This is a genomic window from Amycolatopsis sp. La24 (assembly GCF_029087445.1).
Lineage (GTDB): Bacteria > Actinomycetota > Actinomycetes > Mycobacteriales > Pseudonocardiaceae > Amycolatopsis > Amycolatopsis nivea.
The window spans coordinates 1-55278 of the sequence record NZ_JARACH010000009.1; the positions used below are offsets into that span (position 1 = coordinate 1).

The 55278-nt window shown below is 70.7% G+C and carries 55 protein-coding genes and 1 tRNA gene (1 of these 56 only partly in view); 25 read left to right on the forward strand and 31 right to left on the reverse strand.

The genetic code is table 11. The features are described from left to right. Nucleotides 1-443: 443 nt before the first annotated feature. From PUT80_RS12145 to rpmB, 8 genes are all read right to left on the reverse strand, one after another. Nucleotides 444-1211: a PIG-L deacetylase family protein gene (locus PUT80_RS12145; RefSeq protein ID WP_275291975.1), complete on the reverse strand. Its 768-nt coding sequence runs from the start codon at nucleotides 1209-1211 to the stop codon at nucleotides 444-446. Between the two features lie 29 nt (nucleotides 1212-1240). Continuing rightward, a complete protein-coding gene (gene cobA / locus PUT80_RS12150; protein ID WP_037806542.1) occupies nucleotides 1241-2467 on the reverse strand; it encodes a uroporphyrinogen-III C-methyltransferase in 1227 nt (408 codons plus the stop codon). A 138-nt stretch (nucleotides 2468-2605) separates the two neighbouring features. Continuing rightward, on the reverse strand, nucleotides 2606-4498 hold the full coding sequence (locus tag PUT80_RS12155; protein WP_037805705.1) for a hypothetical protein: 1893 nt from the start codon (nucleotides 4496-4498) through the stop codon (nucleotides 2606-2608). Continuing rightward, complete coding sequence (locus PUT80_RS12160; RefSeq protein ID WP_037805703.1) at nucleotides 4495-5556, reverse strand: MoxR family ATPase; 1062 nt, start codon at nucleotides 5554-5556, stop codon at nucleotides 4495-4497. Before PUT80_RS12160 ends, PUT80_RS12155 begins: the two co-directional genes overlap by 4 nt. A 94-nt stretch (nucleotides 5557-5650) precedes the next feature. After that, on the reverse strand, nucleotides 5651-5896 hold the full coding sequence (gene rpsR / locus PUT80_RS12165) for a 30S ribosomal protein S18 (RefSeq protein WP_037805702.1): 246 nt from the start codon (nucleotides 5894-5896) through the stop codon (nucleotides 5651-5653). Next, a complete protein-coding gene (gene rpsN, locus PUT80_RS12170; RefSeq protein WP_037805700.1) occupies nucleotides 5893-6198 on the reverse strand; it encodes a 30S ribosomal protein S14 in 306 nt (101 codons plus the stop codon). Before rpsN ends, rpsR begins: the two co-directional genes overlap by 4 nt. After that, a complete protein-coding gene (gene rpmG / locus PUT80_RS12175) occupies nucleotides 6198-6365 on the reverse strand; it encodes a 50S ribosomal protein L33 (RefSeq protein ID WP_037805699.1) in 168 nt (55 codons plus the stop codon). Before rpmG ends, rpsN begins: the two co-directional genes overlap by 1 nt. After that, nucleotides 6366-6602, reverse strand: a complete 237-nt coding sequence (gene rpmB, locus PUT80_RS12180; RefSeq protein ID WP_009078885.1) for a 50S ribosomal protein L28 — start codon at nucleotides 6600-6602, stop codon at nucleotides 6366-6368. Between the two features lie 78 nt (nucleotides 6603-6680). On the opposite strand from rpmB, the gene PUT80_RS12185 reads away from it, so the two are divergent. Genes PUT80_RS12185 through PUT80_RS12200 form a run of 4 tightly spaced genes read left to right on the forward strand, consistent with a single transcriptional unit; the run spans nucleotide 6681 to nucleotide 9431 of the window. After that, the gene (locus tag PUT80_RS12185; RefSeq protein WP_037805697.1) at nucleotides 6681-7922 is read left to right on the forward strand and encodes a GTP-binding protein; all 1242 of its coding nucleotides are present in this window, start codon (nucleotides 6681-6683) and stop codon (nucleotides 7920-7922) included. Further along, complete coding sequence (locus tag PUT80_RS12190; protein ID WP_037805695.1) at nucleotides 7919-8182, forward strand: type B 50S ribosomal protein L31; 264 nt, start codon at nucleotides 7919-7921, stop codon at nucleotides 8180-8182. Before PUT80_RS12185 ends, PUT80_RS12190 begins: the two co-directional genes overlap by 4 nt. Then, nucleotides 8182-8340, forward strand: a complete 159-nt coding sequence (rpmF, locus tag PUT80_RS12195; protein ID WP_037805693.1) for a 50S ribosomal protein L32 — start codon at nucleotides 8182-8184, stop codon at nucleotides 8338-8340. Before PUT80_RS12190 ends, rpmF begins: the two co-directional genes overlap by 1 nt. Then, the gene (locus tag PUT80_RS12200; RefSeq protein ID WP_037805692.1) at nucleotides 8337-9431 is read left to right on the forward strand and encodes a GTP-binding protein; all 1095 of its coding nucleotides are present in this window, start codon (nucleotides 8337-8339) and stop codon (nucleotides 9429-9431) included. The genes rpmF and PUT80_RS12200 overlap by 4 nt, the downstream gene beginning before the upstream one ends. Before the next feature lie 13 nt (nucleotides 9432-9444). Here PUT80_RS12200 and PUT80_RS12205 read toward each other — a convergent pair whose 3' ends face one another. Further along, entirely contained in the window at nucleotides 9445-10509 is a 1065-nt protein-coding gene (locus tag PUT80_RS12205; RefSeq protein ID WP_037805691.1) for a zinc-binding dehydrogenase, read from the reverse strand. 132 nt (nucleotides 10510-10641) lie between these two features. On the opposite strand from PUT80_RS12205, the gene PUT80_RS12210 reads away from it, so the two are divergent. Then, nucleotides 10642-12330, forward strand: coding sequence for an MFS transporter (locus tag PUT80_RS12210; RefSeq protein WP_275291976.1), 1689 nt, complete (start codon nucleotides 10642-10644; stop codon nucleotides 12328-12330). A 1-nt stretch (nucleotide 12331) separates the two neighbouring features. Here the strand turns inward: PUT80_RS12210 and PUT80_RS12215 are convergent, their stop codons facing one another. Then, nucleotides 12332-13234: an NADP-dependent oxidoreductase gene (locus PUT80_RS12215; protein WP_275291977.1), complete on the reverse strand. Its 903-nt coding sequence runs from the start codon at nucleotides 13232-13234 to the stop codon at nucleotides 12332-12334. Between the two features lie 231 nt (nucleotides 13235-13465). Between PUT80_RS12215 and PUT80_RS12220 the strand changes: the two genes are divergently transcribed. Next, entirely contained in the window at nucleotides 13466-14200 is a 735-nt protein-coding gene (locus PUT80_RS12220) for a dienelactone hydrolase family protein (protein ID WP_275291978.1), read from the forward strand. Nucleotides 14201-14262: 62 nt separating this feature from the next. On the opposite strand, the gene PUT80_RS12225 is transcribed toward PUT80_RS12220, so the two are convergent. The 5 genes from PUT80_RS12225 to PUT80_RS12245 form a co-directional block, all read right to left on the reverse strand. Beyond that, complete coding sequence (locus PUT80_RS12225) at nucleotides 14263-14832, reverse strand: hypothetical protein (RefSeq protein ID WP_275291979.1); 570 nt, start codon at nucleotides 14830-14832, stop codon at nucleotides 14263-14265. A gap of 70 nt (nucleotides 14833-14902) precedes the next feature. Then, nucleotides 14903-16318: an aminotransferase class V-fold PLP-dependent enzyme gene (locus PUT80_RS12230; protein ID WP_275291980.1), complete on the reverse strand. Its 1416-nt coding sequence runs from the start codon at nucleotides 16316-16318 to the stop codon at nucleotides 14903-14905. Beyond that, on the reverse strand, nucleotides 16315-17622 hold the full coding sequence (locus PUT80_RS12235; RefSeq protein WP_037805686.1) for an MFS transporter: 1308 nt from the start codon (nucleotides 17620-17622) through the stop codon (nucleotides 16315-16317). Before PUT80_RS12235 ends, PUT80_RS12230 begins: the two co-directional genes overlap by 4 nt. A gap of 177 nt (nucleotides 17623-17799) precedes the next feature. Next, complete coding sequence (locus PUT80_RS12240; RefSeq protein ID WP_134661635.1) at nucleotides 17800-18828, reverse strand: LLM class F420-dependent oxidoreductase; 1029 nt, start codon at nucleotides 18826-18828, stop codon at nucleotides 17800-17802. Nucleotides 18829-18895: 67 nt separating this feature from the next. Then, entirely contained in the window at nucleotides 18896-19822 is a 927-nt protein-coding gene (locus PUT80_RS12245; protein ID WP_275291981.1) for an oxygenase MpaB family protein, read from the reverse strand. 92 nt (nucleotides 19823-19914) lie between these two features. On the opposite strand from PUT80_RS12245, the gene PUT80_RS12250 reads away from it, so the two are divergent. Continuing rightward, the gene (locus tag PUT80_RS12250; RefSeq protein ID WP_134727455.1) at nucleotides 19915-20520 is read left to right on the forward strand and encodes a TetR family transcriptional regulator; all 606 of its coding nucleotides are present in this window, start codon (nucleotides 19915-19917) and stop codon (nucleotides 20518-20520) included. Here PUT80_RS12250 and dmpG read toward each other — a convergent pair. After that, nucleotides 20514-21539: a 4-hydroxy-2-oxovalerate aldolase gene (gene dmpG / locus PUT80_RS12255; protein WP_134661637.1), complete on the reverse strand. Its 1026-nt coding sequence runs from the start codon at nucleotides 21537-21539 to the stop codon at nucleotides 20514-20516. The two genes, PUT80_RS12250 and dmpG, sit on opposite strands and share 7 nt — an antisense overlap. Continuing rightward, a complete protein-coding gene (locus PUT80_RS12260) occupies nucleotides 21536-22438 on the reverse strand; it encodes an acetaldehyde dehydrogenase (acetylating) (protein WP_037805678.1) in 903 nt (300 codons plus the stop codon). Before PUT80_RS12260 ends, dmpG begins: the two co-directional genes overlap by 4 nt. A gap of 39 nt (nucleotides 22439-22477) precedes the next feature. Here PUT80_RS12260 and PUT80_RS12265 point away from each other — a divergent pair, with 39 nt between their 5' ends. Beyond that, a complete protein-coding gene (locus PUT80_RS12265) occupies nucleotides 22478-23233 on the forward strand; it encodes an IclR family transcriptional regulator (RefSeq protein ID WP_037805676.1) in 756 nt (251 codons plus the stop codon). Here PUT80_RS12265 and PUT80_RS12270 read toward each other — a convergent pair whose 3' ends face one another. Beyond that, entirely contained in the window at nucleotides 23234-23800 is a 567-nt protein-coding gene (locus PUT80_RS12270; protein WP_275291982.1) for a TetR/AcrR family transcriptional regulator, read from the reverse strand. Nucleotides 23801-23852: 52 nt separating this feature from the next. Between PUT80_RS12270 and PUT80_RS12275 the strand changes: the two genes are divergently transcribed. Both PUT80_RS12275 and PUT80_RS12280 read left to right on the forward strand, forming a co-directional pair. Then, entirely contained in the window at nucleotides 23853-25070 is a 1218-nt protein-coding gene (locus PUT80_RS12275; protein ID WP_275291983.1) for an amidohydrolase family protein, read from the forward strand. Then, nucleotides 25067-25915 (forward strand): alpha/beta hydrolase-fold protein, encoded by an 849-nt coding sequence (locus PUT80_RS12280; protein ID WP_275291984.1) that lies wholly within the window; start codon nucleotides 25067-25069, stop codon nucleotides 25913-25915. The genes PUT80_RS12275 and PUT80_RS12280 overlap by 4 nt, the downstream gene beginning before the upstream one ends. On the opposite strand, the gene PUT80_RS12285 is transcribed toward PUT80_RS12280, so the two are convergent. After that, complete coding sequence (locus PUT80_RS12285; protein WP_275291985.1) at nucleotides 25893-27338, reverse strand: amidase family protein; 1446 nt, start codon at nucleotides 27336-27338, stop codon at nucleotides 25893-25895. The two genes, PUT80_RS12280 and PUT80_RS12285, sit on opposite strands and share 23 nt — an antisense overlap. A gap of 153 nt (nucleotides 27339-27491) precedes the next feature. Here PUT80_RS12285 and PUT80_RS12290 point away from each other — a divergent pair, with 153 nt between their 5' ends. The 3 genes from PUT80_RS12290 to PUT80_RS12300 all read left to right on the forward strand — a co-directional run bounded on the left by PUT80_RS12290 (nucleotide 27492) and on the right by PUT80_RS12300 (nucleotide 30567). Continuing rightward, complete coding sequence (locus tag PUT80_RS12290) at nucleotides 27492-28442, forward strand: LuxR C-terminal-related transcriptional regulator (protein WP_158714377.1); 951 nt, start codon at nucleotides 27492-27494, stop codon at nucleotides 28440-28442. Nucleotides 28443-28578: 136 nt separating this feature from the next. Beyond that, nucleotides 28579-29841: an alpha-hydroxy acid oxidase gene (locus PUT80_RS12295; protein WP_275291986.1), complete on the forward strand. Its 1263-nt coding sequence runs from the start codon at nucleotides 28579-28581 to the stop codon at nucleotides 29839-29841. A 60-nt stretch (nucleotides 29842-29901) separates the two neighbouring features. Further along, on the forward strand, nucleotides 29902-30567 hold the full coding sequence (locus PUT80_RS12300; RefSeq protein ID WP_051728480.1) for a GntR family transcriptional regulator: 666 nt from the start codon (nucleotides 29902-29904) through the stop codon (nucleotides 30565-30567). A 26-nt stretch (nucleotides 30568-30593) separates the two neighbouring features. On the opposite strand, the gene PUT80_RS12305 is transcribed toward PUT80_RS12300, so the two are convergent. The 6 genes from PUT80_RS12305 to PUT80_RS12330 form a co-directional block, all read right to left on the reverse strand. Then, nucleotides 30594-31751: an LLM class flavin-dependent oxidoreductase gene (locus PUT80_RS12305; protein WP_275291987.1), complete on the reverse strand. Its 1158-nt coding sequence runs from the start codon at nucleotides 31749-31751 to the stop codon at nucleotides 30594-30596. Continuing rightward, complete coding sequence (locus tag PUT80_RS12310; RefSeq protein ID WP_275291988.1) at nucleotides 31748-32758, reverse strand: ABC transporter substrate-binding protein; 1011 nt, start codon at nucleotides 32756-32758, stop codon at nucleotides 31748-31750. The genes PUT80_RS12305 and PUT80_RS12310 overlap by 4 nt, the downstream gene beginning before the upstream one ends. Next, the gene (locus PUT80_RS12315) at nucleotides 32745-33449 is read right to left on the reverse strand and encodes an ABC transporter ATP-binding protein (protein ID WP_275291989.1); all 705 of its coding nucleotides are present in this window, start codon (nucleotides 33447-33449) and stop codon (nucleotides 32745-32747) included. Before PUT80_RS12315 ends, PUT80_RS12310 begins: the two co-directional genes overlap by 14 nt. Continuing rightward, nucleotides 33434-34234 (reverse strand): ABC transporter permease, encoded by an 801-nt coding sequence (locus tag PUT80_RS12320; protein WP_275291990.1) that lies wholly within the window; start codon nucleotides 34232-34234, stop codon nucleotides 33434-33436. Before PUT80_RS12320 ends, PUT80_RS12315 begins: the two co-directional genes overlap by 16 nt. 391 nt (nucleotides 34235-34625) lie before the next feature. Further along, a complete protein-coding gene (locus tag PUT80_RS12325; protein WP_275291991.1) occupies nucleotides 34626-35336 on the reverse strand; it encodes an MBL fold metallo-hydrolase in 711 nt (236 codons plus the stop codon). 15 nt (nucleotides 35337-35351) lie between these two features. Next, the gene (locus tag PUT80_RS12330) at nucleotides 35352-35852 is read right to left on the reverse strand and encodes a DUF664 domain-containing protein (protein WP_275291992.1); all 501 of its coding nucleotides are present in this window, start codon (nucleotides 35850-35852) and stop codon (nucleotides 35352-35354) included. Between the two features lie 43 nt (nucleotides 35853-35895). On the opposite strand from PUT80_RS12330, the gene PUT80_RS12335 reads away from it, so the two are divergent. From PUT80_RS12335 to PUT80_RS12350, 4 genes are all read left to right on the forward strand, one after another. Then, nucleotides 35896-36786, forward strand: coding sequence for a hypothetical protein (locus PUT80_RS12335; protein WP_275291993.1), 891 nt, complete (start codon nucleotides 35896-35898; stop codon nucleotides 36784-36786). A gap of 106 nt (nucleotides 36787-36892) precedes the next feature. Then, on the forward strand, nucleotides 36893-38569 hold the full coding sequence (locus PUT80_RS12340) for an ABC transporter ATP-binding protein (protein ID WP_275291994.1): 1677 nt from the start codon (nucleotides 36893-36895) through the stop codon (nucleotides 38567-38569). Further along, nucleotides 38566-38712, forward strand: a complete 147-nt coding sequence (locus tag PUT80_RS12345; protein WP_167753936.1) for a hypothetical protein — start codon at nucleotides 38566-38568, stop codon at nucleotides 38710-38712. Before PUT80_RS12340 ends, PUT80_RS12345 begins: the two co-directional genes overlap by 4 nt. A 103-nt stretch (nucleotides 38713-38815) precedes the next feature. Beyond that, nucleotides 38816-40579 carry an ABC transporter ATP-binding protein gene (locus tag PUT80_RS12350; protein ID WP_275291995.1) on the forward strand — a complete coding sequence of 588 codons (1764 nt, stop codon included), beginning with the start codon at nucleotides 38816-38818 and terminating at the stop codon, nucleotides 40577-40579. Between the two features lie 32 nt (nucleotides 40580-40611). On the opposite strand, the gene PUT80_RS12355 is transcribed toward PUT80_RS12350, so the two are convergent. Beyond that, a complete protein-coding gene (locus tag PUT80_RS12355) occupies nucleotides 40612-40815 on the reverse strand; it encodes an MbtH family protein (RefSeq protein ID WP_043831019.1) in 204 nt (67 codons plus the stop codon). A 20-nt stretch (nucleotides 40816-40835) separates the two neighbouring features. After that, on the reverse strand, nucleotides 40836-42173 hold the full coding sequence (locus PUT80_RS12360) for a lysine N(6)-hydroxylase/L-ornithine N(5)-oxygenase family protein (protein ID WP_275291996.1): 1338 nt from the start codon (nucleotides 42171-42173) through the stop codon (nucleotides 40836-40838). A gap of 137 nt (nucleotides 42174-42310) precedes the next feature. On the opposite strand from PUT80_RS12360, the gene PUT80_RS12365 reads away from it, so the two are divergent. Next, on the forward strand, nucleotides 42311-43258 hold the full coding sequence (locus PUT80_RS12365; protein ID WP_275291997.1) for a methionyl-tRNA formyltransferase: 948 nt from the start codon (nucleotides 42311-42313) through the stop codon (nucleotides 43256-43258). A gap of 102 nt (nucleotides 43259-43360) precedes the next feature. Next, entirely contained in the window at nucleotides 43361-44224 is an 864-nt protein-coding gene (locus PUT80_RS12370) for an NAD(P)H-binding protein (RefSeq protein WP_275291998.1), read from the forward strand. 13 nt (nucleotides 44225-44237) lie between these two features. Here PUT80_RS12370 and PUT80_RS12375 read toward each other — a convergent pair whose 3' ends face one another. After that, nucleotides 44238-45875 carry an ABC-F family ATP-binding cassette domain-containing protein gene (locus tag PUT80_RS12375; protein ID WP_275291999.1) on the reverse strand — a complete coding sequence of 546 codons (1638 nt, stop codon included), beginning with the start codon at nucleotides 45873-45875 and terminating at the stop codon, nucleotides 44238-44240. A gap of 121 nt (nucleotides 45876-45996) precedes the next feature. On the opposite strand from PUT80_RS12375, the gene PUT80_RS12380 reads away from it, so the two are divergent. From PUT80_RS12380 to PUT80_RS12400, 5 genes are all read left to right on the forward strand, one after another. Further along, on the forward strand, nucleotides 45997-46887 hold the full coding sequence (locus PUT80_RS12380; protein WP_078870119.1) for a PaaX family transcriptional regulator C-terminal domain-containing protein: 891 nt from the start codon (nucleotides 45997-45999) through the stop codon (nucleotides 46885-46887). Continuing rightward, nucleotides 46884-47654, forward strand: a complete 771-nt coding sequence (locus PUT80_RS12385) for an enoyl-CoA hydratase/isomerase family protein (RefSeq protein WP_275292000.1) — start codon at nucleotides 46884-46886, stop codon at nucleotides 47652-47654. The genes PUT80_RS12380 and PUT80_RS12385 overlap by 4 nt, the downstream gene beginning before the upstream one ends. Nucleotides 47655-47806: 152 nt before the next feature. Continuing rightward, nucleotides 47807-47880 (forward strand) — tRNA-Pro (locus tag PUT80_RS12390). A gap of 200 nt (nucleotides 47881-48080) precedes the next feature. After that, the gene (locus PUT80_RS12395; RefSeq protein WP_275292001.1) at nucleotides 48081-48677 is read left to right on the forward strand and encodes a DUF6461 domain-containing protein; all 597 of its coding nucleotides are present in this window, start codon (nucleotides 48081-48083) and stop codon (nucleotides 48675-48677) included. Beyond that, nucleotides 48674-49060: a hypothetical protein gene (locus tag PUT80_RS12400; RefSeq protein ID WP_275292002.1), complete on the forward strand. Its 387-nt coding sequence runs from the start codon at nucleotides 48674-48676 to the stop codon at nucleotides 49058-49060. The genes PUT80_RS12395 and PUT80_RS12400 overlap by 4 nt, the downstream gene beginning before the upstream one ends. A 46-nt stretch (nucleotides 49061-49106) precedes the next feature. Here PUT80_RS12400 and PUT80_RS12405 read toward each other — a convergent pair whose 3' ends face one another. Next, the gene (locus tag PUT80_RS12405) at nucleotides 49107-49667 is read right to left on the reverse strand and encodes a TetR/AcrR family transcriptional regulator (RefSeq protein ID WP_275292003.1); all 561 of its coding nucleotides are present in this window, start codon (nucleotides 49665-49667) and stop codon (nucleotides 49107-49109) included. Nucleotides 49668-49703: 36 nt separating this feature from the next. On the opposite strand from PUT80_RS12405, the gene PUT80_RS12410 reads away from it, so the two are divergent. Next, nucleotides 49704-50492 (forward strand): MBL fold metallo-hydrolase, encoded by a 789-nt coding sequence (locus PUT80_RS12410; protein ID WP_275292004.1) that lies wholly within the window; start codon nucleotides 49704-49706, stop codon nucleotides 50490-50492. Nucleotides 50493-50525: 33 nt separating this feature from the next. On the opposite strand, the gene PUT80_RS12415 is transcribed toward PUT80_RS12410, so the two are convergent. After that, nucleotides 50526-52217, reverse strand: coding sequence for an AMP-binding protein (locus PUT80_RS12415; protein WP_275292005.1), 1692 nt, complete (start codon nucleotides 52215-52217; stop codon nucleotides 50526-50528). A 14-nt stretch (nucleotides 52218-52231) separates the two neighbouring features. Further along, nucleotides 52232-55278 carry the 3' portion of a carboxyl transferase domain-containing protein gene (locus PUT80_RS12420; protein ID WP_275292006.1) on the reverse strand. Its footprint extends 139 nt past the window's final position, so 3047 of the gene's 3186 nt are visible here — the last part of the coding sequence; its start codon lies beyond the right edge, outside the window — the gene reads right to left on this strand; it ends in the stop codon at nucleotides 52232-52234.

Genomic DNA, 55278 nt, shown 5'->3' on the forward strand with positions numbered 1-55278 from the left:
GGCATGCGACACGAGGTTCGGATCGTCGAACCTCGCCGACACCGCCCCGGCAGTATGCAATGATCGCATCCAGCAGGTGCCCTCTCCCTCGGTGACAATTGCTCTGTCGCAAGAACAATCATCCCAGGCCAGAGGGCACCTGCCCGACCGGACACGACCCACAACACCAATTCACACCGGTGGATCCAGGTCTGATTCCCGCAAGGAGCCCTTCACGGACTTGGTGGGGTGCGAGGGCGGGCGGGCTTGGAACTCGCGGGGGCCGGGCTAGTGCACCCAATGTGGCATTGGGTGCGTGCGACGCAACCAATGCCGCATTGGGTGCGTTCCGGCGGCAGGGCTCGTCCGCGAAAGGCACCCTCCCGACCCGCGCCCGGCAAGGAAGGGAGACCTGCGGAAGCAGCGCCCCGCCGGGCTCCCCTCAGACTTCCGACCGGCCGGGGTCAGTCCTGGTCGGCTTCGGGGAACTCCGGCGGCGCCTGGAGGTCGTGGGCGCGGAACAGCACCGCGTGCGCCACCCCCATCGCCTTGCCGCTCATCGCCGTGAACTGCGGGATGAAGTCGGCGGGCGCGGGGTGGTCCGGAAGCGCGGCCAGGTACGCGGCGTGCGCCTCCAGGGAAGCGACGCCGCGCCGCAGCGGCTCTCCCGTGATGTCGACGCCGTGGGTCGCCCCGGAACCCGGAAGTCCCGGGACCAGGTACCAGCGCGCCGAATGCGGAGCGAGGCCCTCGTCGTCGATCTGCTCCGGGAAGACCCACCGGTTGCCCGCGTCGCGGATCGCGTCGAGGGTCGCGAGTCCCGCGGCGCGGTGGTCGGCCTGGTCGAAGCCGTACGGAGTTTCGACGTCGAATCCGCAGCCGAGCACGACGTCGGGCTTGAACCGGCGGATCTCGCGGGCGATGTCGCGGCGCAGGTCGAGGCCGTAGACGAGCACGCCGTCCGGGTGTTCGAGGACGGTGAGGCGCTCGACGCCGACGGCCGCGCACGCGTTGCGCTGTTCGGCGACGCGCAGGCGGGCCGTCTCCTCGGGCGGGTTCGGCATGCCTGCCTCGCCGCGGGTGAGCAGGAGGTAGCCGACCTCGATGCCGCGCGCCGTCCAGCGCGCGACGGACGCGGACGTGCCGTACTCCATGTCGTCCGGGTGCGCGACGACGCAGAGCACGCGCCGGAAGGACTCCTCGGGCAGGGCAGGCAAGGTCATACCGGACATCTTCGCGCGCGGACGGCCCGCTGTCTGCGTTATCCGGGCTGATTCCGGTCCAGCCCGGCCACCGGGCCGAACACGATCACCGCGGGCGGGCGGACTCCCGCGGCCGCCGCTTCCTCGGCCACCGAGGCGAGCGTCGAGCGCAGCACCCGCTGGGTCCGCATCGTCCCGTCCTCGATCACCGCGACCGGCGTGTCGCCGGGTCGGCCGCCTTCGAGCAGGGCGGCGGCGAACTTCGGCAGCCGTTCGACGCCCATCATCAGCACGATCGTCCCGCGCATCCGGGCCAGCAGCGACCAGTCCACCAGCGACCGCTCGTCCCCCGGCGCGACGTGCCCGGACACGACGACCACCTCGTGCGCGACCCCGCGGTGCGTCACCGGCACGTCGGCCACCGCGGGCACCGCGAACGCCGAGGTGATGCCCGGGACCATGGTCACCGGCACGCCCGCCTCGGCGCACGCCTGGACCTCTTCGAACCCGCGCCCGAACAGGTACGGGTCGCCGCCCTTGAGCCGGACGACGAACTTGCCTTCCTTGGCCTTCTCGATGAGCGTCCGGTTGATCACGTCCTGGCTCGCCGCGCGGCCGTACGGGATCTTCGCCGCGTCGACGACCTCGACCTCGGGCGCGAGCTCGTCCAGCAGATCGCGCGGGCCGAGCCGGTCGACGACCACGACGTCGGCGCGCGAGAGCAGCCGCCGGGCGCGGACGGTGATCAGGTCCGGGTCGCCGGGCCCGCCGCCGACCAGCGCGACGCCGGGCAGCGTGCCTTCCGGATGCGGCTGGCGGCCGTCCTCGATCGTGCCCGCGTGCAGGCCGTCCAGCATCGAATCGCGGACCGCGGCCGAGCGGAGCGGCTCGCCGCCGGACAGGACGCCGAACAGGAGACCGCCGTGCCGTCCGGTCGCCGGGGTCACCGCCGAACCCGACTCGCCCTCGTCGGCGCGGACGCAGAAGACGCGTTCCCGCTCGGCCTCGGCACAGATCGCGGCGTTGGTCTCCGGGTCGTTCGTGCAGGCCAGCGCGTACCAGGCGTCCTTCAGGTCGCCCTCGGCGTAGCGGCGCTGATGCCACACCAGTTCGCCCGCGTCCGCCATCCCCTGCACCGACGGCGTCGTGTGCGGCGACACCAGTTCGACGCGGGCGCCCGCGCTGATCAGGCGGGGCAGCCGGCGCTGGGCGACGGAACCGCCGCCGAACACCACGACGCGGCGGCCGGTCAGGTTGAGGCCGGAAAGGTAGTGCGGGTCGTCCATGCGCGGAAGCATATGGGCGAGGCGCGGTCTCGCACGGCGAGCGTGGGTCATGCCACGCCGGAGTGTGGGTCAGGCCGCTGAGTCCGCCCGCGCGCTTCGCAATTCGGACATGTCGTCGTCGCGCCCGCGCTTCGGGCGTCACTCCACGCGGAAAACCGGACCGCGCGGCACGAACGGCAGCCGAGCGCCGCGCGGAACCAGAAACGCGTGCTCCCGCGACGACCGCACGTGGTCGCACTGCGCGTCGGTGATGATCAGCACCGGGCCGTCCGCCGGGAAATCCGGGGCGCGGCGCAGCAGATCGACGCCGGGCTGCAGCCGGGTGCCGCCGCGGCCGCGGACCTTCACCCGGCCCGCGATGTCTTCCACCGCAAGGTATCCGGCGTCGTAAGCCGCCGCGTCGCAGAACACCACCCGGGCGGCCGGGACGTCGCGGGCCCGCGCGTACGACGCGATCGCGCCGAGCGCCTTGCCCAGCAGTTCCGCGTTCATCGACCCGGACGTGTCCAGCACGACGCCGAAGGTCGCGCGGCGGTCGACGCGTTCCGGACGGACCAGGCCTGGGCGCGGGATGTCCGGCGTCGCCGACTGACGGCGCGACGCCCGCGCGTAGCTGCGCACCGGCCGCTCGGCCCGGACGTGCTCGTCGAACCACAGGGCCAGCTGCGCGTCCCACGGCAGCGGCGGGTGGTCCAGTGCGCGGATCTCCTGTTCCAGCCCGAGCGGCAGCAGGCCGCGGCCCTGCGCGTGGTGATAGACCAGGCCCTGGCTGAGCGCGCGGCGATAGAACTCGTCCAGGTCGACGCCGCCGGCCCGGTCGCCCTCGCGCCACGGCAGCGGCTTGGGTTCCGCGCGGCGCGAGGAGCGGCGGGCGGCGGCGTCCGGTTCGGACAGCCAGTCGCCGAGCACGTCGCCTGCTTCACGGCCGCCCAGCGTGCGCAGTTTGCGGGCGCGGCGCAGGTCGGTGGTCAGCGTGTCGTACACCGATTCCGCGGACAGCCCGGCGAGCTGCGGATCGTGCAGCCCGTCGCCGGGCAGTTCGCCGACGCCGAGGACGACCAGCCAGCCGTTGATCACGTAGTCGCAGGCGACGTTCCACAGGTACGGGTCGCGGCCGAGCGCGCGGCGGTCGTGCCGGAGCGCGGCGTGCAGCATCTCGTGCGCGAGCACGAACCGCCATTCCTCGGCGGTCAGCGCGGCGTGCGGGTTGACGTAGATCTCGCCGTGTTCGGCGTCGACCGCCGCGACCGAGATGTCCCAGGCGCGGACCACCTCCGGATCGGCGATCAGCGTGAACCCGGCGGCCACCGCGCCCAGCAGCGGGAACGACGACGCGAACCAGCCCAGCGCGCGGTCCCACTCCCCCAGGGTCCGCCGGTGCCGGGTCTGGCCGCGCGCGTCGGCGGCCCGCTCCATCGCCTCCGTGGCCGAGGCGATCAGGACCTGCGCGAACCGCTCGGTCCACGGCGCGGACTTCCCGTGGTACTGGACGTGCCAGCGGCTCGGCGGCTCCGCGAGCGCGAGGCACGGCCGGTCGCCGCCGGTGCCGAGCGCGCGGAAGACCTCTGGGACGCCGGTGTCGCGCCAAGAGCGGGCAAGGGAAAGCTCGTCCGTGCCGGGAAGTTCGGGCAGGAGCGTGAGCGGCGTCCCGACCCGCACCGCCTCCGCGAACCGGTGCACCGCAACGCAACACGCCGCGCTGTAGCTCGCGTCGACGGCGCGGTCAGCGGTGATCGCGTCCGCCTCGGCGAGCTGTTCCTCGTCCAGATGGCCGAGGCCGAGATGCAGCAGCAGATGCGCGAACACCCACGCCCACTCGGCGGGATCGGCGTCGCGGGCGCGGTTCGCGGTGACCAGTCCGGTGTCGGCGACAACGGCCCAGGACTCGGCGCCGGTCAGGCTGACGCGGTCCAGGCTCGCGCGCTCCGCGAGCCGCTTCAGCACGGTGTTCGCGCGGACCAGTGCCCAGCCCGCGTCGATCGCTTTGTTGCGGCGTTCCCGGAGGCGGGCGTCGGAACGGACACTGCTCATGCCCGAGCCGCCACCAGCCGCGGCAAATCGCGCGCGGCCTCGACCAGGAACCACGACGGCAGGCGCGGGTTGCCCGCCTCGTCATCCGCGATCACCAGCTGCGCCATCTCCAGCGAGATCTCCGCCAGTTCCACCAGCAGGCTCTTCGCGCGGAACGCGAACTGGCGCACCGCCGCCGACGCGTGCCGCTTGTCCGCGGGCAGGTCGCGGGCAAGCCGGACGCGGAACGTCTCGGCGAGGAAGTAGAGCAGGTCGCGCTCGTCCGGCTCGGCGGGCCAGCGCGCGTCGCCCTTGAGGATGGCTTCCAGGTCGTAGGCGTGCCGCGCGACCTTGAGGTACGACCGGAACGCTCCGGCGTGCTGCGGGGTGAGCGTGGCGTACGCGAGCAGCCCGGCGGTCTCGTCGTCGAGCGGATCGCCCGCCGAGTGCAGCAGGTCGGACAGCATGTGCCAGGACCGCGGCGTGGAGAACGGTTCCTCGGTCTTCGGCGGCTGGCTCCACAGGTGGTCCGGGCGCTGGGTCAGGTACTCGACCACCGCCGGGTGGATGTCGTGGCCCGCCGCCCAGGCGAGCCAGTCGCCCGCCGACGCGCGCAGGTGGAGGTGGACCAGCCGGTTCACCAGCGCCGAGGCCATCGGCCGGGCGAGCGCCTGGTCGGTGGCGCGGTTCCCGGCGCCGATCACCACCGAACCGGGCGGCAGCTCGTAGGAGCCGATCCGGCGGTCGAGGATCAGCGAATAGAACGCCTTCTGCACGTCCGGGGACGCGGCGTTGAGCTCGTCCAGGAACAGGCAGTACGGCTCGTCGCGGGCGATCTGCTCCGGCGGGCAGAACCGGCTGCGGCCGTCGGCGATCTGCGGGACGCCGATCAGGTCCTCGGGCGCGAGCTGGGTGCCGAGCAGCGACACGCATTCGAGTCCGAGCGCCCCCGCGAATTCCCGGACCAGCGACGACTTCCCGATTCCGGGCGCGCCCCAGAGGAAGACCGGCCGGACGACGGCGGTCGTGAGCAGGATGTCGGGCAGCTGGGCAGGCGTGACCGTGAGCTGGGCGTGCACAACGCGGACCTTTCCGGTTTCAGGACATCCTCGTGCGACGCCCGTTTCGTGCCGTTATGGTCCCGCGCCCGGCCCGCTGCCCGCATCCGGTTTTTCAGCTCCGCGCCGCCGTCGGATACGGCAGCAGCGCCATCTCCCGCGCGTTCTTGATCGCGGTCGCCACCTGTTTCTGTTGCTGCGGCGTCAATCCGGTGACCCGGCGGGCCCGGATCTTGCCGCGGTCGGAGATGAATTTCCGCAGCAGGTCGACGTCTTTCCAGTCCACCTGGGTGATTCCGGCCGTGTGGAAGGGATTCGGGCGGCGGCGCGGCGTGCGGTCCGGTTTGGGCACGGCGATCACCAGCTCGACTTCGAGACGCCGGGCAGTTCCCCGTTGTGCGCCATCTGCCGCATGCGCACCCGGGACAGCCCGAATTTCCGCAGGTATCCGCGAGGACGGCCGTCGGCGGCGTCGCGGTTGCGGATCCGCGTGCGGCTCGCGTCGCGCGGCATCCGTTGCAGCGCAACCACTGCGTCCGCCTTCTCGTCGGCCGAGGCGGACGGCGACGCGATCACCGCCTTGAGCGCGCGCCGGCGTTCCACATACCGCGCGGCGATCACCTTCCGCTGCTCGTTCTTCGCGATTTTCGACTTCTTCGCCATCAGCGTTCTTCCTTGAATTCGACGTGCTTGCGCGCCACCGGGTCGTATTTCCGCAGCACCATCCGGTCCGGATTGTTGCGGCGGTTCTTCTTGGTGACATACGTGTAGCCGGTGCCCGCGGTCGACCGCAGTTTGACGATCGGCCGGATGTCGGTGCTTTTCGCCATCTAGAACTTCGCTCCCTTCGCGACGAGATCGGCGACGACGGCGTCGATGCCGCGTTTGTCGATCGTCTTCATTCCCTTCGCCGACACCTTGAGCCGCACGGTGCGGCCGAGGCTCGGCACGTAGTAGCGGCGCGTCTGCAGGTTCGGCTCCCACCGGCGCGACGTGCGGCGGTGCGAATGCGAGACCTGCTTGCCGTAGCCCGGCTTGCGGCCGGTGACCTGGCACACGGCTGACACGGACCCTCCCAAGTTGATAGTGACATTCATGTTCAACTACGCTCGTCACCGTACCCCGCCCCGTCGTCTGGAGATCCAGTGCCCCAACGTCCGCGTGTCCCGCTCGTGCTCTGCAGCGGGATCGCCCGCACCGGCGACCTCGCCGCGCTCCTGCTCCGCGCGAGCCCCGGCACCGCCGTCGTCCACCACGACCTGCGCGACATCGGCTCCGGCGTCGTCCGCCGCCGGATCCTGCTGCGCGGGCGCGACGAGCTGACCCCGCTCGAACTCGCGCACGGCTGCGTCAACTGCACGCTGCGCGAGGACCTGCTGCCGCTGCTGCGCCGGCTGGCCCGGATGCCGCAGGTCGACCGCATCGTGGTGCGGCTGGACGAGGCGATGGAGCCGGAGCCGGTGAGCTGGGCGATCCGCAACGTGCTGGTCGGCGACCGCCCGGTGAGCGACGACGTCGAACTCGAAGCGGTGTTCACCGTGCTGGACTGCGCGACCTGGCTCGCCGACGTCACCGGCGACGATCTGCTCGCCGAGCGCGGCCTGCAGGGCAGCCCCGAGGACGAGCGGACGGTCGCGCAGGTCGCACTGTCCCAAGTGGAATCCGCGGACGTGCTCGTGCTCGCCGGGGCCGCGCCGGACGCGTGGTGCGCGGCCAAATCCGCCGCGGTGCTGGACCGGGTCGCGCCGTCCGTCCCGCGCGTCGAGCTGGCCCGCACCGACGCCGCCGGGCTGTTCGCCGCGATCCCGGCCGACGCCCGCCGCGGCGAGGTCACCGACCTGCACGGCGCGTTGCTGCGCGGCGCGCCGCCGCTGCACCCGGACTGCGGCATCGAACTGCTGCGGTTCACCGCGCAGCGCCCGTTCCATCCGGAGCGGCTGCACGAGGCGATCGACCTGCTGCTCGACGGCGTGGTCCGCACCCGCGGCCGGGCCTGGGTGGCGAGTCAGCCGGACGTCGCGTTCTGGATCGAATCGGCGGGCGGCGGGCTCGGCATCGGGCACGCCGGCCCGTGGCTCGCCTCGCCGGACGGGCCGGACTGGGCCGACGTCTCCCCCGAACGCCGCACGCTCGCCTCGCTGCGCTGGGACCCGGTGCACGGCGACCGCGCACAGGAGCTGGTGATCGTCACCGACCAGGCCGCCCCCGGGGAGATCGAGAGCGCGTTGCAAGCCGCCTTGCTCACCGACGCCGAACTCGCCGAAGGCGAAGCGGCCTGGCGCGCCTACCCCGACCCGTTCGGGGACTGGCACGAGGACCCCTGCGAAGAAACCGAAGAACCCGACCGGCACGCGAACGCCGCCAACCAGAAGGACGAAACCCTGTGAAACCCGGCATCCACCCCGACTACCACCCGGTGGTCTTCAAGGACTCGTCGACCGGCGACGCGTTCCTGACCCGCTCCACCGCCACTTCCGAACGGACGATCGAATGGTCCGACGGGAACACCTATCCGCTCGTGGTGGTGGACATCAGCTCGTGGTCGCATCCGTTCTGGACCGGCACCCAGCGGATCCTCGACTCGGCGGGCCAGGTCGAGAAGTTCCACCGCCGGTACGGGCAGCGCCGCGCAGGGGGTGCGCGCTGATGGCCGTCCCGAAGCGGAAAATGTCGCGCAGCAACACCCGGTCCCGCCGCTCGCAGTGGAAGGCGGCGGCGCCGGACCTGGTGCCGATCGTCGTGGACGGCGAGCGGAAACTGGTGCCGCGCAAGCTGATCAAGCACTTCCAGCGGCTCGAGCGGTGAGCGTCCCGGTCACTGTCCTTTCCGGATTCCTCGGCGCCGGGAAAACCACGCTGCTCAACCGGATCCTCGCCAACCGCGAGGGCCTGCGCGTCGCGGTAATCGTGAACGACATGAGCGAGGTCAACATCGACGCCGCGCTCGTGCGGGACAGCGTGTCGCGGACCGAGGAGCGGCTGGTCGAGATGACCAACGGGTGCATTTGCTGCACCCTGCGCGAGGATCTGCTCGACGAGGTCGCCCGGCTGTGCGAGGACGGCCGGTTCGACCACCTGCTCATCGAGTCGAGCGGCATCTCCGAGCCGATGCCGGTCGCGGCGACGTTCTCCTTCCCCGCCGACGACGGCTCCCCGGTGCTGTCGTCGGCGCGGCTGGACACGATGGTCACCGTCGTGGACGCGGCGAACTTCGCCCGCGAACTGGCGCGCGGGGACAGCCTGGCCGAGCGCAGGCTGGACCAGTACGAGGGCGACGAGCGGACGGTCAGCGACCTGCTGATGGACCAGGTGGAGTTCGCCGATGTGCTGCTGCTGAACAAAACCGACCTCGTCACCCCGGCCGAACGGGACCGGCTGCTCGCCTCCCTGCGCCGCCTCAACCCGGCCGCCGACGTCGTGTCCGCCGAGTTCGGCCGGGTGCCGCTGGAGCGGGTCTTCGGCACCGGCCGGTACGACGCCGAACGCGCGCAGGAAGCGCCGGGCTGGGTGGCGGAACTGAACGGCGATCACGTGCCGGAGACCGAGGAGTACGGCATTTCCAGCGTCGTGTTCCGCTCCGCGCGCGCGTTCGACCCGGTGCGGTTGTGGGAGTTCGTGACCTCGCGACTGGACTCCGGCGAGTTCGGCACCGTGCTGCGGTCGAAGGGATTCTTCAGCCTCAGCACCCGGCCGGGCACGCTCGGGCTGTGGTCACAGGCAGGCAGCGTCGCGCGGTTTGAACCGCAAGGCGTTGCCGACGGGCCGCGGCAGGAGCTGGTGTTCATCGGCGTCGGACTCGAGCACGCCGCGCTGCTCGACGCGCTCGAAACCTGCCTCTCCGACAGCCCCGCCACCGACGACCCGTTCCCCGAATGGGAACCGGTCCACGTCCACTAAGGACAGTTCCGGCTCACGGCCGCACCACCGTGAGCCGGAACCGGCCACCTACCGCAGCCGCGTGTTCCACCGCCTCGCCGACCGCGGACAGCGCGAACTCGTCCACCGAGAACTGCGTCAAGTCCAGCAGTCCGCATCGGGCCAGCGCGATCAGCTTCGGCACCGCGTCGCGCGGGTACATCCACCGGCCGCGCACCGTCACGCTGTTCAGCATCAGCCACGGGTACGGCAGCGCGAGCTCGTCGCCGATCCCGCCCATCAGCACCACGCGGCCGAACTCCCGGACCGTCATCGCGGCCGCGCGCACGGCGGCGACCGACGCCGACGGCGGCAGCAGATCCAGTACCAGATCCACCGGTCCCGCCACGGAGAGCATGGCCTCGCGGTCCTCGTCTTCGTTGCCGCTCACCACGACCGTCCGGACGCGGTGGCCGAAGCGCCGTTCCAGATCGGCCAGCGCGGACCGGTTCCGGCCCGGCGCGATCACCTGACCCGCGCCCATCGCGAGCGCCACAGCCACCGCCGCCCCGCCGTACGTGCCGGTCGCGCCGCTCACCAGCACCGTTTCCCCCGGCTGCAATCCGCCGTCGAGCAGTCCGCCGTACGGCACCAAGCAGATCCCGAGCGCGGCCCAACGGCCCGCGTCGGCCTCGTCGATCTCGCCCAGCGGGGCCGCGTTCTCCGTCGGGACCATGATCTGCTCGGCGAACCCGCCGTTCCGGAAATGGCGCTGCAACGCCAATCCCCCGTCGCCGCGCGCGGTCAAGCCTTGCAGGACGACGTCCGGTGTCACCGCGTCGTCGCGGGAGCGGACCGTCGGGTCGCAGCGGACCCAATCGCCCAGCCGGAGTTTCGTCGCGTCGGGGCCGACTGACCGCACCCGTCCGACCGCGCCGGTGCCCAGGATCGCGGGCAGTTCCAGCGCGTACCGCCGGACGCCGCTGACCACCTCGGCGGTGTAGTGCAGGACCGGCGCCGCGACGACGTCCACCACCACTTCCCCGGTGCCCGGCACCGGCTCCGCGACCTCCTCGACTGACAACGGGAGCCCGAATTCCCTGAGCACAGCAGCCTTCACCGAATCCTCCTTCGTCCCGCCCCCATCGTCGGCACAAACCGGACCGGCAACCAGGAGTCCGTCGCTACCAGGATGGTTCGTCCGTTTCGCACGAGTTGAACAGGCTAGATTTATCAGTCTAGGCTGTCGATTGTGGCGGACCGGACGATCGACACCCAGGCACGGCACGGCGGGCGCTACAAGTGGGTCGCGCTCTCCAACACGACGCTCGGCGTGCTGATGTCGGCGCTGGACGGGTCGATCGTGATCATCTCGCTGCCGGCGATCTTCCGCGGCATCGGGCTCGACCCGCTGGCCCCGGCCAACATCGGCTACCTGCTGTGGATGATCCTCGGCTACCTGCTGGTGTCCGCGGTCCTGGTGGTGACGCTCGGGTGGCTCGGCGACATGTTCGGCCGCGTCCGGATGTACAACATCGGGTTCGTGATCTTCAGCGCCGCCTCGGTGGCCCTGTCGTTCGACCCGTTCCACGCGGGCGGCGGGGCGCTGTGGCTGATCGGCTGGCGGGTGGTGCAGGCCGTCGGCGGCGCGATGCTCACCGCGAACTCCGCCGCGATCCTCACCGACGCCTTCCCGCGCGAACAGCGCGGGATGGCCTTGGGCGTCAACCAGATCACCGCGCTGGCCGGGCAGTTCCTCGGCCTGGTCGCGGGCGGGCTGCTGGCCGAACTCGACTGGCGCGCGGTGTTCTGGGTGAGCGTGCCGTTCGGCATTTTCGGCACCGTCTGGTCGATCCGCAGCCTGCGCGAGATCAGCACGCCGCAGCGGTCGCGGATCGACTGGGGCGGCAACGTGACCTTCGCGCTCGGCACCGCGGTCATCCTCGCCTCGATCACCTACGGCATCCAGCCCTACGGCGGCGCGGCCACCGGCTGGGGCAACCCGTGGGTGCTCGGCGGGCTCGGCGCCGGGATCGCGCTGCTGGCGGGGTTCTGCGTGATCGAGACCAAAGTGCCGTCGCCGATGTTCCAGCTGTCGCTGTTCCGCATCCGCGCCTTCACCGCCGGGAACCTCGCGGCGCTGCTCACCGCGATCGCGCGCGGCGGGATGCAGTTCATGCTGATCATCTGGCTGCAGGGGATCTGGCTCCCGCTGCACGGCTACGACTACGAGCAGACCCCGCTGTGGGCCGGGATCTACCTGCTGCCGCTCACCGCCGGGTTCCTGATCGCGGGACCGGTGTCCGGCTTCCTCTCCGACCGGTTCGGCGCGCGGCTGTTCTCCACCGGCGGGCTGCTGCTGGTCGCCGGGTCCTTCCTCGGACTGCTCGCGCTGCCGGTGGACTTCAGCTACCCGGCGTTCGCGCTGCTGCTCGTGCTGAGCGGGATCGGCCAGGGCATGTTCTCCGCGCCGAACACCTCGGCGATCATGAGCAGCGTGCCGGACAACCAGCGCGGCGTCGCGTCCGGCATGCGCTCGACGTTCCAGAACTCCGGGACGTCGCTGTCCATCGGCGTGTTCTTCTCGCTCATGATCGCCGGGCTGGCCGGATCGCTGCCCGCGACGCTCACCGGCGGGCTGCAGGCGCACGGCGTCCCGGCGGACGTCGCCGCGAACATCGCCCAGCTGCCGCCGGTGAGCACCCTCTTCGCCGCGTTCCTGGGCAGCAACCCGGTGGCGCACCTGGTCGGCCCCGGCGTGCTCGGCCAGCTCTCCCCCGCCGATTCCGCCGCGCTGACCGGCAAGGAGTTCTTCCCCACCCTCATTTCCGGGCCGTTCCACGACGGACTGGTCACCGTGTTCGTCGCGGCCGCGGCGATGGCGCTGGTCGCCGCGCTGGCGTCCGCGTCGCGGGGGAAGCGGTACTTCCACCAGGACTAGGTCAGTCCATGGTGAGCACGATCTTGCCGTGGATGTTCCCCGCCTGATAGGTCCGCATCGCTTCGGCGGCTTCGGCGAGCGGGAAGGTCGCCATGATGCGATGCGTCAGCTCGCCTTTCGCGTACAGGGCCGCCAACCGCGCGAGGCGAGCCGCCGAGCGGTCGTTCACGGTGAGCTTGATGTCCAGCTCGTCGGCGCGGTCGTGCTCGACCAGGGTGAGAATCCGGGACCGGTCCTCAATGAGGTCCAATGTGTACTCCAGCGCGACGCCGCCGACCCCGTCGATCGCCGCCGTGACGCCGTGCGGAGCCACCCGTTCGACGAAATCCTCGCTGTAGGCAAGGGGAATCGCCCCGAGTGCCCGCACCTGCTCGTGCCACGCCGGACGCGCGACGCCGAGCACCTTCGCGCCACGCAACCGGGACAGCTGCACCGCCATCGCCCCGACGGAGCCCGCCGCGCCGTGCACCAGCACCGTGTCGCCGGGACCGACGTTGATCCGCTCGATCGCGATCTCCGCCGTCTGCGCCGCCGCGGTGAACGCGCCCGCGACCTCCCACGGCATCTCCGGCGGCTTGGGCACCACCTGGTCCGCTCCGGCGACGACCAGTTCCTGATACGCGCCCAGCCGCCCGAAGCCGAGCACCTCGTCGCCCGCCGCGAACCCTTCGACGCCTTCCCCGACTTCGTCGACGATTCCGGCGAACTCGTTGCCCGGCACGGTGAACGCGCCCGCCTCCGGCACCGGGATGAGCCCCGCGAGCACCGCGATGTCGAACGCCTGCACCCCCGCGGCCTTCGCCCGGATCCGGACCTCTCCCGGCCCGGGACGCGGTTCCGCCACCTCCTCCAGCCGCAGCACTTCCGGCCCGCCCAGTTCGCGGAACCCCATCGCCTTGCTCATCGCAGCCTCCAGCGCTCGTGTCGATCACCGCCAGTGTTCGACATCAAGCGGACTTGACGTCAAGCCGCGGGGTCGACCGGCGCCGCGCGATGGGCTAGGTTGATCAGCGATGACTACCGGGACGGCCTCGCGCCACTCACGGATCGGCTACCCGGTGCTCTCCTGAGCGCCGCGCGGGCCCCGCCTGCTTCGTCGTGTTGACAGCCACCTCAACCGACGACAGGAGAATTCATGCCCGACAAGACTTTGCGGATCCCCACCCCTGACGGCCAGGCCGACGCGTTCGCCGCGTTCCCCGCCGACGGCGGGCCACACCCCGGTGTGCTGATGTACGCCGACGGATTCGGGATCCGGCCCGTAATCCACGAGATGGCCCGAGAACTGGCCGGACACGGTTATTACGTGCTCGTGCCCAACTACTTCTACCGGCACGGCCCGGTGCCAGTGCTCGAACTTCCGGAGTTCATCGGAGAGGAGGAGCGTCCCGGGGTTTTCGCTCGTGTGCTGCCCATGATCGAAGCGCACACCCCCGAACTGGTCCTTCGCGACGCCGCCGCTTATCTCGAATTCCTCGCTGCCCAGCCCGAAGTCAGCGCGGGGCGGGTCGGGGTCACCGGCTATTGCATCGGCGGCCTTCTCGCGGTCCGCACCGCTGCGGCCCATCCGGATCAGGTGGCCGCCGTCGCCGGATTCCACGCCCCGGTCGGCGCTGCCGGGCCCGAGGTCTTCTCCCGGATCACCGCGGAAGCGCACTTCGGCCACGCGGAATCCGATCTGACGACGGAAACTCTCGCCGAACTCAACCGCGCGCTCGATGCCGCAGGGGTCAGTTGCACGTCCGAGATCTACCCCGGCACGGTCCACGGCTTCACCATGGCCGACACCGACACGTTCGATCCCGCCGCGCTGCGGCAGCACTGGGAAAACCTGGTGCCGCTCCTCGGACGCGCCTTGCCCCGCGCCTGAGGTTCCGCGACCGCTGGCCCGGCGCACCGGTCTGGATCACGACCGGGCGCCGGGTCCGGCCGCTACTCGACCCACCACCAGCCGTCGCCGACCTCGACCGTGGGATGGAGGGCGCAGCCCAGGCCGTCGTCGAGGTAGTCGTGCGAGTCGATCACCACGCCGGGCATGTACTTCGCCGGGGAACCGTCGAAGTGCGCGTATCCGGCCGAGCACGCGAGAAACCCTTTCCAGACGCGGATGTACCACACCGGCGGGCCGTTCCCGGTGTCGATCGACAAGACGTCTTCGGGCAACGGCTCGGTCGGCACGCGGTGTTCGGCATCGCGCAGCACGGCGGCGTACTCCGACCGGTGCATCGCGTACCAGGTCGTGGCATGGAAGTGCACCCAGTTGACACAGACCATCAGCGCGATCACCGCGGCGGTGGCCAGCGCCCACCCGGCCGCGCCGCGTCGGCCCAGCCTCCTGGTCGCCATCCGCGCGCTGACCGCGGTCCCGATCGCGGCGAGCAGCCACGCCGGAGCGAGGTACAGGATCTCGGGCAACGGAATAGCCCGGCCGAGACCGACGGCGAAGTACTTCACCGCGGCCAAGGGCAGCCAGCAGCACCCGAAAACGACTGCAGCCCGCACCAAACCCGGTCTTCGATTTTCCTCGGAACTCCCCACGATCCCTGGACGGGCGACCGGCCGATCGGTTGCGCTACTCCGAGGACGGCGTGTACAGCGCGCCGAGGAACTCCACCAGCAGCCGCTCCCGCAATGCTTCCGGCGCAACCGCCAGCAACGCATTGACCGGAGCCATCCGCTCCGGCAACCCGCCACCACCCGTCAGGCCCGCCGCAGCGAGCAGCCCACCGAACTGCTCAGACGTCAACGTTTCCGGGTCCAACGCGGCCACGAACGCGGCCACGTCCGGATCGACCCGCACCGAGCCTTCCGTCCGCGCCGCCTCGACCGAGGCCGCCATGTCGGCGAGGAATTCCGGCTCGCTGCCGTGGTTCGCGGCGGTGACGGTGAGGTGCAGGTTCAGCGGGGAAGTCCCGTGCGCGAACTGCGGCTGGACGTACCAGCCGCGTGCCTTCATCTCGTCGGCGACGGTGAACAGGTCGAAGCCGTCCGAGCCGGTGAACGCGACCAGCGTCGACACCGGCTCGCCCAGCACGCGCAGGCCCGGAATCGAAGCCACGCCAGCACGAATCCGTCCGACGGCTTCCCGTGTCCGCGAGGCCAGTTGGAGGTAACCGTCGTCGCCGAGGTGGTGCACGACGGCCCACGCGGCGGCGAGCGGACCGCCGGAGCGGGTGCTCTGCAGCGTCGGGTTGAGCATCGTGTAGCCGGGCCAGGCCGCGCTGGCGAAGTAGTGAGTGCGCCGGAGTTCCGCCGAGGCGTGCAGCAAGACGGAGACACCCTTGGCGCAGTAGGCGTATTTGTGCAGGTCCACGGAAATGCTGGTGACGCCCGGAACGCGGAAGTCGAACGGCGGCAAGTCCGCGCCCAGCTTCGCGAAGTACGGCAGTACCCAGCCGCCGATGCACGCGTCCACGTGCATGCGCACCCCGCGTGCCGAAGCGGCGGCGGCGATCTCCTCGATCGGGTCGACGACGCCGTGCGCGTACGACGGCGCGCTCGCGACGACGAGCACGGTGGAGTCGTCGATGGCCGCGGTCATCGCCGCCGGGTCCGCGCGGAAGGTTTCCGGATCGACCGGCACCACGATCTTCCGCACGCCGAACAGATGCGCGGCTTTGTGGAACGCGGCGTGCGCGGTTTCCGGGAGCACGATCGACCGCGAAGCGAGGTCCGGCCGCGCGTCGCGGGCGGCGAGGACCGCCAGCAGACACGATTCGGTGCCGCCGGACGTCACCGTGCCGACCGTTTCCAGCGTCCCGCCGAGCAGTCCGGCCGCGCGGGCGACCAGGTCGTTCTCCATCCGCAGCAGGCTGGGGAACGCGGTCGGGTCGAGTCCGTTGGCGGAGCTGGCCAGCGCGTGCGCGGCGGCGGCGATTTCGTCCACTTCGGACAGTCCGCTGTCGTACACGTAGGCGAGCGTGCGCCCGCCGTGCGTCGGCAGGTCGCCGGAGCGGAGTTCGCGCAGCCGCGCCAGTACGTCGTTCACGCCTGCTTCTCCAGGACCGAACGGCGCAGCAGCGGGATGCCGAGCGCGATCAGCACCGCGGGCAGCACCGACGCGCCGATCACGATGGCGGTGATCGCCGAATGCGGCTGCGGGACGGCGGTCGTGCCGGTGCTCGACACGTAGCTCCCGCCCTGCAGCACGAGCCCGAACAGTCCCGGCCCGAGCGCGAGCCCGAGCGTTTCGGACGCGGTCCACACGCCGGCCGTCACGCCCGCCCTGGTCTCGCCGGTTCGCTCTTCCTCGGCGCTGATCAGGTCCGGCAAGATCGCCAGCGGGAACACCGAAATGCCCGCGTAGCCGACGCCGGCGAGCGCGACGAACACCAGCGTCGCGGCGAACGGGAGCCGGTCAGCGAAGTACATCGCCACCAAGCCGACGAAGAACGACGTGGTGGCGATCCGGAAGCCGGCGAGCTTGCCCCAGCGCGCGCCCACCCGCGGCCACAGCGGCATGGTGACGAGCGCGGGCCCGACGAAGCCGACGAACAGGTAGGTGCGGTAGCTCGGGTCGCCGAGGACGTGCTGCGCGAAGTACGGGATCGCGGCCAGCACGGTGCCGATGCCGAGCGCCTGGATGAAGTAGACGCCCATCAGCCACCGGAACGAACGCCACTGCGCGATGGTGCGCGCCAATTCCTTGAGCCGCACCGTGTTGGGCCGCAGCGAGCCGACCGGCGCGCCCTTCAGGCCGAAGTAGACGCCGAGCGTGGCGGCCAGGATGATCACCGCCATCACCAGGCCCATCACCCGGTAGCCCGCCACGCCGGGCAGCAGGTCGGTGATCGCCGGGGCGCCGCCGCCGGACACCAGCACCGCGACCGCCAGCACGCCGATCCGGACGCTGGTGAGCTTCGTGCGTTCCTCGGCGGAATCGGTCAGCTCGGCCGGGAGCGCGTTGAACGGCACCTGGAAGAACGCGTACGCGGTGGCGCACAGGAAGAACATCACGACGACGTACGTCGCGTCCCACACCGGCGTGCCGAAGCCGGGATGCGCGAACAAGGCGAAGAACAGGATCGCGACGCCGATCCCACCGCGCAGCAGGAAGCGCCGCCTGCTGCCGGTGCGCGCGAGGTCGGCGTCCGACAGCCGCCCGGCGACCGGGTTGAAGACCACGTCCCACGCCTTGGGCACGAACACGATGATCCCGGCCGCCGCGGCGGGCACCGCCATGGTGTCGGTCAGGTACGGGAGCAGGAGCAGCCCCGGCACCGTGCCGAACCCGCCGGTGACGAAGGAGCCGAGCGAGTAGCGGAATCTCGTGCGGCGGGACAGCGACGCCAAAGGTCCTCCTCCAAGGCGGAACGACGAACGCATGCCTAATGGATCTTCGCCGGTTCCGGGTAGTGGTCGGGAGGAATCGTGCCACCGTCGTGATGCACTGGCCGTACCGGGCCGACTACCGCCTCGTGAGCGGCGGTGCCGGTTCTGACCGGCCTCGCCGCTCACGACCTTCTCTCGTCAGGACAGCGCTTTCGCCGCCTTCGCCAGCGACCCGGCGTCCCCGCGCAGCAGCAGAGTCGTCACCACAGTCGCCTCCCACGCCGCCAGCTCTTCGCGGATCTTCTCCGCAGGACCAATCAGCGAAGTGTCCTCGACCAGCGAAGTCGGGATCGCCTTGACCGCTTCTTCCTTCCGCCCCGCCAGGTACAGCTCCTGCACCTTGTCCGCCACGTCCGCGTAGCCGAGCCGGGCGAACACGTCGTGGTGGAAGTTCACGCTCTTCGCGCCCATCCCGCCGATGTACAGCGCCAGCGCCGGCTTGATGAAGCTCGCCGCCTCCTCGACGTCGTCGTGCACGATCACCGGCACCGACGCGGCGACCTCGAACCCGTCCAGGCCGCTCCGCCGCGCGCCCGGGCGGGCGAAGCCCTCCTCCAGCGCGGCCCGGTAGAAGCCGTCGGATTTGGGCGAGAAGAACAGCGGCAGCCAGCCGTCGCAGATCTCCGCGGCCAGCGCGACGTTCTTCGGGCCTTCGGCGGCGAGGTAGATCGGCAGGTCGGCGCGCAGCGGGTGCACGGTCGGCTTGAGCGGTTTGCCCAGTCCGGTCCCGCCCTTGAGCGGCAGCTGGAAGAACTGCCCGTCGAGGGTCACCGGTTCCTCGCGGGCCAGCACCTTGCGCACGATCTCGACGTACTCGCGCGTGCGCGCCAGCGGCTTCGGATACGGCTGCCCGTACCAGCCCTCCACCACCTGCGGCCCGGACGCGCCCAGCCCGAGCACGAAGCGGCCGCCGGACAGGTGGTCCATGGTCAGCGCGCTCATCGCGGTCGCGGTCGGGGTGCGCGCGGACATCTGCACGATGTTGGTGCCGAGCTTGATCCGGCTGGTCGCCGCGCCGACCCAGGCCAGCGGGGTGAACGCGTCCGACCCGTACGCCTCGGCCGACCACACCGAGTCGAATCCGAGCCGTTCGGCTTCGAGCACGGTCTCCTGCGCGCCCGGGATCGGCCCGCTCCCCCAGTACCCGAGGTGAAAGCCCAGCTTCATCAAGCCCTCCTGATCTCGAAGCCCGTGAAGGACTCCTTCCGGGACTCAGAGTCCCGGAAGGAGCCCTTCACGGCACGTCCGGCGAGTAGTGCTCCGGTTTCCCGCGCTCGGCGAGCGGGGGAAGATTGCGGCGCGGGGTTTCGACCGGCGGCGTCCCCGGGGCCAGTTCGCCGCGGGCGCGCCGCCAGCCCGCCCGTGCCCGCGGATGGTAGCGGCGGTCGTGCGGAAGCAGCGAGAACGCCGCGTTGATCAGCTTGCCCACGCGGCGGTGCCGGCGGGCGTCCCGCGCGGTCCAGCGGTAGCCGAGCAAATCGCGCACCTCCGGGTCGTACAGCCCGACGGTCAGCCACACGAACTGTTTCGCGACGACCTTCGCGACCGGTTTCCACAGCGGATCCGGAAGCCACGGCAGGAACGGCGGTTTCGCGATGCCGCGGAGGTCGAGGACGTCGCGGGTGGCCTTGTTGTCCTCCAGCACCTCGGCGCACATGTGCTTCCAGTACCGCTGGAAGTCCTCCCACGATTCCGGCACCGGCCGCATCGTCATGTCGTACATCCGCCACCAGCGCACGTGCTCGTCGAACAGCGTGCGCTTCTCCTCTTCGCCGATGCCGCCCATGAAATGGTCGGCGATCAGGACGGTGCTGACGAAGAACGTCGAATGCGCCCAGTAATACGTGTCCGGGTCGAGCGCGTGGTAGCGGCGGCCCTTCGCGTCCACTCCCTTGATCCGGTCGTGGTAACCGCGCACCTCCAGCGCCGTGCGGTGCGCGAGCGGACCGTCGTAGACCACGCCGCCGATCGGGTACAGCGACCGGAACAGCCGCTGCCAGCGCTCCTCGAAGAACCTCGAATGCTCCTCGACGCCCGCGCCGAGGCCCGGGTGCATGTTCTGCATCGACCCGGCCCACAGCGCGATCAGCAGCCCGCGCCAGTCTCCGAAGTACTTCCAGGTCAGCGAGTCCGGTCCCAGCGGCTCCGGTGCGTCCCTCATCGCGGCTCCTCGGCGGGTCGGCGAAGTGACTACAGCTGTTGTCAGGTTAGGATGTGACAACATCTGTGGTCAACTCGGGACGGGAGCGGGGCATGCCGGGCCGCACGTGGGCGGGCACGACGCTGGACGACCGCAAGGCCCAGCGCCGGGCCCAGCTGCTGGCCGCCGGGCTCGACCTGCTGGGCGCGCAGGGCAGCGCGGCGGTGAGCGTCCGTGCGGTGTGCCGGTCGGCGAAACTGACCGAGCGGTACTTCTACGAAAGCTTCGCCGACCGGGAAAGCCTGGTCGCCGCGGTGTACGAGGACGTCGGAGACCAGGCGAGGAAAGCGTTGGCCGACGCGGTGTCCGGCGAAGCCGATCCGAGCCGCCGGGCCGAACGCGCCGTGACCGCGTTCGTGGAGCTGGTGCTGGACGACCCGCGCAAGGGCCGCGTGCTTCTGCTCGCGCCGCTGACCGATCCGGCGCTGACCCAGCGCGGCCTGCACCTGCTCCCGGCGTTCACCACGCTCGTCGGCGAACAGCTGTCGCGCGGCGACGAAACCGGCCGCCAGCTGGTGGCGATCGGTCTCGTCGGCGCGCTCAGCAACGTGTTCATCGCTTACCTCGACGGCACGCTGAAGGTGAGCCGCGAGCGTCTCGTCGAGCACTGCGTGCAGCTCGTGCTCGGCGCGGACGCTTTCGACCCGGGGGCTCACTGAGCGGCAGCCCGCTCGTCGCGCAGCCGCAGCGCGATGTCGATGATCATGTCCTCCTGACCGCCGACATAGCGTTCTTCGCCGACCTTGTACAGGATTTCGTGCGCCGGGACGCCGTAGCGCTCGGCGGCGCGTTCGGCGTGCAGCAGGAAGCTGGAGTACACGCCGGCGTAGCCCTGGATGATCGACGACCGGTCCATCACCGGCAGCCGGGTCAGGTACTTCTTCACCACGTTCTCCGCGGCTTCCATCAGCACGTCTTTGTCCACGCCGGTTTTGATGCCGAGCCGCTCGAACGTGGCCGCCAGGACCTCGGTCGGCGAGTTGCCCGCCCCCGCGCCGAGCGCGGCGAGCGAACCGTCGATCTGCCGGGCGCCCGCGCGGTACGCGAGCACCGAGTTGGCGACGCCGAAGCTCAGGTTCTGGTGCCCGTGGTAGCCCACCTGGGCATCGTCGCCGAGTTCCGCGACCAGCGCGGCGACCCGGTCGGACGCGTCGTCCAGGATCAGCGCGCCCGCGGAGTCCACGACGTACACGCACTGGCAGCCCGCGTCGGCCATGATCCGGGCCTGCTTCGCCAGGTCCTCCGGGGACGACATGTGCGACAGCATCAGGAAGCCGACGGTTTCCAGGCCGAGATCGCGGGCCGCGCCGAAGTGCTGGATGGACACGTCGGCCTCGGTGCAGTGGGTCGCGATCCGCACCGCGCCCGCGCCGAGGTCGGCCGCCGCGCGCAGGTCGGTGACCGTGCCGAGGCCGGGCAGGAGGAGCACGGCGATCTTCGCCTGCTTCGCCTCGTCGACCGCCGCGGCGATCAGCTTTCGCTCGTCCACCAAGGAAAAGCCGTAGTTGAAGGTCGAACCGCCGAGGCCGTCGCCGTGGGTCACCTCGATCAGCGAGATGCCCGCGTCGTCGAGCGCGCGGACGGTGTCGCGCACCTGCTTTTCGGTGAACTGATGCGCCATGGCGTGGCTGCCGTCGCGCAGAGTGGTGTCGACCAGCCGGACGTCGGTGTTGTTCACGCGGCCACCTCCTGAGCGGCGAAGAGGTCGCCGACGCGCGCGGCGGCGGCGGTCATGATGTCGAGGTTGCCCGCGTACTTGGGCAGGTAGTCGCCGTTGCCCGCGACCTCGAGGAAGACGCCCACGCGGGCCTTGCCGCTCCAGTCCGGCCGCGGCGGGTCGAACTGCGGGTCGGCCTTGAGCGTGTAGCCCGGCACGTACTGCTGGACGTCTTTCACCATGCGGTGCACGGATTCGCTGATCGCGTCGAAGTCGGCGTCCGGGTCGACCGCGCAGAACACCGTGTCGCGCATGATCATCGGCGGGTCCATCGGGTTGATGATGATGATCGCGCGGCCCTTGTCCGCGCCGCCGACCTTCTCGATCGCGTGCGAGGTGGTCTCGGTGAACTCGTCGATGTTCGCGCGCGTGCCCGGCCCGGCCGACCGCGACGACACCGACGCGACGATCTCCGCGTACGACACCGGCGTCACCCGCGAAACCGCGTGCACGATCGGGATGGTCGCCTGGCCGCCGCAGGTGATCATGTTGACGTTGCGGTCGGTCAGCTGGTCGGGCGGGTTCACCGCCGGGCAGGTCAGCGGGCCGACCGCGGCGGGCGTCAGGTCGATCGCGCGGATGCCGGCCTCGGCGTACCGCGGCGCGTTGGCCTTGTGCGCCTTCGCCGACGTCGATTCGAACACCAGCTGCGGCAGTTCCGCGCGCGCCAGCAGCCAGTCGACGCCCTCGGCGGACGTCTCGAGCCCGAGCTTCGCGGCGCGGGCGAGCCCGTCCGACGCCGGGTCGACGCCCACCATGTAGCGCACTTCCACGTGCTCGCTGCGCTGGAGTTTTGCCAGCAAGTCCGTACCGATGTTGCCCGGGCCGACGATCGCGGCCGTCACCTTGCGTTCCGCCATGCCGCCACGGTGCTCGCCGGGATGGGGCACACTCAACCCATGCGTACCACTGGACGGAACGGCGACGGGCTCGTGACCGCGCGGGTCGCCGCCGTGCTGGAAGCCTTCCGCCCCGGCGACGACGCGCTCGGCGTGTCCGAGCTGGCGCGCCGGACCGGCCTGGCGAAGACGACCGTGCACCGGCTCGCCGGGCACCTGGCCGACACCGGCCTGCTGGAACGCGACGGCACCTCGGTCCGATTAGGACTGCGGCTCTTCGAGATCGGCCAGCTCGCGGTGCGCCGCCGCGGCCTGGTGGAGGCGGCTCGGCCGTATCTGGCGGATCTGCGGGAGGCCACGCGGAACACGGTGCATCTGGCGGTCCTGGAAGGCACCGAGGTGGTGTACCTGGACGTGCTGCGCGGCCCGGACGCGCCGGATCTGCCCTCGCGCACCGGCGGGCGGTTTCCCGCGCACGCGACCGGGGTCGGGAAGGCGATCCTGTCCTGCTCCCCCGACGACGTCGTGACGCGCGTGATCGACGCCGGGCTGCCCCGGGTCAGCCCGCGGACGATCACCGCGCCCGGGTTGCTGCGCCGCCAATTGGCGCGGATCCGCGAGGACGGGATCGCCTTCGAGCGCGAGGAATCCGGCGTCGGCGTGGTCTGCGCAGCGAGCCCGCTGGTCGACGCGAACGGACTCGCCGTGGCGGCGGTGTCGATCTCCGGATGGGCAACGCGGATGCGCACCGAACGCGTCGCACCCGCGGTGCGGACGGTGGCACTGGCGTTGTCGCGGACGGTTTCCGAGACCTGATCAGCCCTTGCTCATCCGCAGGATCAACGCGACCGCATCCTCCGAATGCCCTTCCGGAGTCAGCACCTCCTGCAACAACAAACCACGAATCGCCGCGACGGCGACAGTCGCCATCGTCAGCGCCTCCCTGGCACTCCGCCCCTCCCGTTCCGCAAGCGAAGCCAGCATCTTCGTCAGGTCGTCCAGCGAATCCACCAGCTCGCGGAAGTCCTCCGGCCGGTACGCCGCCAGCCCTGCGACATGAAAGAACCCGCGAACCCGAGACAGCTGCTCCGGGCGGGTATAGGTCCGCCAGATCGCCACGACGAACTCGTCGAAGGTGCTGTCGCGAGCCGTCTCGAACAGTGCCTCGTTGTCGCGGGTTCGCTGCGCCTTGAGCATTGCCGCCAGGACCCCCGGCAGCGATCCGAAGTGGTAGCGCAGCAGGGCATGACTGGTGTCGGCCCGGGCGGCGACCTCGCGCAGCGACACGTCCGGCGAGGGAAGGGTCCCGTCGAAGGCGTCGAGAAGCCGCGCCAGAAGACGCTCGCGGGCGTCGCCCTGGGGTTCCGTGCTTGACAAGGTCACCTCCGCAGTTTATCCATTGGAAAAGAACGGTGCAACGGCGGAGGGACAGCTCGTGGGACGGTTTCAGGTTGTCGGCGCGACGGTCGTCGACGGGTCGGGGCGAGATCCCGCCGACGTCACGGTCACGGTCGAAGACGGGTTGATCGCGGAGTCCGACGCGTCCGGCGAGCGCTTCGCTGCCGACGGGCTGACGATGACGCCCGGCCTGATCGACGCGCACGTCCACCTGGGGCTGTCGAGCCCGATCGAGCCGCAGTTCGCGTTTCGGCTCAGTGCCGCCGAGCTCGCGGCGGACATCTTCGCCACGGCCGGCGCGGCGCTCGACGCCGGGTTCACGACGGTCCGGGACACCGGCGGCATCGACGGCGGCGTCGTCACCACGATCGCCAAGGGCAAGGTCCGGGGGCCGCGCGTGCTGTCGTGCGGACCGGTTCAATGCCAGACCGGCGGCCACGGCTACTACGGAGCCGAATGGGAGCCGACCGAACGGTGGAGCGACCATCACATCCCGGGCCTGTGCGCCCTGTCCATGCAGTCGGGCAACGCGAACGAGCTGCGCAGCAACGTGCGCGAGGCCTTCCGTCGCGGAGCCTCTTTCTTGAAGCTCTGCGTGACCGGCGGGGTGGTCAGCTCGCATGACCAGCTGACCGACACCCAGTTCACCGGCGAAGAAATCGCTGTCGCGGTTCAAGAAGCCGCCGCGCGCGGCACCTACGTGACGGTTCACGCGCACAACAACGAAGGCATCCGGAACGCCGTCGAGGCCGGGGTGCGCTGCGTCGAGCACGGCACCGACATCGACGAGCCGACAGCCGCCTTGATGGCCGCGCACGACGTTGCCCTGGTGCCCACGTTCGCCGTCGTTGAACAACTGCTTCGAGACACTGCGAGCACTGGCCTCAACGAGTCGATCCGCGAGCGAGTGCTGGGTGTTCGCGAGCGGATGGCCGAGGCGCTCGCCGTCGCCAAGAAGGCCGGGCTGCGGATCGGGCTGGGGTCTGACCTCATCGGACCGGCCCAGCACCACCGAGGCGAAGAACTCGCCTTGCGAGCCGGTCTGGAGACGCCGATGGATGCGCTCGTGGCAGCCACGAAAACCAACGCCGAGATCCTCGGCCTTGCCGGCGAAGTGGGAGTCATCGCTCCCGGCTTTCAGGCGGATTTCGTGCTCTGGAACGGAAACCCGCTCGAGAATCCGCAGCTTTTCTCCGACCCGGCCAACGCGATCGTCGTCGTCCAGGCCGGACGCGTAGTGAAGGACCTCCGATGAGCACCCTGTGGCACGGCTGCTTCGCCGACACCGAATACTTCGAAATGCGTTCCAGCAGCGGGTACGACTACGGCGTCTGGGTCACCACGCCGCCGGGCTACGACCCCGCCACGACGCGGGCACCGGCCGTCTACGTGCTCGACGGCAACTGGGCCGTGGGCCAGACCGCCCCGCTGATCGTCACGCAGGCGGATCCCATGCAGCAGATCCAGCCGTACCTGCAGGTCAGCGTCGGCTACGCGGGCGAGGACGCGCAACATTGGGCGCGGCTGCGCAACCGCGACCTCGTGCCGCCCGGCGAACCCGTCGCCCCGGAATTCGTGGATGCCGTGGAGATGGGCGTCAGCACGGGCCGGATGACCCGCGAGGAGGCCGACGCCTACCTCGCCGAACTGCGCGACACCCGCGCCGACGCGTTCCTGGCCTTCCTCGCCGAGGAACTCCACCCGCGCATCGAACGCGACTACGGTGCCGCCGAGCGCGGTCACGGCCTCTTCGGCTACTCCTACGGCGGGCTTTTCAGCCTCTACGCCTGGCTCAGCGGCTGCCCGCTCTTCGAGAGCGTCGGAGCGGGCAGCCCCGGCGTTATCGGTGAAGACAGCCAGGTTTTCGCTCAACTCCGCGAGCTTGGCGACCGGCGGCCGGCTGCCAAGCTGCACGTGACCGTCAACGACCGGGAGCTTTTCGGAGACCTGGCCGTCTACCAGAATCTCGCGAAACACGCGGCCACGTTCCTGCACCGCGTCACGTCGCCCGCCGTCACCAGCGAGGTCTTGCGCGAAACGCACGTGACCGGGTTGCAGGCGTCGTTCCTCAGCTACCTCAGGACGTGCCGGTCCCAGTAGCGGCGTGGACTGCGGGTCGCCGGGCTGCCCACGGCATCGCTTCCTCCAGGAAGGCGGCGACCCGCAGCAGCAACGATTCCGAACACACCGGCCCGCCCAGCTGCACTCCGATCGGCAACCCCCGCGAGGACTCGCCCAGCGGGAGGCTGATCGCCGGAGCACCGATCAGGTTGAACAACGGCGTGAACGAGCAAACGTCGAAAAGCTGCTTCGTCCACTCGGCCGCGGTGAGATCCGCGTTCGCGTCCAGACGGCCCAGCAGCGGCGCCGGGGTGTTGATCGTCGGAGTCAGCAGCAGGTCGTATCCGCTGAAGAACCGGCCTGCCTCCCGGGAAACGACGTTCATCGCGCCCAACGCCTCGGTCAGTTCCATCGCGCTGATCGAACGGCCGTACTCGACGCACGCCCACGTGGTGCGTTCGAGATTCTCGGGACTCGCCGCGACCCCGGTCAGCTCTTCGATCCCGGCGACCGAACCGGCCAGGAATCCGGACCACAGCACGTGATTCGTGTGCAGGAACGCTTCCCAGTCGAAGACCGGCGTCGCGCGTTCGACGTGGTGGCCCGCCGCTTCGAGTACCTCGGCCACGGCTTCGACCGCGCGCGCCACCTCCGGGTCGACGTAGCTGCCAGCCCAGGATTCGGTGTGCAGGCCGATGCGCAGCCGTCCGGGATCGGTGCCGACCTCGTCGAGCCACGGGCGCGCGGGCGGGGCGAGGACGTACGGGTCGCCCGGATAGCTCACCGCGACCTCGTCCAGCAAGGCCGCGGTGTCCCGGACCGTCCGCGACACCGCAAGTTCCACACCCATGCCGTACAACGGATCGGCGTAGTCCGGGCCGGTCGGCACCCGGCCGCGGCTGGGCTTCAGTCCGACGAGGCCGTTGCAGGCCGCCGGTACGCGGATCGAGCCGCCGCCGTCGTTGGCGTGCGCGATCGGGAGCGCCCCGGCCGCGACGAGCGCCGCCGAACCGCCACTGGATCCGCCGGCGCTGTGCTCGGTGTTCCACGGATTGCGCGTCGAACCGTAGGCCAACGCTTCGGAATTGCCGTTGAACCCCAGCTCCGGCGTGGTCGTGACCGCCAGCGTCGCCAGACCCGCCGCGCGGAAGCGTTCCATCAGGTGGGTGTCCGCCGGCGGCACAATGCCTTGGCCGAGCATCCGCGTGCCCATCCGGGTCGGCACTCCGGCAGCGTGCAGCACGAGATCCTTGATCGCGAACGGAACCCCGGCGAACCGGCCGTCGCGCGAGTAGTCAAGCGGACGCTCGAACGGGCCGTCGGCGACCGCGTTCAGCTCCGGGTTCACCTTGCCGATCGCTTCGACCGCCAGCGCCGCGACCTCCTCGGCGGTGACCTCCCCGGAGGCGATGACGGAGGCCAGCGCGGTCGCGTCGAGGGCGGCGTATTCGTCAAGGTTCATCGATGTCTCCTTCAGCCGGGGAACGGAAGGCTATGAGCGGGCGCGGGCGGCGGCATCGGCCGAAAAGCCGTTCCGTCGCCGCCGCGGATGTGCGTCCCGTTGACATCCGCGGCGGCGGCCGTTCATGCTCCGTCCGGCAGCGGAGGTGCGGAAATGACCGCGGATGTGCAGTGGTGGGCCCGGCTCGCCCAGGACGTGCGCGCGGCGGGCCGCGGCGAACTGCCCGTCGAAACCCCGCTCCGCGCGGTGCGGGACAAACTCGGTTTCGCCTGCGTCGCGTTGGTGAGCGGCAGCAAACAGCACACCACGACGGTCAACCTCGGCTATCCCGCGGACATGCTCGGCTACCTGACCACGACCTACCGCTGGAAATGCCCGATCCACCTGCGCGCCGCCCGGCTGGGCCTGCCGCTGCGCTTCGTCGACATCCCGGAGGTCCACGAGACCAGGACGTACCGGGAAGGCATTCAGCCCTACGGTTTCCGCGAAGGCGTGACACTGCCGCTCTCGCCCGGTTCCGGTCCGGAGCGCAGCTTTGTTGCGCTGAGTTCCCTTCACGATCGGCCGTTGGACGACGGATCCGTCCTCGCGCTCACGATGCTGTCTCATGATTTCGCCGCGCTGGCCGACCCCGGTGCGGAACCGGGCGATCCCGCGGCCGACGTCGTCCTGCTCGTCTCACCGGCGAGGGTCGACGTGCGCTCGGCTGCGACGGAGTGCCTGCCGCTGAGCGAACACGAGGCCCGGCTCGCCGCGCGGTGCACCACGGGCGAGCGGACCGGATTCCGCCATCGGGACGCGGACGGCGTCTGGTGGCAGGTGCTCGCCCGGGCGCGCCGTCCGGACGGAGTGCTGCTGCGGATTTCCCGCCTGCCCGATCCCGGGCCGTTGACCGGGCGGGAGCTGGATGTCGTCGGGCTGGTCGCGCGCGGATGGTCGAACGAGCGGATCTCGGCGGCACTGGGGATCGCAGTTCGGACGGTGCGCAGCCACGTCGAGTCCTCGCTGGTGAAGCTCGACTGCCCGAACCGGACCGCGCTGGCTCGGCACGCGCTCGAGCACGACCTCGACACGTTCGGCGCGCTGGAGGCCGCGCACCGCTGATTGTGTCACAATCCTTGCGCTCCCGATGGGGCCGTGTTTCACTCCTCCTGCCCACGAATCGCGCAAACGCCGATGGAGCACGAAGTTCACCGGCTCGCGATTGTGTACCGATCCCCCGGCGGCCAGGAGGCAGCGGATGACCACGTTCGAACCCGAGCACCTGCCCCGGCGGGCGATCAAGCGGCGGCTGCCCCGGCCGTCGGAGATCCGGCCGCTGCTCAAATTCCGGCAGCCCCGGTTCGACGTCCGCGAGCGCCGCCTCGCCACCGCGCACACCATCGACGACCTGCGCACCATCGCCCGCCGCCGCACACCGCGGCCGGTTTTCGACTACGTCGACGGCGCGGCGGAGCAGGAAATCAGCCTCGGCCGGGCGCGGCAGGCCTTCGAAAACGTCGAGTTGCATCCGCGCGTGCTGCAGGACGTCACCGAGGTGGACCCGTCGACGTCCGTCCTCGGTGGACAGTCCGCGCTGCCGCTTGTGCTGGCACCGACCGGTTTCACCCGGATGATGCACCACGAGGGCGAGATCGCCGTCGCCCGCGCGGCCGCCCGCGCCGGGATCCCGTACGTGCTCTCGACAATGGGCACCACCGACCTCGAAGACGTCCGCGCCAGCGCACCGTCCGCGCGGCAATGGTTCCAGCTCTATCTCTGGAAAGACCGCGCCGCGAGCGAAGCACTGGTCGAACGCGCAGCTCAGGCCGGGTACGAGGCGCTCGTTCTCACGGTCGACACCCCGATCGGCGGGGCGCGGATGCGCGATGTCCGGAATGGACTGACGATCCCGCCGACGCTGACCGTCCGCACCCTCGCCGGGATCGCGGTCCGGCCGTCCTGGTGGATGAACCTGCTGACCACCGAACCGTTGCAGTTCGCCGCGTTGAGCAGCTTCGACGGCACCGTCGAGGAACTGATCGGCACGATGTTCGACCCGTCACTGACCGTCGAAGACCTGCGGTGGCTGCGCGGGCTGTGGCCGGGAAAGCTGATCGTCAAAGGGATTCAGAGTGTCGCGGACGCCAAGGAGATGGCCGCTTCCGGCGTCGACGCCCTCGTGCTCTCGAACCACGGCGGCCGCCAGCTCGACCGCGCGCCGACCCCGCTCGAACTGCTGCCGCGCGTCGTGGACGCCGTCGGGGACGACTGCGAGGTCATCCTCGACACCGGCGTCCGGACCGGCGCGGACCTCGTTGCCGCACGGGCGCTGGGCGCGTCGGCCGCGATGGTCGGCCGGGCCTACCTGTACGGCCTGATGGCGGCCGGCGAGCAAGGCGTCGAGCGCGCGATCGAGATCCTCCGCGCCGAGTACGTGCGGACGTTGCGGCTTCTCGGCGTCAAGCGCACCGACGAGATCACCGCGGAACACGCCTCTCTGCGGCTGCCCGCCCGGCTGTGACGGCGGGCTCGGCTAAGATCGGCAGTCGCTGTGGGAAGTTCTGCTGAAACGAGTGGCGAAGTGCGCGAACAGGCGGGCAGTACGCCGGGAAGCATCGCGCAAGCCCTCCGCGACGACCTCCTGGACGGCCTCCTCGAGCCCGGGACGCGGCTCACCGAGGAATCGCTGAGCGCCCGCTTCGGCGCCGGACGGCATTCGGTGCGGTCCGGCCTGCAGACGCTGGTGTCCGAGGGCCTCCTCGAGCACCAGCGCAACAAGGGGATCGTCGTTCCCGCGGTGACGACCGAACGCATCGACGCGATGTGCTCGTACCGCTCCATCCTGGAACTCGGCGCGCTCCGGCTGGCTCTGCTGCAGAACGCGAACTTCGACGCGGTGGACGAGGCGGTGCGGCGACTCGAAGCGATGACCGCCGAAACACCGTGGCGGCACGTGATCGAGGCACACAGCGCGGTGCACACGGAAATCGTGAAGGCCAGCGGGAATCCTCGCGTGCTCGCCGCGCACCGGGCCTGCGAGAACGAACTGAACTGCATGCTCGCGACGATCCGCGCCGAGTCCTCCGCCGCCCACCTGGCGACGACGCACCGGCACCTCGTCGACCAGCTCCGCATCGGCGGCCAGACCGCTCTGAAGGCCCTGGAGGACGACCTCGAACTCGGCGGCCGCGCGATGATGCACCTCGCGCTGCGCCGCCGGAACGAGGTGCCCCACCTGCTTCCGTGAGCGTTCCTGCCGGGGCTCCGGCTCCCCTACAGAGCAGCCACCGCCCGCTCCCCCGGCACCGCCCGCACCGCCACCGGTCCCTCGTCCAGCAACCCGCGCCGAGCCAGTTCCGGCCGCACCCCCTCGCCGAACCAGTACGCCTCCTCCAGATGCGGATACCCGGACAGCACGAACTCCGAGACCCCGGCCTCGCGGTACTCCTCGATCAAGTCCGCGATCTCCGCATGACTCCCCACGAGCGCCGTCCCCGCGCCGCCGCGCACCAGGCCGATCCCGGCCCACAGCGCCGGATGGATCTCCAGCTCCCGCGCCGTCGTCCCGGCCCGGCCGCCGTGCAGCGCGACCATCCGCCGCTGCCCCACCGACTCGCTCGCCGCCAGCTGCGACTGCGCCTTCGCGATCTGCTCCGGGCTCAACGCGTCCAGCAGCTTCTGCGCCTCCGCCCAAGCCTCCGCCGACGTGTCGCGCGCGATCGTGTGCAGCCGGACGCCGAACCGGACCGTGCGCCCCTGCTGCTCAGCCAGTTCCCGCACCTTGCCGATCTTCTCCGCGACCTGCGCGGGCGGTTCGCCCCAGGTCAGGTAGACGTCGGCGTGCCGCGCGGCGACCGGGAGCGCCGCCGCCGACGAACCGCCGAAGTACAGCGGCGGCGCCGGATCCGGCGCGGCGAGCGTCGTGGCTCCTTCGACGCGCAGGTGGTCGCCGGCGAAGTCGAACGGTTTGCCCGACCACACGCCGCGCACGATCGACAAGAACTCGTCGGTCCGGGCGTACCGGGCGTCGTGGTCGTGCCAGTCGCCGAACCGGCGCTGTTCGACCGCGTCGCCGCCGGTCACGATGTTCAGCAGGACCCGGCCGCCGGACAGCCGCTGGAAGGTGCCTGCCATCTGCGCGGCGAGCGTCGGCGAGATGACGCCCGGCCGGAACGCGACCAGGAACTTCAGCCTGCTCGTCTCGCGGATCAGCGCGGCGGTGGTCAGCCAGGCGTCCTCGCACCAGGTGCCGGTCGGGGTCAGCACGCCCTCGAAACCCAGCTGTTCGGCCGCGCGGGCGACCTGCGCGAGGTAGTCGAGATCCGCCGGTCGCTGCGCACTCGGACCCTGGGACTTGCTGGCGTGGAAGCGTTCCACGATCGTCCGGCCGTCCCCGGTGGTCGGCAGGAACCAGTGCAGTTTCAGGCTCATCCGTTCCTCCTCGCGGCCTCGATGTCAGGCCCGTAGCGGCGGTCGACGAACGCCGCGAAGTCGACCTTCCCGGGCAGCGTGCCCTCGTTCGTGAACGCGTCGGAGAGCTGTTGTTCGGACGCGACGACGGCATCGTCCAGCGGGATCGGCCGGTCCCTTCCGGCGGAGACTGCCTTCTTCGCCACCTCCGGTTTCAACCCGGTCTCCGCCGCCCACGCGCGCGCCCATTCGTCAGGGTGCGAATTGGACCAGAGCTGCGCTTTCACCACGCGCTGCACGAAATCCTTGATCGCCGAGTTCTTGCCCGGATCGGCCAGCGCGGTCGTGCTGGCGGTCTCGAACGCGAGCCCGTTGGACGCGTCGCGGCCGTCGGCGAGCACGCGGGCGTGCGCGTCGATCTGGGCCTGTGCGGTGTAGGGATCCCAGATCGCCCACGCGTCGATCTGGTGCTGGGTGAACGCCGCGAACGCCTCGGACGGCTGCAGGAACGAGATCTTGATGTCCTTGGTGGAGAGACCAGCCTTCTTGAGCGTGTTGAGCAGCTGCCCGTGCGCCGAACTTCCCTTCGCGACACCGACCGTCTTTCCCCGCAGGGAAGCGACATCCGTCAGCGGCGAATCCGGCGGCACCAGAATGGTTTCCCGCTCCACATTGCTCTTCGCCACGCTCACCACGGAGATCTTCGCCTTCGACGCGGCCGCGAAAATCGGCGGCGTGTTGCCCACCCGGCCGACGTCGATCGCTCCCGCCGAAGCCGCCTCCAGCAGCGGCGGCCCGGAAGTGAACGTGGACCATTCGATCCGGTAGGGCGTGCCGGTCAGCTGATTCGCCGCGGTGAGCAGGGATTTCACCCCGCCCTTCTGATCGCCGACGCGCAGCGTGACCTTCTTCAGCTCCGCGGGCGAAACCGCGACGGGGACCGGCGCGCGACCGTCCGAAGCGGACGACGAGCAGGCGGCGAGCCCGGTCAGCAGAAGCGCTGCGGCCAGGACGTTACGCAAGTGCACCTTCGGTCACTCCCAGATCGGCCAGGACGCGGCTGCGCACCTCGGCGTGGTCGGCGGCCTTCCGCGGACGCGGCTGGCCGAGAACGTGTTCGGCGACGATGTGGCCCTCGCCAAGGACGAGAATCCGGTCGGCGAGCACGAGCGCTTCGTCGACGTCGTGGGTCACCAGCAGCACGGCGGGCTCGTGCATGCGCCACAGGTCCTCGACGAGCCGGTGCATCGCCAGCCGGGTCAACGCGTCGAGCGCGCCGAACGGTTCGTCCAGGAGCAGCAGATCCGGCTCGCGGACCAAGGCCCGGGCGAGCGAAACCCGTTGCGCCTCACCGCCGGACAGCGTGAGCGGCCACTTGTCGGCATGCTCCGCCAGCCGCACCTCGGCCAGCGCTTTCTCCGCGACCGCGCGGTCGTTGTCCGGACGCAGGCCGAGCACGATGTTGCGCCAGACCTTGCGCCACGGCAGCAACCGCGGCTGCTGGAACGCGACGGAAACCGTGCCGTCCACGGTGGCCGTGCCCTCGATCTCCTGGTCCAGCCCGGCCAGCACCTTCAGCAGCGTCGACTTCCCGGACCCGCTCCGCCCGAGCAATGCCACGAACTCGCCACGGCCGATGTCCAGGTTCAGTCTGTTGAGGACAGTGCGGTCGCCGAATTTCTTCGCGAGGTCACGGACCTCGACTACCGGGCTCGCCATCGCAAAGCCCTCCTTTCGAGCAGCCGGACGAGCGCGTCGGTGATGAGGCCCAGCACGGCGTAGACCACCACGACGTCGGTGCGCAGGAATTCGCGGGCATTGTTGATGAGATAACCGATCCCGGCGTCCGCGTTGACCGTCTCGCCGACGATCAGCGCCAGCCACGCGACCCCGAGCGACTGCCGCAGCCCGACCAGCGCCTGCGGCAACGCGCCTGGCAGGACGACGTGCCACAGCCGTTCGGAGCGGGTGAATCCCAGTGCCCGCGCGGCTTCCACGAGTTGCGGGTCGGCGGTGCGGATTCCCGAGTGGACATTCAAGTACAGCGGAAACGCCACGCCCAGCGCCACCAGGAAGATCTTGGTCTCTTCGCCGATCCCGAACCACAGGATGAACAACGGGATCAACCCGAGGAACGGCAAGGTCCGCAGCATCTGCACCGGCGGATCGACCAATGCCTCACCCCAGCGGGACAACCCCGCGACGGCCCCGAGCAGTAGTCCGGCGAGCGCCCCGAGCGCGAATCCCGCGCCGACGCGGCCGAGCGAAACCGCGAAGGCGCTGCCGAGTTCGCCGCTGCGCGCGACGTCGACTCCGGCTTGCAGGACAGTCCAGGGCGAGCTGAGTTTGTCGGGCGGCAACGCGCCGGTCGAGCTGGCGATCTGCCACGCCGCGACCAGTGCGACCGGGCTGATCCAGCGGCGCAGCGACGGCAGCCGCCGCGGCGCGCGCTTCGGCACGGCCGTTTCGGCGCGCGGCAGCACGCCCGTGGTGGAAATCGACACGGATTTCTCCCGGGTGGGGTTTTCGGTTCAGGGAAAGGAATTCAGCGGCGGGCCGGACAGACCGCGCTCGCCTGCTGCCGGAGGTCGACGTGCAGGCGGCACACGAGGAGGACGCCGCGCTTCATGTCCCCGAGCTTCGATCCCCGGACGGGTGAAGTCAATGTGGGGCCGGACGGCTCTCACGCACTGGAATCCGCGCGGCGGTGTACGGGTTTTGTTCACCGGACGGGCAGCCTTGTGCCCGGGATCCGGGACGGGTTTCCCGGTCCGCTGCCGAACACCGGCGCGCGGGCGTCACGAAATTGTCGGTGCCGTGGGGTACAAGATCACCATGTACTTTTTCCAGGCACAGCAAGCACTCTCCACAGAGCCGAACCGGCGGCGGGCCGGCTCAGCCGCCGAACATCATCCGCCATTCCTCGAGCGATCGGGGCCGGAACACGAAATTCGAGCTCTTCACCCGGGACAGCGACGCCGAAGACTCTGGCGAATACTGGTGTCCCGGGTACACCACTGGGTCGCCGGGCAGCGTCGCCAGCCATTGCAGGCTGCGGAAAATCGCGTCCGCGTCGCCGCCGGGGAAGTCGGTCCGGCCGCAGCCTTCGAGGAACAGCGTGTCCCCGGAGACCAGCCGGTCGCCGACCAGGAAGCACTGGCTGCCCGGCGTGTGCCCGGGCGTGTGGAGCAGCCGGATGTCGATCGAGCCGACCGTCACCACGTCGTCGTGGTCGTGCGCGCGCAGGTCGGTGTCCGACACGCCGGTCACCCGGCGCACCCACTCGCTTTCCTGCGCGTTGACGTGGATCGGCACCGGCCGCAGCGCGAGCAGTTCCGCGATCCCGGGCAGCGAGAAGCCCATCATGTCGCCGCCGACGTGGTCGGGGTGGTGATGCGTCGCGAGCACGCCGGTCAGCCGCATCCCGTCGGCTTCCAGCGTCTCGACCAGGTCGCCCACCGCGTACGCGGGGTCCACCAGCACCGCCTCGCCCGATTCGCGGTCCCCGATCAGGTAAGCGAAATTCACCATCTGGGTCGCGACGGGGTCCCCGACGGCGAAATCGCGGCCGGCGAGCAACTGGCGGAAGTAGAGCTGGTCTGCCATGCCCGCAGCGTAACGTCACTCCCCCACGGAGCCGTCGGCCAGTTCCCGCAGCGCGTCGAGATGCCCGACGTGCCGCGCGGTCTCCTGCACGACATGCGCCAGCACCCAGCGGACGGTGAACTCCCCCGACCGGCGCGTGCGGTCCTCCGGCGAAAGCCCGGCCAGCGCTGCCGCCGCCCGTTCCCCTTCCGCCCGGTAAGCCGCGACGACCTTGGCGACGTCGTCTTCCGGCGTCAAGTCCCAGCTCGGGTCCGGCGAGCCCGGCCAGAGCGAGGGCTCGTCGGAGCCGCCCGCCTCGATCACCAGCCACCACCGCTCGACGGCGGTCAGATGTTTGAGCACGCCCAGCGCGCTGGTGCGCGGCGAACTCGGCAGCGGCGCCGCGGCCGCCTGCTCCCGGGTCAGCCCGGTGATCTTCTGCACCGCGGTCGCCCGGAGGAAGTCGAGGAACCGCGTCTGCACGGTCATCTCGTCGCCGTCGAGCGGATCCGGCCAGACGCGTTCTGCCTCCGCCATGGCCCCGACCCTACTGGCGCCGGAGAGGAATACGCTCGGCCTCATGGTGTGGGGATTTCTGTGTGCGCTGCTGTCCGCGGTGGCCTACGGCGTCGCTTCGGTGATGCAGGCGGTGGCCGCGAAGGCCGCGCCGGACGAGGGCGGCGCCGGGGTCGACCCGCGTTTGCTGCTCCGGGTGCTGAAGCAGTGGAAGTTCGTCGTCGGACTGCTGCTCGACGGCGTCGGCTTCGTCGCGCAGATCGCTGCCCTGCACGTCCTGCCGCTGTTTCTGGTCCAGGCGACGCAAGCCGCGAGCCTGGCGGTGACGGCCGTCGCGGTGCGGGTGTTCGGAGTCCGGCTCGGAGCGCGGGAATGGACCGCTGTCGGCGTCGTGGTCGCCGGGCTCGCGCTGCTCGGTTCGTCCGCGGAAAGCGAAGGTTCCAGCGAGGTCGGCCTCGGTTTCCGCCTGACGCTCGCCGGTGCCGCCGTGGTTCTCGGGATCGCCGGTCTCCTTGTCGGGCGCGCGGGCGACCGCGTACGCACCGCTGGGCTCGGGCTGGTCGCCGGGCTGTGCTTCGGACTGGTCGCGGTGGCGGGCCGGGTCATCCAGAGCCTCGCGCCGCTGGACCTGCTGCGCGACCCCGCGCTGTACGTCGTCGCGGTGGCGGGCGCGCTGGCCATGCTGTTCTTCGCCACCGCACTGCAACGCGGCAGCGTCACCACCGCCACCGCGATGATGGTGCTCGGCGAAACGGTCATGCCGTCGCTGATCGGCGTCCTGCTGCTGGGCGACCGGACCCGGCCCGGGTTCGCCGTGGTCGCACTGATCGGCTTCGTCCTCGCCGTGGCCGCCGCGCTGGCCCTGGCCCGCTTCGGCGAGCCCGAACCGGCTGTCGCCTCCGTCGGAGACCATCCGCCGGAAGCAGAGCCCGCGGGACGCGACGTCCGCCGATGACGCCGCCCGACACGGTCTTGGTGAAAGGTTAGGCTAGCCTTCTCCAGCGGACGAAAGGGAGGAACCGGCGACCCGACCGGCCTCGTCCGCACGAACGGAGGCGCCGATGACCACCGGCCGGGACGTCCTGCGCAGTGCGATCGCCGGACAACGGAAATCCGTCGTCGCCGCAGCCGTCCTCGCGGCGGGGCACCAGGGTGGCGAGGCGCTCGTCCCGGTAGTGATCGGCGTGGTGCTGGACCGGGCCGTCGCCGACAGCTCCGTGCTGACGCTCCTCGGCTGGCTGGCCGTGCTGGCGGTGGTCTTCCTGGTGCTCTCCTCCAGCTACCGCTTCGGCGCGCGGGCCGCAGAGGGCGCGTCCGAGCGGGCCGCGCACGAGATCCGGCTCGCGGTCAGCCGTCGCGTCCTGCATCCTCGCGGCGGCGCGGAGAACGGTGCGCTCGCCGGGGAACTGGTGAGCGTCGGAACCTCGGACGCCCGCCGGGTCGGGATGATCAACGCGGTGCTTCCGTTCGGCATCGCCGCGCTCGCCGGGCTGGTCGTGAGCGCGGTCGTGCTCCTCCGGATGTCGGTGCCGCTCGGGCTGCTCGTCCTTCTCGGCACCCCGCCGCTGCTGTTCCTCGCCCATCTCATCGGGAAACCGCTGGAGAAGCGCAGCGCACTGGAACAGGAACGCGCCGCGCACGCCTCCGGGGTCGCGGCCGACCTGGTCAGCGGGCTGCGCGTGCTGAAAGGCATCGGCGCGGAACCGGCGGCGACCGCGCGGTATCGACGCACCAGCCGGGATTCCCTGCGAGCGACCATCCGCGCGGCTCGCGCGCAGGCGTGGCACAACGGCGCCCTGCTCGCGCTCACCGGGATCTTCATCGCGATCGTCGCCCTCCTCGGCGGCTCGCTCGCCGCGAACGGCGAGATCTCCGTCGGCGACCTCGTCGCCGCGGTCGGGCTGGCGCAGTTCCTGCAGACGCCGTTCACCATCTTCGCCTGGGTCAATGGCCAACTCGCCCAGGGCCGCGCTTCCGCCGCCCGAGTCGCCGCAGTGCTCAGCACACCTCCCGCAGTCCCGGACGGCACCGGCGAACTGCCCGCCCCAGCGACAGGCAGCGTTGAGCTTTCCGCGGTATCGCACGGAAAACTCAACGAACTCGACCTCACCGTCCCGCCCGGCGAACTGCTCGGCATCGTCACCACCGACCCCGCCACGGCCACCGATCTCCTCGACTGCCTAGGCCGCTTCGCCGATCCACACGCCGGCACCGTCCACGTCGACGAGGTGAATCTGTCCACTGTGGACCCCGACCGAGTCCGCGAGGTCGTCCTAGTCGCCGCGCACGACACAGACCTCTTCGAAGGCACCGTGGAAGACAACGTCCGCGGCGGCATGCCCGCCATCCCGGACGGAGTGCTCACCGCCTCAGCCGCCGACGAGGTCGCCGCGACTCTCCCCTCCGGCACCGCCACCACCGTCACCGAACGCGGCCGCTCCCTGTCCGGCGGACAACGACAACGGGTCGCCCTCGCCCGCGCCCTCGCCACCGAAGCTCCGGTCCTGGTGCTGCACGATCCGACCACCGCCGTCGACACCGTCACCGAAGCCCGCATCGCCGCCGGGGTCGCGGAACTTCGCCGCACCCGCACCACCATCGTGGTCACCACGAGCCCGGCGCTGCTCGCCGTCACCGACCGGGTCGTACTCCTCCAGGACGGCCAGGTCGCCGCCGAAGGCACCCACCCCGAACTCGTCCGCACGAACGCGACCTACCGAGCGGCGGTCCTCTCATGACCCAACGCGTCGCGGAACCTCGCCCCCACCGCACCACGATCGTCGTCACCGCACTCCTCGAACACGGCCACATCACCACCCAAGGCACCCACCCCGAACCCGTCCACACCGAACCCGCCTACCGAACGGCGGCCCTCTCATGAACCAACACATCGCGGAACCGCGCCCCCACCGCACCACGATCGTCGTCACCGCACTCCCCGAACTCGGCCACACCGAACCCGCCCACCGAACGGCGGTCCTCCCATGACCCAACGCGAACTCCTCCCCACCGCCCCCGGCCCGCGCATCCGGGCCGTCCTGCTCGACCTCCTGCGGCAAGCGAAAGCCCGCGCGATCGGGTCCTTCGCCTTCGTCGTCGGCGCGACCGCGATCGGCCTGCTCACCGCTCCCCTGCTCGGCCGCGTCGTCGACCTCGTCGCCACCCGGCAGCCCGCGGCCGCGCTCGCGTACCCGATCGCCGGTCTGGTCCTGGTCGCCGCGACGTCCGCGGTCGCCACCGCCATCGGCGTCTCGATGCTCGCCCGGCTCGGCGAAACCATGCTCGCCGACCTGCGCGAACGGTTCATCGACCGCGCCCTCGGCCTGCCGCTGGAGCAGGTCGAAAAAGCCGGTTCCGGCGACCTGACCGCCCGGGTCACCAACGACGTCTCCGTCGTCGCCGACGCGGTCCGGCAAGCGCTGCCCGCGCTCGCCCGTTCGGTGCTGACGATCGTGCTGACCCTGGTCGCGATGGCGATCCTCGACTGGCGTTTCCTCGCCGCCGCCCTGCTGGCGGTCCCGATCCAGCTCCACACCGTCCGCTGGTACGTCCGCCGCGCGACCCCGTTGTATGCCGCCCAGCGAACCGCCGTCGGCGCGCAGCAGCAACAGCTTCTCGACACCATCGGCGGTGCCAAAACCGTCCGCGCATTCCGGCTCGCGGACGCGCACGTCGACCGGGTCCGCGAACGGTCTAACGGCGCGGTGGAGCTGGCATTGCGCGGAGTCCGCCTCGCCACCCGGTTCTACGGCCGGCTGAATCTCGCCGAGTTCGTCGGCCTTTCCGCGGTACTGGCGGCCGGTTTTCTGTTGGTGGGCGCGAATCTCGCGACGGTCGGCGTCGCGACGGCGGCCGCGTTGTACTTCCACAGCCTGTTCGGGCCGATCAACACCGCACTCGCGCTGGTCGACGACGCGCAGGCGGCCACCGCGAGCCTGTCCCGGCTGATCGGCGTCGCGGATCTGCCCGCACCGGCCGAACCCACCCGCGTCGGCCGTCCCGTCGACGCCTCAGTGAAGGCAGCCGGCGTCGGACACTCCTATGTGGACGACCATCCGGTGCTGCGCGACGTCGACCTCGAGGTCGCGCCGGGCGAACGCATCGCGCTGGTCGGGGCGAGCGGGGCCGGGAAGACGACGCTGGCCAAGCTGATCGCCGGGATCCACCAGGCCAGCAGCGGCACGGTGTCCATCGGCGGCGTTCCGCTCGACCAGCTCGGCCCGGCCGCCACCCGGCGCGCGGTCGCGTTGATCAGCCAGGAAGTGCACGTCTTCAGCGGGCCGCTGGCCGACGATCTCCGCCTCGCCGCTCCCGAAGCCAGCGACGAAGACCTCCAGGCGGCACTGGCCAAGGTCGGCGCGGCCGAGTGGGTCGAGGCATTGCCGGACGGGCTCGCGACAGTCGTCGGCGAGGGCGGGCATCGGCTGACCGTCACGCAGGCTCAGCAGCTCGCGCTCGTACGGTTGGTGCTCGCCGATCCGCCGGTCGCGATCCTCGACGAGGCGACGGCCGAGGCCGGCAGCGCAGGGGCGAAAACGCTGGAAGCCGCTGCAGCCGCCGCGCTCGAGGGCCGCACTGGCCTGATCGTGGCGCACCAGTTGACCCAGGCGGCGGCTTCGGACCGCATTGTCGTTCTGGACGCCGGAGTGGTCGTGGAGTCCGGGACGCACGACGAACTGGTCGCGGCCGGAGGCCGGTACGCCACCCTCTGGACCGCCTGGTCCGGCCTGCGCAGCCACCGTCCGTGAGGGGAACCCTGGTCGAGTTCCCCGCACGGCCTTCAGGAGGTTCGGCGCAGCGAAAGCGGGCGCAGGTCGGTCCAGGTGCGCTCGATGTGGTCCAGGCAGGCCTGCCGCGCGTCCGGTCCGAAGGCGGTCCGCCACCCGTCGGGCACGGCCACGAAATCCGGCCACAGGCTGTGCTGGCCCTCGTCGTTCACGAGGACCCGGTAAACGCCGTCGGGGTTTTCGAACGGATTGGTCATCGCTCAGTCCTTTCCCTGCCTCAGCGGATCCCGCTGACCGCGTACTCCACCGGATCCGCTCCGGCCGCCCGCCGGTCCACAATGGACTGCAGGATCTCGCCCACCCGCACCGCGGTGTTCGACAGCAGCGACGACGTGATCCCGTGCGTGTGCTCGGTGCCGCCCTGCAAGTAGAGCCCGCCGCGCACGGACGGGTCGGTGGTGATCCGGTAGTCGCGTTCGACCTTCAACCGGCCCTCGCCGTCCCGGCGGCAGTGACCGGCCAGGCCGCCGAGCAGCGGCGTCGGGTCCGCGGGCAGGTAGCCGGTCGCGTAGACGACCGCGTCGGCGTCCAGCACCGAACGCTCGCCGGTCGCCAGCGATTCGACCGTCGCGCGCACGTGCGTGCCCTGGTCGGCGACCTCGACCGGACGCGAAACGTTGAACAGCCGCAACCGTTCCACGCCGAGCACCTTTTCCTGGTAGCGCCGCCGGTACAGCTCGTCGATGAGATCGAGGTCGACCGCGGAGTAGTTCGTCGCGCCGTGGTAGCGCATCAGGCGTTCCTTGACCGGTTCGCTTGCCGCGTAGAAGGAATCGACCCCCTCCGGGTCGAAAATCCGGTTGGCGAACGCGCTGTCGTCGGCGGGGCTGTAGCCGTAGCGCGCGAACACCGCGCACACCTCGGCGCGCGGGAACTCGTCGTGCAGCAAGGCGGCGACCTCCGCCGCGCTCTGCCCGGCGCCGATCACCACGAACCGCCGCGCGTCCGTGCCGCGCAACGACTCGACGCGGTGCAGCAGCTCGCTGTTGTGCCAGATCCGGTCTCCGGCGACGACCCCGTCCGGCAGCTTCGCGCGCAATCCGGTGCCCAGGACGAGGTTCCGCGCCCGCAGCTCGACGATTTCGCCGTCCACGCGGGCGCGCACGTCGAAGAACGCGACCTCGGCGCCGTCGTGCACCGGTTCGACCGAAACGACTTCGCTGCCGTAGGACACCAGGTCGTCGACCTTCGCCGCGGCCCATTCGAAGTAGTCGTGGAACTCGACGCGCAGCGGGAACAGGGTCTTGTGGTTGATGAAATCGACCAGCCGCCCCTTCTCGTGCAGGTAGTTCAGGAAGGTGAACGCGCTCGCCGGGTTCCGCATCGTCGCCAGGTCCTTGAGGAACGACACCTGCATGGTCGCGGTGTCGATCAGCATCCCGCGATGCCAGCCGAAGCGGGGCTGGCGCTCCAGGAAGTGCGCCGTGACCGTCTCCCCCGAGCCCGCGTTGTGCTCGGCGAGGGCGATCGCGAGCGCGAGGTTGGACGGCCCGAACCCGACTCCGACCACGTCGTACACCGGCACCCGGCTGTCCTCGGCCCCTGCTCGTGACATGAAAGTCCCCTAGCGCGGCACTGCCGCATCACCGTTCTCGACTGACCAATCCTCAAGAAACCCTAACCTAACTTAGGTAAGCCTCAACTAGTACTGTCTGGGTGATGTTCGTCCCGACCACGAAAGGTGCACCGCCGATGCGCGTGGCCATGTTCGGCTACCAGACCTGGGGACACCGCACCCTCAAGGCCCTCCTCGACGCAGGCCAGGACGTGCGGCTGGTGGTCACCCACCCGCCGAGCGACCACGCCTACGAACGGATCTGGAGCGATTCGGTCGCCGGACTGGCCGAGGAGCACGGAATCCGCACTCTGCTGCGCACCCGCCCGGACGACGCGGAACTGCTCGACGAACTGAAGGCGGCGGACCTCGACCTGATGGTCGCGAACAACTGGCGCACCTGGCTGCCGCCGGAGATCTTCGACCTCCCGCGCCACGGGACCCTCAACGTGCACGACTCGCTGCTGCCCGCGTACGCCGGCTTCTCCCCCATCATCTGGGCGCTCATCAACGGTGAACCGGAAGTCGGCGTCACGGCGCACATGATGAACGACGAACTCGACGCGGGCGACATCGTCGCCCAGCGCGCGGTCGCGGTCGGCCCGCGCGACACCACCACGGATCTGTTCCACCGCACCGTGGATCTCATCGAACCGCTCGTGACCGAAGCACTGGGCCTGATCGAATCCGGCACGGTGGTCCCCATCGCGCAGGACCGGACCAAGGCGAGCTTCTTCCACAAACGCGCCCCGCGCGACAGCCTCATCGACTGGACCTGGTCGGCCGAGGAACTGGACCGCCTGGTGCGCGCCCAATCCGACCCGTACCCCAACGCCTTCACCTACCACCGCGGCGAGCAACTGCGCATCGTGCGCGCCTCGGTTTCGGACGGCCACTACGGCGGAACCCCGGGCCGCATCTTCATCCGCGAAGGCGAGGGCGTGGTGATCGTCGCCGGACGGGACGCACGGCGCGGCCAGTCGCCGGGGCTCCGGATCGAACGCGTCCGCACGGCTGACGACCGGGAACTGTCGGCGGCGGAGTACTTCACGACCATGGGCGGGTATCTCACCGACCGTCCGTAGCCGCCGCCCTCGGCCTCGGACCCCACCCCCGCGACGAGCCGGGTCCGAGGCCGAGATTCAAGTTAGGCTAGCTTACCTACCTCGCAGCGCTAGCCTGTCGGCATGAGCGCTGTTCTGGTGATGGGCGCGACCGGAAAGGTCGGCCGGCACGTGGTGGCCCGCTTGCGGGAACTGGGGCACGCGGCGCGGCCCGTCTCCCGGTCCAGCCCGGTCCGCTTCGACTGGGCGGACCGTTCCACCTGGCAGCCCGCGCTCGCCGGGGCGGACACGCTGTACCTCAACGTATGGGGCGTGGTCGGCACGGCGGATCCCGCGGAGTTCACGGAACTGGCGGTGCGGTCGGGAGTCCGGCGGATCGTGGCATTGTCCGGCCGCGGCGACGACGGCGAGGACTACCTGCTGAAAACCCCGTACGGCCCCTGGGCGCAGGCGGTGATCGACGGCGAGCGCGCGGCCGGCGAGAGCGGCGCGGAATGGACGATCGTGCGCCCGTGCTGGTTCGCGCAGACCTTCGAGGAAGACCCGAAACTGTCCGAACTGCGCGACGGCGAAGTCGCGATCCCGGTCGGCGACGGCGCAGTGCCCTTCGTGGACGCCACCGACATCGCCGCGGTCGCCGTCGCCGCCCTCACCGAAGACGGGCATCAGGAGCAGACCTACGAACTTTCCGGACCGGAACCGCTGACGTTCCCGGAGGCGGTAGCCGAGATCGCGAGGGCGACCGGCCGGGAGATCAGGCAGATGCCGGTGGAGATACCGGAGTACGTGCGCCGCCTGATCGGCCGCGGCTACGACCGGGCGTCGGCGGAAATGCTGGCAGGCCCGTTCGAATGGCTGCACCGGGGGAAAACCGGCTTCCTCAGCGACGGCGTCCAGCGCGCGATCGGGCGCGAGCCGAGGGGTTTCGCCGACTACGCCAAGCGGGCAGCGGCGACGGGCGTGTGGTCCGCGGGCGCACCGAAGTGACCGCGGTTCCGTTCTAGCGCTCGGAAACCTTGCCCCCGTCGACTTCCAGCCGCCGAGTCACCGAAACCGCGTCCAGCATCCGGCGGTCGTGCGTCACCAGCAGCAGCGTGCCCGGGTAACTGTCCAAAGCGGACTCGAGCTGTTCGATCGCGGGCAGGTCCAGGTGGTTGGTCGGCTCGTCCAGCACCAGCAGGTTGACGCCACGCGCCTGCAGCAGCGCCAGCGCCGCGCGGGTGCGCTCGCCCGGCGAAAGCGTCGCGGCCGAGCGCAGCACGTGTGCGGCCTTGAGCCCGAATTTCGCCAGCAGGGTACGGACTTCCGCGTCGGCGAGCGACGGGACCTCCTGCGCGAACGCGTCCGCCAGCGGGAGGTCGCCGAGGAACAGCCTGCGGGCCTGGTCGACCTCGCCGACCACCACGCCCGGTCCGAGCGCGGCGTCGCCCTCGTCCAGCGGCAGCCGGCCCAGCAACGCCGCCAGCAGCGTGGATTTGCCCGCGCCGTTCGCCCCGGTGATGGCGACCTTGTCCGCCCAGTCGATCTGCAGGTCCACCGGCCCGAGCGTGAACTCGCCGCGCCGCACGACCGCGCCCCGCAGCGTCGCGACCACCGCGCCCGCGCGCGGAGCGGCCGCGATCTCCATCCGCAGCTCCCACTCCTTGCGGGGCTCCTCGACGACGTCGAGCCGCTCGATCATCCGGTCCGTCTGGCGTGCCTTCGAGGCTTGCTTCTCGGTGGCCTCGCTGCGGAATTTGCGGCCGACCTTGTCGTTGTCGGTCGCCTTGCGGCGGGCGTTCTTGACGCCCTTCTCCATCCACGCGCGCTGCATGCCCGCCCGGGCCTCCAGCGCCGCCCGGGTATTGGCATATTCCTCGTAGTCCTCGCGCGCGTGCCGCCGCGCGACCGCCCGTTCCTCCAAATAGGACTCGTACCCGCCGCCGTACGTCTTCACTTGCTGCTGCGCCAGGTCCAGCTCCACCACGCGGTCCACCGTGCGGGCCAGGAACTCGCGGTCGTGGCTCACCAGCACGGTTCCCCCGCGCAGCCCGGTGACGAACCGTTCCAGCCGGGCGAGCCCGTCGAGGTCGAGGTCGTTCGTCGGCTCGTCGAGCAGGAAAATGTCGTAGCGGCTGAGCAGCAGCGACGCCAGCCCGGCGCGCGCGGCCTGCCCGCCGGAGAGCGAAACCATCGGCTGGTCGAGGTCGACCGCCAGCCCGAGATCCGCGGCGACCTCGCCGGCGCGGTCGTCCAGGTCGGCGCCGCCCAGCGCGAGCCAGCGGTCCAGCGCGGTGCCGTATGCGTCGTCGGCGCCGTCCTCCCCCGCGGTAAGCGCATCCGTCGCCGCGTCGAGTGCGGCTTGCGCGGCCGCGACCCCGGTGCGCCGCGCGAGGAAGGCGCGCACCGACTCCCCCTCGCGCCGCTCCGGTTCCTGCGGCAGGTGCCCGACGGTGGCGGTCGGCGGGTTCAGCCGGACCTCCCCGGATTCCGGGCGGGCCAGCCCGGCCAGCGTCCGCAGCAGGGTGGACTTCCCGGCGCCGTTGACGCCGACGAGCCCGATCACCTCGCCAGGGGCGACGACGAGATCGAGACCGGAGAAGAGGACGCGGTCACCGTGGCCCGCGGCCAGGTCCTTCGCGACGAGTGTGGCGCTCATATCGCAGCCGAGTTTACGGGGAGCCCGCGCGCAGCGTGCCGCGTGTCGGCTCCGTCACTCCGAGTGGGTACTCTGGGCGGGTTGCCGGGTCCAACAAGAGCAGTGAGGTCGGTGAAAAGCGATGGCGGAACCCGCCCCGGTCCCGTTCGGACAGGGGAAGCAGCGGGCTCCCCGGCCGACCGTCAGCAGGCGGCGCGAGGTGAGCCACGCCAGCGCGCGGTCGCTGCTGATGACCGTGCTGGGCGAGTACGTGCTGCCCCGCGACCGTCCGGTGTGGACGTCGATCCTGGTCGAATCGCTCGGCATGCTCGACATCGAGGAGAAGTCCGCGCGCCAGGCGCTGGCCCGGTCCGCGGGCGAGGGCTGGCTGGTGTCCGAGCGCATCGGCCGCCGCGTCCGGTGGTCGCTGACCCCGCCCGGGCGGCGGCTGCTCACCGAGGGCGCCGAGCGCATATACGCCTTCGGCCGCGACGCGCACGCCTGGGAAAACCGCTGGCTGATGCTGATCGTCTCGGTGCCGGAGGCGAAACGCGACCTGCGCCACCGCCTCCGTACCCGCCTCACCTGGGCCGGTTTCGGTTCGCCGGTAGCGGGCGTCTGGGTGAGCCCCGATCCGAGCCGCGAGCCCGAGGCGCAGAAGATCGTCGCGGAGCTCGGCCTCGAAGCGCAGGCCATGTCCTTCACCGCCGAGTACGGCGCGATCGGCGACCAGGAAAGCATGGTCGCGCGGTCGTGGGACCTGTCCGAGCTGACCGACCGCTACGAGGACTTCATCGACCGCTTCACCGGCGTGTCGCCCTCGGGCGCGCAGGCGGTCCTGCGCGCGCAGACCGAACTGGTGCACGAGTGGCGGCGTTTCCCGTTCCTCGACCCGCAGCTGCCCGCGGAGCTGCTGCCCGCGAGCTGGAGCGGAGCCAAGGCAGCCGAACTGTTCCACCGCAAACACGTGGAATGGCGGCCGGCCGCACAGGCGTACTGGGACGAACTCACCGCGAACGAGGAGCAAGCATGACGAGGCTGGAACGCGACGGCGGGCTCGCCGTGCTCACCATCGACGAACCGCCGCTCAACCTGTACACGAAGCCGCTGCAGGACGCGCTTCTCGACGCGATCGGCTCGCTGGAGGAAACCCCCGCCCGAGCCCTCCTGATCCGCGCCGAAGGCCGCGTCGTCAGCGGCGGCGTCGATGTCGCGCTCTTCGACGCTCAGTCTTCTGCGGCCGAAGCCAAAGTGCTGTTCGACGAGATGCTCAGCCTCCCGGATCGCCTTGCCGCACTGCCGTTCCCGACCGTCTTCGCCGCCCACGGCCTGTGCCTGACGTGGGCTTTCGAGGTCGCGATGGCCTGCGATCTGCTGCTCGCGTCCTCCCGCGCGAAGTTCGGATTGGTCGAGAAGGTCGTCGGCCTGACCCCCACCATGGGCGGCACCCAACGCCTAGCCGCCCGGGCCGGGGTCGCCCGCGCGAAGGAGTTCGTCTTCACCGGCACTCCTTTCGACGCCGCCACGCTGGAGCGGTGGAACGTCGTCAACCGGGTCCTGCCAGACGAAGGCTTCGACGAGGCAGCCCGGGAATTCACGCGGCAACTCGCCGAGGGACCGACGCAGGCTCATGCCGCCACGAAGCAGATCCTGGCGCACTTCGAACACGGCGGGGTGCCAGAGGCGAACGAGCACGTGACTGCCATTGCGGCAGAGCTGTACAACACCGAGGACTTGCGGGGCGCGGTGAAGTCGTTCCTCGCCGAGGGCCCGGGGAAGGCTCGGTTCAGCGGCCGCTGATGCGGCTTCGCTGCCCCTTGCGCCGGGGTCGGTTTTTATGCCGGTTTGTGCAGGTCAGGAGATAAAGGAGACCTCGTTGCAGAGGCGGTTGGAGGACCCGCTAGAGTAGTCGCATCGCACTTCACGAGGGGTTCCTCGGGGAGTGAGGAGTCCGGGCTGTGGCGCAGTTTGGTAGCGCACTTGACTGGGGGTCAAGGGGTCGCAGGTTCAAATCCTGTCAGCCCGACCGGACGAACAAGCCGCTTGGCTTGGGTGAGAACCCAGGTCGGGCGGCTTTTTTGCTGCGGGGACTTGGTCTTGCCCACGACGTCCCCAGCAGCCGCTTGGGTACCAGATGGGGACCCCGTCGCGTCCGATGTGGAGGGTGATCCGGCCTCTCCCCCGATCAATGGGAAAAGCGGGTTGCGGGCCGGATAGCATTCCCGGGTGTCGGATGTGGGGGACGAACCTTTCGGCTGGGCCAATGATCCGTCGGTGGTCATGATGTGCCTGACCTTTGTCCGGGACGCGTCCCTGGACGAGATCTTCAGGGTGCTCGCCGCGCAGCCGTTCGGGACAGTGGCCACGCCCTTCTCGTTGGGCGACCTGACAGACAGCACCAACAGCGGCATTCGCATCGCGCAGGACGGTCAGTGGGCGGTGGTCGTCGAGCTGGAATCCCTGGCGGCTACCAAATCGGAGATCCTCGCCGCGCTGTCCCGCGGGCGTGAGGTCGTGCAGGTTTTTCGCACCGGATCGGGGATGGAGAACTTCAGCTACTGGCGCGACGGCGAACAGTGGTGCCAGTTCGACCCGATCCATCCCTCCGTCCGGACCGGAAGCCGCCCCGACAGTCTGGTCGCCGAGATGCGGGCCTGCGGCATCTCCCCCGACGGCGGGGCAATGGTGGAGGGCCACGGGCTGTACCGGCTGGCGGCGGCGCTGACCGGCCTGGTCGCTGACACGGCGCTCGTGCTCGATGCCGCGCTTCCGGCCGGAGCGATTCCCCGGCGACGTCGCAGGCAGCTGCCGGACGGTCCATGATTGAGAACCACGGCCAGACTGGCTTCGTGGACAACAACATCGACCTCGACGCCGCCGAGCAGCAGATCGCACAACGGCGGGTCGGCTGGCGCAGGCTCGGCATTGTCGCGGGCGAGACCACCTGGCGGGAGTGCGACGGATGGCCGCACCGGATCACGACTGATCGCGCGACGGTCGCCGACGCCGATTCGATCGGTGTCGAGCTCGCCAAAGGCACGCAGCTGGGAATCATCGTGCTGTTCGCCGGCGGCTGGGCGGACTTCATGTTCTATAACGGCGTCGACGACGGCACCGGCATCGTGGAGGCGCCCGGGTGGAACGATCCGCTTGACGTCGACAGATTCGGCCAGCTCCTTGATCGGCTCACCGAGCTGTTCTCGTAGCTGCGCACCTGGTGCCAAGCCGGAGAACAAAAGAGTTCGCCTGACGTCAACCGCGGGCGAGCAGTGCGTACGCGGTGGAAGCGGCTTGCCGAAGGAGGCTCGCGTCCGAGCGGGCGCGGGCCAGGACGTAGCCGCCCTGCACTACTGACAGCACCATCGTCGCCAGCTCCGCCGCCGGGAGGTCGGCCCGTACGGCACCGGCTTCCTGAGCGTCCTGGATCGCGGGCTCGAGCAGTTCGGCGACCCGGCGGAAAGCCTCGCCGATGGGCTCGATCAGGCGCGGGTCGTCGAGCACCGCGCGGTCGTACGTGAGACCGCCGATCTTGCACCCGGCCAGTGCGTCTCGCTCGTCCAGCAGGTAGCGGCGCACCCGGGCTAGACCGGGTTCCGTTCCGGAGAGGGCGGCTTCCGCAGCTGCGACGACGGCGTTCGCATTCGCGGCGATCGCGGCGGTTCCCAGGTCGGTCTTCGCCGGGAAGTGGTGGTAGAAGCTGCCCTGGCCGACCCCGCTGGCGGCCATCACCTGGCGCGGGCTCGTCGCCGTGTAGCCGGACTGCCAGATCAGCTCCGCGCCCGTCTCGATCAGCTTCGTGCGGTTGTCGCTCACGCTCCAAGCATACCTACCTCTAGGTATGGTGGCTGCATGAGCGAAGACATCACGTCGGACCGGCACCGTTTCGCGATCGGCACTATCGGAGGACCGACCGCGGTCATCGACTACGGCGGGCTGCGGTTCGTGACCGATCCGACCTTCGATCCGCCCGGCGATTACGGTGCGTACCGCAAAACCGAGGGCCCGGCGGTTTCGCCCGCCGCGCTGGGGAGGGTGGACGCGGTTCTCCTCAGCCATGACCTCCATTGGGACAACTTCGACCGCGAGGGCCGAGTTTTCGCCAGGAGCGCTCCGTTGATCGTCACGGGCAGGCAGAGTGCCGAGCGCCTCGGGGCTCCGGCGATCGGGCTTGGCGATTTCGAGATGCACGGGATAGCGGATGTGCGCGTGCACGTGGTTCCGGCGCAGCACGGGCCTCTCGACGGAGAGCGCGACGACGCCGGCAACATCAACACCGAAGTCCACGGGTTCGTCCTGGAATCCGCCGGGCTGCCTACGGTGTACGTCAGCGGCGACAACGCGGGCATCGGGCCGGTCAAGGCGGTCGGGGCCGCGTTTCCCGGGATCGACGTCGCGGTTCTGCACGCCGGGGCCGCGCGGGTGCCGGGCAAGAACGCGGGGCGGGCGCTGACTCTCACCTCCGCCCGGGCCGCCGACGTGGCCGCGTTGCTCGATGCCGGCCAGGTCGTCGCGGTCCATCACGAGGGCTGGTCCGTCTACAGCGAGAATTTCGCTGATCTGGAGCGCGAGTTCGCCGAAGCCGGGATCCGGTCTCGTCTGGTTCCGACGAAACCTGGCCGGTGGGCGCTCCGGCACTAAGGGGTTTCGTCCTAAACGAAACCCGAGCCGGGTTCAGTGCTCGTCTGCCACGCGCTGCGCCCGGCCGGAGAGTTCGGTCTTGCGGATCTTGCCCGTCGCGGTCATCGGGAACTCGCCGACGACCTCCACCAGCGGCACTTTGTACGGCGCCATCGCGGTTTTCGCCCACGTGCGCAGGTCCGAGGCGGTCACCGACGCGTCCGGGGCGAGGCTCACGAAGGCCACCGGCACCTGTCCCGATTCCGGATGCTCCGCGGGCACGACCGCGGCGGTGCGGACCGCGGGGTGCCGGGACAGCAGGAGTTCCACCTCGGCCGGGAACACGCTCATCCCCTTGACCTTGATCAAATCCTTGTCCCGCCCCAGATAGTGCAGGCAGCCGTTCTCGTCGAGGCGGCCGTTGTCGCCGGTGTGCAGCCAGCCGCCGGTCAACTGCGCGGCCGTCGCGTCGGGGCGGTTCCAGTAACCGGTCATCACCGACGGGCTGCGCACCACGATCTCCCCCGCTTCGCCGAGCGGAAGCGGGTCGAGCGTGCCGAAGCGGACCACGGCGAGGTCTGTGCCGGGCATCGGGACACCGCAGAACACTGGCTCCGCCAACAGGTCCTGGTCCTCGCCCGCCATGCCGTAGGGCGTCGCGTCGAAGGTGTGCGTCTCGGTCATCCCGTACGCCGCTTCGCAAAGCACCGAATGCGCGCCGACGGCCTCGCGCCACGCCGCGCGCACGTCCTGGGTCAGCTTGCGCACGAACGAAACCGCCATCGGCATCTTGAGACTGGACAGGTCGCGGGCCGCGAGGTCGGGGCGCTCCAGGAGTTCGAGGTAGTTCTCCACCGTGCCGACCATGGACGTCACGCCGTGCCGTTCGATCGCCGTCAGCGCGGCCTCCGCGTCCCACCGGGTCATCAGCACCGACGTGCCGCCGAGGACGATCGGGTTCAGGATTCCCAGATCCTCGCCGGCGATCCAGAAGACCGGCAGGTAGCACAACGGTACATACCCGGTCTCCACGGTGTGTCCGGTCGCCGCCACGGCCGTCGCCGCGGTGTAGAGCATGTGCCGCTGTGTGTGCTGGCAGCCCTTGGGCAGACCGGTCGTCCCGCCGGTGTAGTTCAAGGCCGCCAACGCGTCCAGGTCGGCCGGGTGCTCCGGCGCGGGCGGGTGCGCGGCCGCTTCCGCCCAGGCGGTGGCGGCGAAACCGTCGGGCAGCACCGGGGAACCGCCCGCCGCCGACAACTCCCCCAGCGCCGTCACGAGCACCTGCCGCACCCGCGTCTCCGGCAGCGCGGCCGCCACGACCGGCAGCACGGTGTCGACCGCGACCAGGACCGTCGCGCCGCTGTCGGCGAGTTCGTAGACGAGTTCCTCCCGCTGGAACATCGGGTTCACCGGCACGTGCACCGCGCCGAGCCGCAGGACTGCCAGCATCGCCACGGTGAACTGCGGGCAGTTCGGCAGGTCCACCGCCACCCGGTCCCCTGCCCGCACGCCCGCGGCGGCCAGCCATCCGGCGACCCGGGCGACCAGGTCGGCGAGCTCGCGGTAGGCGATCGTCCGTCCTTCGTAGACGATCGCGGGCTGGTCGGGCCGTTCCCGCGCCCAGTGGTCGACGTGCCCGGGAATGCTCAGTTCGCCGAGCGGCAGCACGAGGCGGTCCGGGGTGTTCGCCGGCCGTACCCGGGCCTGGCGAGCGCGGACGTCGTCGAGATAGGTCTCGAGGTCCATGTGAGACTCCTTCGTCACCACGTGTCGATGCGCTTGCGGGGACCGGCCGTGCGCTCGCGCGGCAGCGTCCGGGTGATCCAGGCGCGGGTGTCGGCCGGGTCGATCACGTCGTCCATTTCGAAGACGGTCGCCGCGGCCAGCGCCTTGCCGCGGCGGTAGCTTTCGGCGAGCAGCCGGTCGAACTCGCGCTGTTTCTCGGCGTGGTCGGAGATCGCGTCGAGTTCGCGGCGGTAGCCCAACCGCACCGCGCCCTCCAGGCCCATCCCGCCGACCTCGCCGGTCGGCCACGCGACCATCGCCTCGGGCACCCGGAACCCGCCGGCCGCCATGGCCATCGCGCCGAGCCCGTACGCCTTGCGCAGCACCACGCCCACCATCGGCACGTCCAGATGCGCGCCCTCGACGAACATCCGGCCGAACCGGCGCACGGTCGCGGTCCGCTCGGCGTCCGGGCCGACCATGAACCCCGGCGTGTCCACCAGCGACACGACCGGGAGCCCGTGCGCGTCGCACAGCTGCAGGAACCGGGCGGCCTTGTCCGCGGCGTCGGCGTCGATCGCGCCGCCGAGGTGGCGCGGGTTGTTGGCCAGCAACCCCATCGGCCTGCCCTCGATGCGCACGAGCGCCGTGACGACGCCCGCCCCGAAGCCGCGGCGCAGCTCCAGCACCGAATCCTCGTCGGCCAGCAGCTCGATCGCGCGCCGCACGTCGTAGACCCGGACCCGGTTTTCCGGCACCACGTGCCGCAACCGGCGCTGGTCCGCGACTGTCCATTCGCGACGGTCGCCCTGGAAGTACGACAGGTACCGCCGCGCCAGCTCCACTGCCTCGGCCTCGTCCGCGGCGACCAGATCGAGCACGCCGTTGGGTTCCTGCACCGAAACCGGGCCGATCTCCTCCGGCCGGTGCGTGCCGAGGCCGCCGCCCTCGATCATCGCCGGGCCGCCCATGCCGACGTTCGCGTCCGCGGTCGCGATCACCACGTCGCACACCCCGAGCAGCGCAGCGTTTCCGGCGAAGCAGCGGCCGGACGCGATGCCGACGGTCGGCACCAGCCCGTTGAGCCTGCCCATCGCGGCGAACGTGTCGAGATCGAGCCCGCCCGCCGTCACCACGTCGGTGTCGCCCGGCCGCCCGCCGCCGCCTTCGGCGAACAGCACGAGCGGAAGCCGTTGCCGCGCAGCGAGATCCAGCATGCGGTCGGTCTTCTCGTGGTTCATGAAACCCTGGGTGCCAGCGAGCACGGTGTAGTCGTAGGAGAGCACGACGCAGCGCGCGTCGGCGGTGTGCTCGGCGTTGACCGTGCCGATTCCCGCGACCAGGCCGTCCGCCGGGGTGGCGGCGATCAGGTCCGCTTCGGTGCGGCGCTGGCGTTGCGCGGCGATCACGAGCGCGCCGTACTCCAGGAAACTGCCGTCGTCGCACAGATCCGCGATGTTCTCCCGCGCGGTCCGGTGCCCGGTGCGCCGACGCTTCGCCACCGCTTCCGAGCGTGCCTCGTCGAGACCGACCCGGTGCCGCTCCAGCACTTCTTCGAGGTCCGGCCGCACGTGCGCGGGGTCCGGTTCGGCCGGTCCGCTGCTCGCCCTGTGCTGGTCGGCGTCCGCAGTCAGTTCCACGAGCGGCTGCCCGGGCCGGGCGAGGTCACCGACTCCGATGTGGACAGACCGCACCACGCCCGCGACCGGCGCCGCGAGCACGTGTTCCATCTTCATCGCTTCGAGCACCACGACCGGGTCGCCAGCCGCGACGCGAGCGCCTGACTCGGCGACGAAGACCACCGAACCGGCGAAGTCGGCCGCGATCCCGTCGCCTTCCGCCGCAGCCGGACGATGTTCCGGCACCAGCTCGGCGAGGTGTTCGTCCACAAAGGACGTCGTCGCCGATCCCTGCCGGACTTCGTCGCGGGACAACAGTTCCCGGAGGAAGTCCGTGTTCGTGCCCGGTCCGTCGACCCGCACCTCGGCCAGCGCCGAACGGGCGGCGTCGATCGCCGCGGGCAGCTCCGCCGACGGGACGTGCGTGACGATTTTCGCCAGCAGCGAGTCGTACGTCGTGGTCGCGACCGCGCCGGCGTGCGCGGCGGTGTCGACCCGCACCCCCGGCCCGCCCGGCAGGTCCAGGGCCTCGATCCGCCCAGCCGTGGCGTGCGCGGTGCCGTCCGGCCGCAGTTCCTCCAGGTTGACCCGGCACTGCACGGCCGTCCCGCGTGCGGGCGGGATGTCTTCCTGCGCGAGCCCGAGTTCCCCGAGCGCCGCGCCCGCCGCGATCCGCAGCTGGGCGACCACCAGATCCAGTCCCGTGACCGCCTCGGTGACGGTGTGCTCGACCTGGATCCGCGGGTTCGCCTCCAGGAACGCGAACCGCGCCGGATCGTCCGCGTCGACCAGGAATTCGACGGTGCACAATCCGCGATAAGACACCGCGGCTGTCATCCTCGTCGCCGCGTCGCGCAGGCTCGCCCGGCACTCTTCGGGCACCGTGCGGGCGGGCGCGACCTCGACCACCTTCTGGTGGCGGCGCTGCAGGCTGCACTCGCGGTCCCACACGTGGCTGACCGAGCCCGTGCCGTCGCCGACGATCTGCACCTCGACATGCCGCGCCCGCGGCACCAGCTCCTCCACGAACACGGTGTCATCGCCGAACGCCCGCAACGCCTCCGACCGGCACCGCTCGATCGCCCCCGGCAGTTCGGCCGCGTCGACGACTCGCCGGATCCCGCGTCCCCCGCCGCCCGCGACGGCCTTGACCATCACCCCGCGCCCCGCGCCGAGGCTCGCGAGGAACGCGCCAGCCTCGGCGACGTCCGAGGTCGAGCGGAGCACCGGCACACCGAGCTTCTCCGCCAGCCGCCGCGCGTCCGCCTTGTCCCCGAACGTCCGCAGCACCGCCGCGTCCGGCCCGGCGAACCGGACCCCGCGCGCCGCGCACAGCTCCGCCAGCGCGGCGCTTTCGGACAGGAAGCCGTAACCCGGGTGCAGCAGCTCGCAGCCGGTGCGTTCGGCAGCCGACACGAGCTGGTCCGCGTTGAGGTACGGCCGGTCCCCGGCGAGTACCACGA

Excerpts from the sequence above, each read along its gene's own strand:
- PUT80_RS12145 (WP_275291975.1), bottom strand. The coding sequence starts at position 1,211 with ATGTCCGGTATGACCTTGCCTGCCCTGCCCGAGGAGTCCTTCCGGCGC.
- cobA (WP_037806542.1), bottom strand. The coding sequence starts at position 2,467 with ATGGACGACCCGCACTACCTTTCCGGCCTCAACCTGACCGGCCGCCGC.
- PUT80_RS12155 (WP_037805705.1), bottom strand. The coding sequence starts at position 4,498 with ATGAGCAGTGTCCGTTCCGACGCCCGCCTCCGGGAACGCCGCAACAAA.
- rpsN (WP_037805700.1), bottom strand. The coding sequence starts at position 6,198 with ATGGCGAAGAAGTCGAAAATCGCGAAGAACGAGCAGCGGAAGGTGATC.
- rpmG (WP_037805699.1), bottom strand. The coding sequence starts at position 6,365 with ATGGCGAAAAGCACCGACATCCGGCCGATCGTCAAACTGCGGTCGACC.
- rpmF (WP_037805693.1), top strand. The coding sequence starts at position 8,182 with ATGGCCGTCCCGAAGCGGAAAATGTCGCGCAGCAACACCCGGTCCCGC.
- PUT80_RS12215 (WP_275291977.1), bottom strand. The coding sequence starts at position 13,234 with ATGAGCAAGGCGATGGGGTTCCGCGAACTGGGCGGGCCGGAAGTGCTG.
- PUT80_RS12220 (WP_275291978.1), top strand. The coding sequence starts at position 13,466 with ATGCCCGACAAGACTTTGCGGATCCCCACCCCTGACGGCCAGGCCGAC.
- PUT80_RS12240 (WP_134661635.1), bottom strand. The coding sequence starts at position 18,828 with ATGAAGCTGGGCTTTCACCTCGGGTACTGGGGGAGCGGGCCGATCCCG.
- PUT80_RS12245 (WP_275291981.1), bottom strand. The coding sequence starts at position 19,822 with ATGAGGGACGCACCGGAGCCGCTGGGACCGGACTCGCTGACCTGGAAG.
- PUT80_RS12250 (WP_134727455.1), top strand. The coding sequence starts at position 19,915 with ATGCCGGGCCGCACGTGGGCGGGCACGACGCTGGACGACCGCAAGGCC.
- PUT80_RS12260 (WP_037805678.1), bottom strand. The coding sequence starts at position 22,438 with ATGGCGGAACGCAAGGTGACGGCCGCGATCGTCGGCCCGGGCAACATC.
- PUT80_RS12265 (WP_037805676.1), top strand. The coding sequence starts at position 22,478 with ATGCGTACCACTGGACGGAACGGCGACGGGCTCGTGACCGCGCGGGTC.
- PUT80_RS12280 (WP_275291984.1), top strand. The coding sequence starts at position 25,067 with ATGAGCACCCTGTGGCACGGCTGCTTCGCCGACACCGAATACTTCGAA.
- PUT80_RS12285 (WP_275291985.1), bottom strand. The coding sequence starts at position 27,338 with ATGAACCTTGACGAATACGCCGCCCTCGACGCGACCGCGCTGGCCTCC.
- PUT80_RS12290 (WP_158714377.1), top strand. The coding sequence starts at position 27,492 with ATGACCGCGGATGTGCAGTGGTGGGCCCGGCTCGCCCAGGACGTGCGC.
- PUT80_RS12295 (WP_275291986.1), top strand. The coding sequence starts at position 28,579 with ATGACCACGTTCGAACCCGAGCACCTGCCCCGGCGGGCGATCAAGCGG.
- PUT80_RS12305 (WP_275291987.1), bottom strand. The coding sequence starts at position 31,751 with ATGAGCCTGAAACTGCACTGGTTCCTGCCGACCACCGGGGACGGCCGG.
- PUT80_RS12315 (WP_275291989.1), bottom strand. The coding sequence starts at position 33,449 with ATGGCGAGCCCGGTAGTCGAGGTCCGTGACCTCGCGAAGAAATTCGGC.
- PUT80_RS12325 (WP_275291991.1), bottom strand. The coding sequence starts at position 35,336 with ATGGCAGACCAGCTCTACTTCCGCCAGTTGCTCGCCGGCCGCGATTTC.
- PUT80_RS12330 (WP_275291992.1), bottom strand. The coding sequence starts at position 35,852 with ATGGCGGAGGCAGAACGCGTCTGGCCGGATCCGCTCGACGGCGACGAG.
- PUT80_RS12335 (WP_275291993.1), top strand. The coding sequence starts at position 35,896 with ATGGTGTGGGGATTTCTGTGTGCGCTGCTGTCCGCGGTGGCCTACGGC.
- PUT80_RS12340 (WP_275291994.1), top strand. The coding sequence starts at position 36,893 with ATGACCACCGGCCGGGACGTCCTGCGCAGTGCGATCGCCGGACAACGG.
- PUT80_RS12345 (WP_167753936.1), top strand. The coding sequence starts at position 38,566 with ATGACCCAACGCGTCGCGGAACCTCGCCCCCACCGCACCACGATCGTC.
- PUT80_RS12350 (WP_275291995.1), top strand. The coding sequence starts at position 38,816 with ATGACCCAACGCGAACTCCTCCCCACCGCCCCCGGCCCGCGCATCCGG.
- PUT80_RS12355 (WP_043831019.1), bottom strand. The coding sequence starts at position 40,815 with ATGACCAATCCGTTCGAAAACCCCGACGGCGTTTACCGGGTCCTCGTG.
- PUT80_RS12360 (WP_275291996.1), bottom strand. The coding sequence starts at position 42,173 with ATGTCACGAGCAGGGGCCGAGGACAGCCGGGTGCCGGTGTACGACGTG.
- PUT80_RS12365 (WP_275291997.1), top strand. The coding sequence starts at position 42,311 with ATGCGCGTGGCCATGTTCGGCTACCAGACCTGGGGACACCGCACCCTC.
- PUT80_RS12370 (WP_275291998.1), top strand. The coding sequence starts at position 43,361 with ATGAGCGCTGTTCTGGTGATGGGCGCGACCGGAAAGGTCGGCCGGCAC.
- PUT80_RS12375 (WP_275291999.1), bottom strand. The coding sequence starts at position 45,875 with ATGAGCGCCACACTCGTCGCGAAGGACCTGGCCGCGGGCCACGGTGAC.
- PUT80_RS12380 (WP_078870119.1), top strand. The coding sequence starts at position 45,997 with ATGGCGGAACCCGCCCCGGTCCCGTTCGGACAGGGGAAGCAGCGGGCT.
- PUT80_RS12385 (WP_275292000.1), top strand. The coding sequence starts at position 46,884 with ATGACGAGGCTGGAACGCGACGGCGGGCTCGCCGTGCTCACCATCGAC.
- PUT80_RS12400 (WP_275292002.1), top strand. The coding sequence starts at position 48,674 with ATGATTGAGAACCACGGCCAGACTGGCTTCGTGGACAACAACATCGAC.
- PUT80_RS12410 (WP_275292004.1), top strand. The coding sequence starts at position 49,704 with ATGAGCGAAGACATCACGTCGGACCGGCACCGTTTCGCGATCGGCACT.
- PUT80_RS12415 (WP_275292005.1), bottom strand. The coding sequence starts at position 52,217 with ATGGACCTCGAGACCTATCTCGACGACGTCCGCGCTCGCCAGGCCCGG.